Origin of the sequence: Paenibacillus timonensis (assembly GCF_022427145.1) — a bacterium.
GTDB classification, from domain to species: Bacteria; Bacillota; Bacilli; order Paenibacillales; family Paenibacillaceae; genus Fontibacillus; species Fontibacillus timonensis.
In genome coordinates, this window is the sequence record NZ_JAKSXN010000041.1 from 1 (window position 1) to 52,058 (window position 52,058).

At 54.8% G+C, this 52,058-nt stretch carries 44 protein-coding genes and 16 tRNA genes; 44 read left to right on the forward strand and 16 right to left on the reverse strand.

Annotated elements, in window-relative coordinates; all coding sequences use genetic code 11:
- Positions 1 to 66: 66 nt before the first annotated feature.
- The 19 genes from MJ257_RS16210 to MJ257_RS16300 all read left to right on the forward strand — a co-directional run bounded on the left by MJ257_RS16210 (position 67) and on the right by MJ257_RS16300 (position 5,756).
- A tRNA-Asn gene (locus MJ257_RS16210) sits at positions 67 to 142 on the forward strand.
- Between the two features lie 6 nt (positions 143 to 148).
- A tRNA-Ser gene (locus MJ257_RS16215) sits at positions 149 to 240 on the forward strand.
- Between the two features lie 22 nt (positions 241 to 262).
- A tRNA-Glu gene (locus MJ257_RS16220) sits at positions 263 to 334 on the forward strand.
- Between the two features lie 82 nt (positions 335 to 416).
- Positions 417 to 492 (forward strand) — tRNA-Val (locus tag MJ257_RS16225).
- A 19-nt stretch (positions 493 to 511) separates the two neighbouring features.
- Positions 512 to 585 (forward strand) — tRNA-Met (locus MJ257_RS16230).
- Positions 586 to 618: 33 nt separating this feature from the next.
- Positions 619 to 695, forward strand: a tRNA-Asp gene (locus MJ257_RS16235).
- A gap of 17 nt (positions 696 to 712) precedes the next feature.
- Positions 713 to 788, forward strand: a tRNA-Phe gene (locus tag MJ257_RS16240).
- A gap of 20 nt (positions 789 to 808) precedes the next feature.
- Positions 809 to 884 (forward strand) — tRNA-Thr (locus tag MJ257_RS16245).
- Between the two features lie 3 nt (positions 885 to 887).
- Positions 888 to 973: transfer RNA gene (locus MJ257_RS16250), tRNA-Tyr, on the forward strand.
- 7 nt (positions 974 to 980) lie between these two features.
- A tRNA-Trp gene (locus tag MJ257_RS16255) sits at positions 981 to 1,054 on the forward strand.
- 31 nt (positions 1,055 to 1,085) lie between these two features.
- A tRNA-His gene (locus MJ257_RS16260) sits at positions 1,086 to 1,161 on the forward strand.
- A 22-nt stretch (positions 1,162 to 1,183) separates the two neighbouring features.
- Positions 1,184 to 1,255, forward strand: a tRNA-Gln gene (locus MJ257_RS16265).
- A gap of 5 nt (positions 1,256 to 1,260) precedes the next feature.
- Positions 1,261 to 1,335 (forward strand) — tRNA-Gly (locus MJ257_RS16270).
- A gap of 12 nt (positions 1,336 to 1,347) precedes the next feature.
- Positions 1,348 to 1,421, forward strand: a tRNA-Cys gene (locus MJ257_RS16275).
- Positions 1,422 to 1,431: 10 nt separating this feature from the next.
- Positions 1,432 to 1,517, forward strand: a tRNA-Leu gene (locus tag MJ257_RS16280).
- Between the two features lie 21 nt (positions 1,518 to 1,538).
- Positions 1,539 to 1,618 (forward strand) — tRNA-Leu (locus tag MJ257_RS16285).
- 146 nt (positions 1,619 to 1,764) lie between these two features.
- The gene (locus MJ257_RS16290; RefSeq protein ID WP_240270233.1) at positions 1,765 to 3,438 is read left to right on the forward strand and encodes a spore germination protein; all 1,674 of its coding nucleotides are present in this window, start codon (positions 1,765 to 1,767) and stop codon (positions 3,436 to 3,438) included.
- A 28-nt stretch (positions 3,439 to 3,466) separates the two neighbouring features.
- Complete coding sequence (locus tag MJ257_RS16295; RefSeq protein ID WP_240270234.1) at positions 3,467 to 4,570, forward strand: GerAB/ArcD/ProY family transporter; 1,104 nt, start codon at positions 3,467 to 3,469, stop codon at positions 4,568 to 4,570.
- Complete coding sequence (locus MJ257_RS16300) at positions 4,563 to 5,756, forward strand: Ger(x)C family spore germination protein (RefSeq protein WP_240270235.1); 1,194 nt, start codon at positions 4,563 to 4,565, stop codon at positions 5,754 to 5,756. Before MJ257_RS16295 ends, MJ257_RS16300 begins: the two co-directional genes overlap by 8 nt.
- Before the next feature lie 87 nt (positions 5,757 to 5,843).
- Here MJ257_RS16300 and MJ257_RS16305 read toward each other — a convergent pair whose 3' ends face one another.
- A complete protein-coding gene (locus MJ257_RS16305; protein WP_240270236.1) occupies positions 5,844 to 7,760 on the reverse strand; it encodes a GxGYxYP domain-containing protein in 1,917 nt (638 codons plus the stop codon).
- A 429-nt stretch (positions 7,761 to 8,189) separates the two neighbouring features.
- On the opposite strand from MJ257_RS16305, the gene MJ257_RS16310 reads away from it, so the two are divergent.
- The 8 genes from MJ257_RS16310 to MJ257_RS16345 all read left to right on the forward strand — a co-directional run bounded on the left by MJ257_RS16310 (position 8,190) and on the right by MJ257_RS16345 (position 21,622).
- Positions 8,190 to 9,428, forward strand: coding sequence for a GntR family transcriptional regulator (locus MJ257_RS16310; protein WP_240270237.1), 1,239 nt, complete (start codon positions 8,190 to 8,192; stop codon positions 9,426 to 9,428).
- A gap of 198 nt (positions 9,429 to 9,626) precedes the next feature.
- A complete protein-coding gene (locus MJ257_RS16315) occupies positions 9,627 to 10,625 on the forward strand; it encodes a carbohydrate ABC transporter permease (RefSeq protein WP_240270238.1) in 999 nt (332 codons plus the stop codon).
- Positions 10,597 to 11,520, forward strand: coding sequence for a carbohydrate ABC transporter permease (locus MJ257_RS16320; RefSeq protein ID WP_240270239.1), 924 nt, complete (start codon positions 10,597 to 10,599; stop codon positions 11,518 to 11,520). The genes MJ257_RS16315 and MJ257_RS16320 overlap by 29 nt, the downstream gene beginning before the upstream one ends.
- Before the next feature lie 77 nt (positions 11,521 to 11,597).
- Entirely contained in the window at positions 11,598 to 13,064 is a 1,467-nt protein-coding gene (locus MJ257_RS16325) for an extracellular solute-binding protein (protein WP_240270240.1), read from the forward strand.
- A 48-nt stretch (positions 13,065 to 13,112) separates the two neighbouring features.
- Entirely contained in the window at positions 13,113 to 16,118 is a 3,006-nt protein-coding gene (locus MJ257_RS16330) for an alpha-mannosidase (RefSeq protein ID WP_240270241.1), read from the forward strand.
- A 69-nt stretch (positions 16,119 to 16,187) separates the two neighbouring features.
- The gene (locus MJ257_RS16335) at positions 16,188 to 18,521 is read left to right on the forward strand and encodes a hypothetical protein (RefSeq protein ID WP_240270242.1); all 2,334 of its coding nucleotides are present in this window, start codon (positions 16,188 to 16,190) and stop codon (positions 18,519 to 18,521) included.
- A 39-nt stretch (positions 18,522 to 18,560) separates the two neighbouring features.
- On the forward strand, positions 18,561 to 20,588 hold the full coding sequence (locus MJ257_RS16340) for a glutaminase family protein (protein ID WP_240270243.1): 2,028 nt from the start codon (positions 18,561 to 18,563) through the stop codon (positions 20,586 to 20,588).
- Between the two features lie 191 nt (positions 20,589 to 20,779).
- On the forward strand, positions 20,780 to 21,622 hold the full coding sequence (locus tag MJ257_RS16345) for an aldo/keto reductase (protein WP_240270244.1): 843 nt from the start codon (positions 20,780 to 20,782) through the stop codon (positions 21,620 to 21,622).
- Between the two features lie 103 nt (positions 21,623 to 21,725).
- Here MJ257_RS16345 and MJ257_RS16350 read toward each other — a convergent pair whose 3' ends face one another.
- From MJ257_RS16350 to MJ257_RS16365, 4 genes are read right to left on the reverse strand one after another with little or no spacing between them, the layout of a single operon-like run.
- Complete coding sequence (locus MJ257_RS16350) at positions 21,726 to 22,388, reverse strand: metallophosphoesterase (RefSeq protein ID WP_240270245.1); 663 nt, start codon at positions 22,386 to 22,388, stop codon at positions 21,726 to 21,728.
- Positions 22,385 to 23,569, reverse strand: a complete 1,185-nt coding sequence (locus MJ257_RS16355; RefSeq protein WP_240270246.1) for an ABC transporter ATP-binding protein — start codon at positions 23,567 to 23,569, stop codon at positions 22,385 to 22,387. Before MJ257_RS16355 ends, MJ257_RS16350 begins: the two co-directional genes overlap by 4 nt.
- Entirely contained in the window at positions 23,556 to 25,250 is a 1,695-nt protein-coding gene (locus MJ257_RS16360; protein ID WP_240270247.1) for an ABC transporter permease, read from the reverse strand. The genes MJ257_RS16355 and MJ257_RS16360 overlap by 14 nt, the downstream gene beginning before the upstream one ends.
- 2 nt (positions 25,251 to 25,252) lie before the next feature.
- A complete protein-coding gene (locus tag MJ257_RS16365; RefSeq protein ID WP_240270248.1) occupies positions 25,253 to 26,359 on the reverse strand; it encodes an extracellular solute-binding protein in 1,107 nt (368 codons plus the stop codon).
- Positions 26,360 to 26,533: 174 nt separating this feature from the next.
- On the opposite strand from MJ257_RS16365, the gene MJ257_RS16370 reads away from it, so the two are divergent.
- Positions 26,534 to 27,424, forward strand: coding sequence for a LysR family transcriptional regulator (locus MJ257_RS16370; protein WP_240270249.1), 891 nt, complete (start codon positions 26,534 to 26,536; stop codon positions 27,422 to 27,424).
- Positions 27,425 to 27,491: 67 nt separating this feature from the next.
- Here the strand turns inward: MJ257_RS16370 and MJ257_RS16375 are convergent, their stop codons facing one another.
- The 5 genes from MJ257_RS16375 to MJ257_RS16395 all read right to left on the reverse strand — a co-directional run bounded on the left by MJ257_RS16375 (position 27,492) and on the right by MJ257_RS16395 (position 32,048).
- On the reverse strand, positions 27,492 to 28,346 hold the full coding sequence (locus MJ257_RS16375) for a YitT family protein (RefSeq protein ID WP_240270250.1): 855 nt from the start codon (positions 28,344 to 28,346) through the stop codon (positions 27,492 to 27,494).
- 86 nt (positions 28,347 to 28,432) lie between these two features.
- Positions 28,433 to 29,680, reverse strand: coding sequence for a cation:proton antiporter (locus MJ257_RS16380; RefSeq protein ID WP_240270273.1), 1,248 nt, complete (start codon positions 29,678 to 29,680; stop codon positions 28,433 to 28,435).
- A gap of 1 nt (position 29,681) precedes the next feature.
- Entirely contained in the window at positions 29,682 to 30,176 is a 495-nt protein-coding gene (locus tag MJ257_RS16385) for a cation:proton antiporter regulatory subunit (RefSeq protein ID WP_240270251.1), read from the reverse strand.
- 134 nt (positions 30,177 to 30,310) lie between these two features.
- Positions 30,311 to 30,664, reverse strand: a complete 354-nt coding sequence (locus MJ257_RS16390) for a hypothetical protein (protein WP_240270252.1) — start codon at positions 30,662 to 30,664, stop codon at positions 30,311 to 30,313.
- A 100-nt stretch (positions 30,665 to 30,764) separates the two neighbouring features.
- Positions 30,765 to 32,048 carry an ArsB/NhaD family transporter gene (locus tag MJ257_RS16395; RefSeq protein ID WP_240270253.1) on the reverse strand — a complete coding sequence of 428 codons (1,284 nt, stop codon included), beginning with the start codon at positions 32,046 to 32,048 and terminating at the stop codon, positions 30,765 to 30,767.
- A 354-nt stretch (positions 32,049 to 32,402) separates the two neighbouring features.
- On the opposite strand from MJ257_RS16395, the gene MJ257_RS16400 reads away from it, so the two are divergent.
- The 7 genes from MJ257_RS16400 to MJ257_RS16430 all read left to right on the forward strand — a co-directional run bounded on the left by MJ257_RS16400 (position 32,403) and on the right by MJ257_RS16430 (position 37,143).
- Positions 32,403 to 32,699, forward strand: coding sequence for a hypothetical protein (locus MJ257_RS16400; RefSeq protein ID WP_059041158.1), 297 nt, complete (start codon positions 32,403 to 32,405; stop codon positions 32,697 to 32,699).
- Positions 32,700 to 32,762: 63 nt separating this feature from the next.
- A complete protein-coding gene (locus MJ257_RS16405) occupies positions 32,763 to 33,437 on the forward strand; it encodes a PspA/IM30 family protein (protein ID WP_240270254.1) in 675 nt (224 codons plus the stop codon).
- 5 nt (positions 33,438 to 33,442) lie between these two features.
- On the forward strand, positions 33,443 to 33,943 hold the full coding sequence (locus tag MJ257_RS16410; RefSeq protein ID WP_240270255.1) for a PspC domain-containing protein: 501 nt from the start codon (positions 33,443 to 33,445) through the stop codon (positions 33,941 to 33,943).
- Positions 33,944 to 33,946: 3 nt separating this feature from the next.
- Complete coding sequence (locus tag MJ257_RS16415; protein WP_068783435.1) at positions 33,947 to 34,648, forward strand: PspA/IM30 family protein; 702 nt, start codon at positions 33,947 to 33,949, stop codon at positions 34,646 to 34,648.
- A gap of 114 nt (positions 34,649 to 34,762) precedes the next feature.
- Entirely contained in the window at positions 34,763 to 35,413 is a 651-nt protein-coding gene (gene liaF / locus MJ257_RS16420; RefSeq protein WP_240270256.1) for a cell wall-active antibiotics response protein LiaF, read from the forward strand.
- A gap of 19 nt (positions 35,414 to 35,432) precedes the next feature.
- Entirely contained in the window at positions 35,433 to 36,515 is a 1,083-nt protein-coding gene (locus MJ257_RS16425; protein WP_240270257.1) for a sensor histidine kinase, read from the forward strand.
- Positions 36,496 to 37,143: a response regulator gene (locus MJ257_RS16430; protein ID WP_463670142.1), complete on the forward strand. Its 648-nt coding sequence runs from the start codon at positions 36,496 to 36,498 to the stop codon at positions 37,141 to 37,143. The genes MJ257_RS16425 and MJ257_RS16430 overlap by 20 nt, the downstream gene beginning before the upstream one ends.
- Positions 37,144 to 37,164: 21 nt before the next feature.
- Here MJ257_RS16430 and MJ257_RS16435 read toward each other — a convergent pair whose 3' ends face one another.
- The 3 genes from MJ257_RS16435 to MJ257_RS16445 are packed head-to-tail and all read right to left on the reverse strand — an operon-like array spanning position 37,165 to position 40,888.
- Positions 37,165 to 38,313: a Ger(x)C family spore germination protein gene (locus tag MJ257_RS16435; protein ID WP_240270258.1), complete on the reverse strand. Its 1,149-nt coding sequence runs from the start codon at positions 38,311 to 38,313 to the stop codon at positions 37,165 to 37,167.
- Positions 38,310 to 39,800, reverse strand: coding sequence for a spore germination protein (locus tag MJ257_RS16440; RefSeq protein ID WP_240270259.1), 1,491 nt, complete (start codon positions 39,798 to 39,800; stop codon positions 38,310 to 38,312). Before MJ257_RS16440 ends, MJ257_RS16435 begins: the two co-directional genes overlap by 4 nt.
- Positions 39,797 to 40,888 carry a GerAB/ArcD/ProY family transporter gene (locus tag MJ257_RS16445; protein WP_240270260.1) on the reverse strand — a complete coding sequence of 364 codons (1,092 nt, stop codon included), beginning with the start codon at positions 40,886 to 40,888 and terminating at the stop codon, positions 39,797 to 39,799. Before MJ257_RS16445 ends, MJ257_RS16440 begins: the two co-directional genes overlap by 4 nt.
- Before the next feature lie 68 nt (positions 40,889 to 40,956).
- Here MJ257_RS16445 and MJ257_RS16450 point away from each other — a divergent pair, with 68 nt between their 5' ends.
- The 4 genes from MJ257_RS16450 (at position 40,957) to MJ257_RS16465 (ending at position 46,020) form a co-directional block, all read left to right on the forward strand.
- Positions 40,957 to 41,778, forward strand: a complete 822-nt coding sequence (locus MJ257_RS16450; RefSeq protein ID WP_240270261.1) for a YwmB family TATA-box binding protein — start codon at positions 40,957 to 40,959, stop codon at positions 41,776 to 41,778.
- A gap of 24 nt (positions 41,779 to 41,802) precedes the next feature.
- Positions 41,803 to 42,552, forward strand: a complete 750-nt coding sequence (locus MJ257_RS16455; RefSeq protein WP_240270262.1) for a spermidine synthase — start codon at positions 41,803 to 41,805, stop codon at positions 42,550 to 42,552.
- 172 nt (positions 42,553 to 42,724) lie between these two features.
- Positions 42,725 to 44,275, forward strand: coding sequence for a glucose-6-phosphate dehydrogenase (gene zwf, locus MJ257_RS16460; protein WP_240270263.1), 1,551 nt, complete (start codon positions 42,725 to 42,727; stop codon positions 44,273 to 44,275).
- A 161-nt stretch (positions 44,276 to 44,436) separates the two neighbouring features.
- The gene (locus tag MJ257_RS16465; protein ID WP_240270264.1) at positions 44,437 to 46,020 is read left to right on the forward strand and encodes a peptide chain release factor 3; all 1,584 of its coding nucleotides are present in this window, start codon (positions 44,437 to 44,439) and stop codon (positions 46,018 to 46,020) included.
- 70 nt (positions 46,021 to 46,090) lie between these two features.
- On the opposite strand, the gene sspI is transcribed toward MJ257_RS16465, so the two are convergent.
- Positions 46,091 to 46,291: a small acid-soluble spore protein SspI gene (gene sspI, locus MJ257_RS16470; RefSeq protein ID WP_372489831.1), complete on the reverse strand. Its 201-nt coding sequence runs from the start codon at positions 46,289 to 46,291 to the stop codon at positions 46,091 to 46,093.
- Between the two features lie 184 nt (positions 46,292 to 46,475).
- On the opposite strand from sspI, the gene MJ257_RS16475 reads away from it, so the two are divergent.
- A complete protein-coding gene (locus MJ257_RS16475; RefSeq protein ID WP_240270266.1) occupies positions 46,476 to 47,150 on the forward strand; it encodes a potassium channel family protein in 675 nt (224 codons plus the stop codon).
- A gap of 32 nt (positions 47,151 to 47,182) precedes the next feature.
- Positions 47,183 to 47,974 (forward strand): TrmH family RNA methyltransferase, encoded by a 792-nt coding sequence (locus MJ257_RS16480; protein WP_240270267.1) that lies wholly within the window; start codon positions 47,183 to 47,185, stop codon positions 47,972 to 47,974.
- Positions 47,975 to 48,044: 70 nt separating this feature from the next.
- On the opposite strand, the gene MJ257_RS16485 is transcribed toward MJ257_RS16480, so the two are convergent.
- Positions 48,045 to 48,320 carry a hypothetical protein gene (locus MJ257_RS16485; RefSeq protein ID WP_240270268.1) on the reverse strand — a complete coding sequence of 92 codons (276 nt, stop codon included), beginning with the start codon at positions 48,318 to 48,320 and terminating at the stop codon, positions 48,045 to 48,047.
- Between the two features lie 339 nt (positions 48,321 to 48,659).
- Between MJ257_RS16485 and yunB the strand changes: the two genes are divergently transcribed.
- Positions 48,660 to 49,544, forward strand: coding sequence for a sporulation protein YunB (gene yunB / locus MJ257_RS16490; protein ID WP_240270269.1), 885 nt, complete (start codon positions 48,660 to 48,662; stop codon positions 49,542 to 49,544).
- Between the two features lie 10 nt (positions 49,545 to 49,554).
- On the opposite strand, the gene MJ257_RS16495 is transcribed toward yunB, so the two are convergent.
- A complete protein-coding gene (locus tag MJ257_RS16495; RefSeq protein WP_240270270.1) occupies positions 49,555 to 50,610 on the reverse strand; it encodes a M23 family metallopeptidase in 1,056 nt (351 codons plus the stop codon).
- 167 nt (positions 50,611 to 50,777) lie between these two features.
- On the opposite strand from MJ257_RS16495, the gene lipA reads away from it, so the two are divergent.
- On the forward strand, positions 50,778 to 51,674 hold the full coding sequence (lipA, locus tag MJ257_RS16500) for a lipoyl synthase (RefSeq protein ID WP_240270271.1): 897 nt from the start codon (positions 50,778 to 50,780) through the stop codon (positions 51,672 to 51,674).
- A 12-nt stretch (positions 51,675 to 51,686) separates the two neighbouring features.
- The gene (locus tag MJ257_RS16505; RefSeq protein ID WP_240270272.1) at positions 51,687 to 52,058 is read left to right on the forward strand and encodes a YutD family protein; all 372 of its coding nucleotides are present in this window, start codon (positions 51,687 to 51,689) and stop codon (positions 52,056 to 52,058) included.

The window sequence follows — 52,058 nt, forward strand, 5'->3', positions numbered from 1 at the left end:
TCATCTAAAATGCAAATTCGTTTCGTATCCAGTTTTCAAGGATTAAACCTTGAAACTTCATAATGTTCCCTGATAGCTCAGTCGGTAGAGCACTCGACTGTTAATCGAGTTGTCACAGGTTCGAGTCCTGTTCGGGGAGCCATTTTCTGGAGAGGTGTCCGAGTTGGCCGAAGGAGCACGATTGGAAATCGTGTAGGCGTCACAAGCGTCTCGAGGGTTCGAATCCCTCTCTCTCCGCCATAATCATTCAGTTCTAATGCATGGCCCGTTGGTCAAGGGGTTAAGACACCTCCCTTTCACGGAGGTAACAGGGGTTCGAATCCCCTACGGGTCATACCATTCCTTCATCAGTAATTTCAATCTTTACTTGATTTGTGATGAGGTTATCTGGTACAATAAAACTTGTCTTTTCCCATGGAGGCTTAGCTCAGCTGGGAGAGCATCTGCCTTACAAGCAGAGGGTCGGGGGTTCGATCCCCTCAGCCTCCACCATATCATTTCTTCTTACTGACGCGGGGTGGAGCAGCCCGGTAGCTCGTCGGGCTCATAACCCGAAGGCCGCAGGTTCAAATCCTGCCCCCGCAATTATCCTCGCAAGAGGATGGAATCATCTAGTGTGGAGCCGTGGTGTAGAGGCCTAACATGCCTGCCTGTCACGCAGGAGACCGCGGGTTCGAATCCCGTCGGCTCCGCCATTTAATTTCATAAATAAGGCTCGGTAGCTCAGTCGGTAGAGCAGAGGACTGAAAATCCTCGTGTCGGCGGTTCGATTCCGTCCCGAGCCACCATTCAAATTGATTGTTGAAGCGCCGGTGTAGCTCAACTGGTAGAGCAACTGACTTGTAATCAGTAGGTTGGGGGTTCAAGTCCTCTCGCCGGCACCACATGGAGGCTTAGCGAAGTGGCCAAACGCAGCAGACTGTAAATCTGTTCTCTGACGAGTTCGGTGGTTCGAATCCATCAGCCTCCACCAGTTTTATAGGGGCATAGTTTAAAGGTAGAACAAAGGTCTCCAAAACCTTTGGTGTGGGTTCAATTCCTGCTGCCCCTGCCACATTTTTTAAAACAGTAAAGTTCATATTATGGCGGTCGTGGCGAAGGGGTTAACGCACCGGATTGTGGCTCCGGCATTCGTGGGTTCAAGTCCCATCGATCGCCCCATTTACTAAACAATCAAATATAGTGGGGATTAGCCAAGCGGTAAGGCAACGGACTTTGACTCCGTCATGCATAGGTTCGAATCCTATATCCCCAGTATAAGCGGACGTGGCTCAGCGGTAGAGCATCGCCTTGCCAAGGCGAGGGTCGCGGGTTCGATTCCCGTCGTCCGCTCCATTTTTATATCATGGCGCCATAGCCAAGTGGTAAGGCACAGCTCTGCAAAAGCTTTATCCCCAGTTCGAGTCTGGGTGGCGCCTCCATTAACTGTTCGCGGGAGTGGCGGAATCGGCAGACGCACAGGACTTAAAATCCTGCGGTAGGTGACTACCGTACCAGTTCAAGTCTGGTCTTCCGCACTTTTGAACAATTTAATACATGCCGGTGTGGCGGAATTGGCAGACGCGCGCGACTCAAAATCGTGAGGGAAACCGTGGGGGTTCGAGTCCCTTCACCGGCATCAATATCTCAAACAGAAAGCATCAAGGATCTTAATCCTTGATGCTTTTTTGCGTTTATCCACGGTTGTGGGCACAGCGGAAGGAAATGAATAGATTAATCGTTTAGGGGGAAATTAATCCAAATAAATGTTTAAGGTGATTTATCATGTGGTCGACAATCGCAGCTTATCTCCCTGACTGGTCGACTTTCATGCTGGCCGGGGCTACCTTATTGATTCCTCTCCTCCTCTTTGCGTTGCATCGCTGGTTTCGCTCGGTTGTTACGGATAAGCACGGGCGCTCAGGAGGAGGCACAACGACGGACCGCGTTTCTCAGGGAACACGGAAAGATGCGGATTCGCAGCTATCCGGCGTATATGAAGCCGACCTTAAGCATCTTAAAGAAACGATCGGCCAAAATGATGACGTTCATTTTCGGGAATACGAACTTGCCGGCTTCGGTGCTCGCGCGGTACTGATCTTTGTTGACGGTATGCAAGAGGAACAGTTGATTGATAGCCATGTCATGCAGGTACTCATGCTGAAGTCGGATAACGGGGCGCAACTAGGGACGAAGTTTCCTCCGGCGGAAGAGCTAATCGCCTACTTCAAGCATAATCTACTGCCGGTTACCGAGCTGACGGAAGTCGTTGATGGACAGGAGCTTAGGGAATCGATTCTTGCAGGAAATACGGCTTTGATGGTTGAGGGAATGCCGTGTGCGTTGCTTGTAGGTACCCCCCGCGGGAAGGCCCGGGCAATAGCGGAGCCGACTTCGGAAGCGCTGCTGCGGGGGCCAAGACTGGGATTTACCGAGGTCCTGAGCGATAATACGGCGATGCTACGGCGCCAGGGACGTACGGAACAAATGGAGATCAAAAAGTACATTGTCGGCAACGTTATCAAGAAGGACCTGGCGATCGTCTACATGAAAGACATCGTGAATCCGGAGTTGCTGCAGGAAGTGGAGCAACGCGTTGCCAAGATCAATCTGGATTACATCGCCGAATCCGGCTATGTCGAGCAATTGATCGAAGACGACATCTTAAGTCCTTTTCAACAGGCGCAAAATACGGAACGGCCGGACCGGGTTATGAGCGCTTTGGTGGAAGGGAGAATCGCCTTGCTTCTGGATGGGACCCCCTTTGCGCTCATTGTTCCGGTGACATTCAGCATGCTGCTGCAGTCCCCAGAAGATTATTACGAACGATGGATGGCAGGGTCGCTTTTACGGATGCTGCGTTTTGTTGCCGCGTTTATGTCTCTCATGATCCCTTCGATGTATATTTCATTTATTTCTTTTCATCCCGGATTGATTCCGACCGAATTAGCCATCACGATCATCCAGGCACGCCAACGGGTTCCATTTCCTTCGTTGGTCGAAGTATTGATTATGGAAGTTTCGATCGAAATATTGCGGGAAGCGGGGGTTCGGCTGCCTAGGCCCATCGGCTCCGCGATGGGCATCGTCGGGGGTTTGATCATCGGGGAGGCCGCCGTTCAGGCAGGTATCGTCAGTCCGTTTCTGGTCATCGTCGTTTCGGTGACCGCCATCGCTTCCTTTTCGATCCCGATGTACAGTGTGGGAATTACGCTGAGAATGCTGCGATTCGTAGGCATGTTTTTTGCGGCTGCGCTGGGCATATTCGGCACGATCCTGTTTTTTCTGCTGATTTGCAGCCATCTGACCAAGCTGGAAAGCTTCGGAGTGCCCTATGTCACGCCCATCTCGCCGATCCGTATCCGCGACTGGAAGGACTTGTTCGTCCGCGCGCCTTTGACGTTAATGAAGCGCAGGCCCGAGATGTTGAAAACGGTCCGCAAACAACGCAGATCCTAAACCAACCGGAAAGCTAGGAGGGGCTCATATGTTTACTCGCACCGACGATAAAATCACCTCATCGCAAGCGGTCGTCTTTATAACCAACAGCGCCCTGGGAGTCGGCATTCTAACGTTGCCCCGTGACGTTACCGAAAAAATGCATACTCCGGATTCCTGGCTATCCGTATTGCTCGGGGGCGCCGTCGTGATGCTCGCGGTGCTGGTTATGGTTAAATTAAGCCAGCAGTTTCCGGGAAGCACGATTTTCGAGTTCGCCCCCAAAATTGCCGGGAAGGTGACGGGCAACATGATGTCCCTCCTGATAACCGGTTACTTTCTGGTGTTGGCCGGATTTGAGATTCGCGCTTTGGCGGAGGTGAATATCTTCTTTTTGCTGGAAGGGACCCCTATATGGGCGGTCATTATTCCGTTCATCTGGACGGCTGCCTATTTGACGTCCGGGGGAATCAATAGCATTGCCCGGTTGTTTCAAATTATTTTTCCCGTGAGCATCCTAGTTTTGCTGCTTAGCCTTTTTTTCAGCATGAGGATGTTTGATATCAATCATATGCGCCCATTTCTCGGCGAAGGTTTGCCTCCGGTGTTTAATGGCTTGAAGTCGACATTGCTCATTTTTACGGGCAGTGAAGTCGTTTTGTATTTGGTTGGCCATATGCAGCACCCCGAGAAAGCGGTTAAGGCGATATGGGGCGGCTTGAGCATTCCGTTCGTTCTTTATTTTTGCACCACCGTGATCGTCGTGGGCAGCATGTCGGTTGACGCCGTTCTAAGAAGTACCTGGCCGACGCTTGATCTTTTGCGAAGCTTTGAAGTCACCGGTTTGTTTTTTGAACGGTTTGAATTTCCGTTTTTGGTCATCTGGTTGATGCAGATGTTTTGCAACTTCACCATCTTTTTCTTTACTACGGTCTTGGGCGTTTCGAAAATCATGCGCATCAAATTCCCTGCCGCGCTTTTTTCGCTGATGCCGGTGGTTTTTATCGTCGCTCTTATCCCCAAAAACATGAACGACTTATTTACGCTTGGCAGTGCGGTCGGAAATGCCGGCGTCATTATTTTCGCTTTAGTGACGGTGCCGTTATCCGTCATCTACCTTATTCGGAGGAAGGGACTCAAACCGCATGCGTAGGAATCGTATTTTGTCGCTGTTCCTTGCCGCCGGCTTGCTTGCGGTGCAAACAGGCTGTTGGAGCAGTAAAGAAATCGAAGATTTAAGCATGTATATCGGATTGGCTTTGGACACGGGAGAACCGACGGCCGTTGAACGGGAGCTGGAGAAACAAGGAGGAGACTATCCCAAACGGAACCTGATTACGGCTACCATCCAGATCGTTCCGATGGGAAACGTCAGCAACAACAAACAGCAAGGGAGTCAAGGGAGAGGAAAGGAATATCTGAATACGTCGGAAACCGGGGATTCTCTGTTTGAAATCATGCGGCAGTATTCGCTAAGCCGGGATCGGACGGTCATCGGCCACCATTTGAAGGTGATCGTCGTATCTACCGAACTGGCTCGGAAGCAAAGTATCGACAAACTGATGGATTTCGTGCTTCGCGATAACGATATACGACCGAGCTGCATCGTATTATTGAGCGAAGGGAAGGCGAGGAAAACGCTGGAAATGGCGCATCCCGGAGAAACCCCCGCCTTCAAGCTGAGGGACATGCTGCGACAACGCTTTAGAACGGGCAAAATCATGAAAGAAGTGAATCTGACCGAGCTGGATGAGAGGTTGGGCTCCAAGCAGAGCTTTCTCCTGCAGGAAGTGTCCACAGACGGCGAGGAAGCGAAGTTCGCGGGGGCGGGGATTATCAAGGGGGAGACCGGCAAATGGATCGGCACATTGGATCAAACGGACGTGGAGAGCATAGCCTGGATTCAAGGCGATGTCAAAGGCGGGGTGATCAAAAGCTATGATTGGCGAAATGAAACGATCACTTACGAGATTGAAGACGCGAAGAGCCAAATCACCCCCCGGATCGAGGGAGAGCGGCTTTCGTTTCATGTCAAGATCGAATCGGAAGGGCGGTTAATCGAGAACTGGGATCTTGAGGAAGATCCCACGAAAACCGAATTTTTGGAGAAAGCAAAGAAAATCTTTGAAAAAAGGCTGAACCAAATGCTCGAAACGGTAATGCAGAAAATGCAGTCGGAATATAAAACCGATGTGGCCGGGTTCGGCAACCGGTTGAGGATCACGCACCCTAAGTACTGGAAGAAGGTTGAAGACCATTGGGACGACGTTTTCAGCCAAACGCCAGTGACCTTTGACATCCAATTCACGATTACGGATTACGGTGCGTCCAAGAAATGAACTGAGTTTTCGGCAGCCAAAAGTAAGGCCAAAGAATCGATTGGATAACCAACGGATCCTTTGGCCTTTTTACGTCAATGATAGGCGTTATTCCGGCAGTTCTTCGCTATCTTCCGTCGCATGCGGCTTCACGGACAACCCGCCCGCTTCGCGAATCAGCTCGAAGTAATGGTCGCCCCGGACCACTTCAAATTCCGGTCCAAGCGCTTCGCTCATGGCTGCCACATCCGAAGGCGTCAAGCTCCATGCCAGCAGCCCCAGCGAGACAAACAGCGGGGATTCCCCGTCCCAATTCGCTTTCGCTTGCTCCAGGATACGAAGGCCGTCCTGAACGGTACTGATGCCTTGGATGGTCGATACCGGCAGAGAGTCGTTTACGATCTCCACTCCGTGGCGATCTTCCCAGCTCAGGAACAAGCCGGGCGCTTTGTAATAACGCTCATAGGCCTCAGCATAAGTTGTGCCAAGAGGCACGTTGTTGCCGTCGATCCGGTTCAGTACGTAAGTGAGGTTCATGCCGGATTTTTGCATGTATTTATAGGACTTCTTCAGGTAATCCACAAAAGTGTCTTCCGGCCAGGCCGCCGGGTAGAAATAGCCGGCGCCGGACGGTCCGGCGATGATCAAATCGTTCGGGGTAGCCGTCTGCCGGAAATAGTTCAGCATGGCCGGTGCGCCGTCGTACAGCAGCGGGCTGGACGTCCAGTTGATCGGCACTTGACCGCGGGCGGGATCATCCCACAGGATCCGCATGCGATGCTGATTGTATTGGAAATTGTCGCCTTCGCTGAAGGTGTACGTAACATAGATTTTGTTCTCTAATGGCGGCGCAGGCGGTGCCTGAGTGTTCACTTGCTTCGCTTGGGTGCCGGAGAAGACGGTCAGGTTGCTGAACCAGTCGGCGGCCAAGACGTAAACGCCATAATTGGAGGTCACTTCGACGGAGCTGAATTCACCGGCCACGTCATTGCTGAACCAGCCAAGATAAGGCGTACCCGGCTCGACATCAGCCAAGATTTTCTCGAATAGAGCCCTTTGTTCCGGATCATTCACTTCCAGCCAGAACACCATCGCTTTGTTGGCAACGGCATAATCGCGCAGATAACCATACGGCTCCCGTTGCTCCGAGGACGGCGGCTGTATGCTGCCGGCGGATACCTTATACTGGTTCCACATCGTGACGGACGCGGTTAGTTCTTGCGTGCCCGCCGGGGGATCAAAGCGGTAAACGAAGTATCTTCCGTTATCGGCGAAACGGTGGCCGCCATCCCCGGCTGACACCTGGGAGTCTTGCCGATCGTAGAGGAAGGGTTCCTCTTCCGGCGTACCGGGGATGAACTGGGCGATCGTTTGACCGTCGGCCTTGATTACCACTTCATGTACCGCCGAACCCCATCCGTCTTGCGTAAAAGCATCGTCAAAACGTAAATAGACGGCGTCTCCGCCCATAAACGGCGTGAGATCCAGATCATAGGTGTCTTTATTGCTGGCGTCGCGAATCTGCTCGGTCTCCTCCGCAATCACCTCAAACGATTCGGGAAGTCCTGAGGGAATTTTTACGGCGGTGGTAGGGCTAAGTCCGATCAGCATGCGGTGCGTCGTTTGTTTCCACAGATGTTCATATTGCCAAGTGTAGGCGTCCATCCGGTCCTGAAACCGGCCGCGCAGATCGTCAAGCACTTTCAGGCGGTAGGGGGAGGCCTCGAGTTGCGAAGCGATTTCAGGGCTGGCGACGATCGCGTTCTTGAGACCAGCCAAGGTGGTTGCGACGTTTATCGAATCAGGAACTTCGGGATCGTAGATGATGATGCCTTTCACTTCATTTTTGTATTTCTTCACAAGATCCCAGGCCTCGTCGTGCAGCTGATAAGGAACGTTGAGATCGTTCAGCCAAGTCAACTTGCCCTCTTCTTCATTCTCCAGCAAGTAGATGCGGGGTTCCGAACGATTGATGACGCCTTGGAGCGTTGCCAACATCAGCCGAATGTCGCCCGGCGAGTTCACCACATCGGCTACGTCAAGCCGTTTTACTTTCCCAAAGTTTGGAAGCGCTTGCGATTTAGGCCAGCTGATCGTGTTCTTGGACGCTGACTCAGTTGAGGATTGCGCTGTTGCAGAGGTGGTACCAAAGGATAAGGACATTGTGCAGAATAAAACGAAACAAGTCATCGTTATTTTGCGAAACAAATGCGTTCACCTCGTATCCTCTTAATGTAGGGCCATCGTTCATTCAGGTGTTCTCTAGAAAGCCGGATACACGAATTCCCTCCTTTTATCGGCCGATTGTGGAATACAAACGATAGCACCTGTATAATATGTTTAATATATCCAATAATGATTGTCAAGCAAGGATGCGAGATGAAATGGATTGACGAAATGCTATAAATGATATAATGTGAATATATGGGAGAGTAAATAGATAGGAGAAGTCTTATGCAAAACGAACGTAAACCGTTATATATGCAGATTCAACAGCACTTCAAGGATATGATCGTGCAGGGCAGGTTGAGGGAGAACGATAAGATCCCCTCGGAAAAAGAACTGATGGAGCAGTTCGACGTTAGCCGAATTACGGTAGCCAATGCGCTGATGCAGCTGGCGAAGGACGGTTGGATCTACCGGATCCCCGGGAGGGGCAGCTTTGTCAGCGAAGGGATCGGCGAGCTGCTGCATCGCCATCAAGGTTCGGCGTCGCCCGACGTTACGTCCAGAACGGCGCTGGATGGAAATGCGGGAATGTTGGTGCACAACGCAGGTGCTGCCGATGCTTTGCTGGGGGGCGGTGAAGCTGCACTCCAAACTTCGGGGCGTACTACGATCGGGCTGGTTATGCCGATGCTGGTGGACTATTTTGCTATCCGGCTGCTTCAAGGGATCAATAACATCATTGCCGACAGTCCTTACAGCCTGCAGATCGTTTTAACGTACAATTCCATTGATCGGGAGAAAGAAGCGATCAAAGACTTGATCCGCAAAGGGGCAGCCGGGTTGATTATTTTTCCGTGCGACGCGGAGACGTACAACGAAGAGATCTTGTCCCTCAAGATGCGCGGCTACCCGTTTGTCTTGATCGACCGGTATTTGCCCGGAGTGGCTACGAACTTATCGCGCAGCGACGGCATGATTGGCGGACAGCTTGCCGTTGATTATTTGTGGAGCCTGGGACATCGTGAGATCGCGATCTGCTCCGATTCGCCGCTGCCCACGATTACGGTGGAGGAGCGGATCAACGGATACATGGAAGCCCTCAAGCAGAAGGAAGCGATGATTAATCCGGCGCTGATCTTAACCGACTTCAACGTGGACTATAGCGAAATCGACAAGAAACATCCGCTGTACCGGTTTATCAAGAACCAGATTGCCACCGCTTATATTACCTTAAACGGACGCCTTGGCCTGCACATCTACTCGATTTGCAAGGAACTAGGCCTCAAGGTGCCGGAGGACGTCTCGATCCTCACGTTCGACGACCCTTCGCCGGGGCTGCATGAATGGGGGTACTTCTCGCATATTTCCCAATCGGAGGTCGAGATGGGGGAAGCGGCAGCGCGTATCCTGCTGGACATCTTCCAAAAGCCCGACGCCAAGGAGCCGGGATACACCAAAGTGATCCTCGAGCCCAAATTGATCGAAAGCCAATCCACGGGACCGCTGCGGAAACGGACCACGTAACTAGGAAATGATCGCTTGGACATCTGCTTGCTTACTTGCAAGCGGGTGTCTTTTTTTGCGACAAATTAGCGATAAATGATATATCTAATATCTTGACATAAATGACATAGTGAAATATAGTTAATAATACAAATGGATTATCAGCTAACAACCAATGCTTAATCAGTGCACTTCACAGTAAGGAGGGTTGCTTGGACGATGGAAAATGCGGGATTACGGGAGCGGAAAATACCGCTGCAGCGCAGGTTGGGAAGACACAAGGATGCTTGGATCGCCGCCGTTATCCTAGTGCCGATGTTTTTGGTTTGGCTTGTGGTTTCAGGTTTTCCTACGTTGTTCGGGTTCGTGCTGGGTTTCTTTGAATGGGTGGGGTTGGCGGATACGCCTAATTTCATCTGGTTTGATAACTTTGTCAGCTTTTTTCAGAACCCGGTGTACACGGATGCGTTGTGGAGATCGATATGGCTGGGCGGACTGGTCACGGTCATTACGCTTGGGGCGGGTTTCTTCGCCGCATTGCTGATGAATATGCCGCTGTTCGGCAAAGGCTTTTACCGTTCAATTTGGTATATTCCTGCCATCACAGCAACGGTTGCGACGACGCAAGTATTCAACATTTTTCTGGATTCGAACAATGGGGTCATTAACAACATATTGAAGGCTTTGGGCAAGGAACCCATCGTATGGCAATATTCCGTCGGATGGGGCATCTTCTGGATCGTGGTCTACTCCGTCTGGAAAGGGGTGGGCGGGGCGGCGTTAATATGGCTGGCTGGTCTGCAATCCGTGGATCTGTCCTTGTACGAGGCAGCGGAGATCGACGGTGCGGGACGATGGAATAAGCTGCGATACGTCACGTTGCCGGGGCTTAAACCGATCGCGACATATATCGTCATTACGAATCTGATCGCGGCGATCCAGATTTACGAGCAGGTGCTGTTTATCACCAACGGCGGGCCTTACGGGCAAACCGAGGTGCTGGTGTTCCGCATTTACCGGGACGGCTTCTGGGACTTCAACTTGGGTATGGCCGGCGCTTCTTCGCTGATTATGGCGTTGATCGTCATCGTCGCGACCGTATTGTACTACAATTGGTCAACGAAATCCGACAGACGGACGACCATTCCGCTGAAACCCGTCAAAGCCGCGAGAAAGGAGGCGCCTCCGCATGCCCAGTCCACTAAACGCCAGGGTTAGCAAGCAGTTTAAGCCCGTTCATTTGCTGGGACATCTCGTATTGCTTGGCGTTGGGATCATTTTGCTGTACCCGCTGATTTTCATGGTGCTTGCCGGGTTTTTTACCAAGACGGAATTTTCCTCGACGGTGTTAGGCATTTTCCCGATCCCTAAAGCGCCAACGCTGGAAAACTTCAAGGCGCTGATCGCCGGGTCCACGGACACGGCAGTAGCTACCTATATGAAAAACTCACTCATACGTACGGCCTACAATACGTTTTGGGCGATTTTGACTTCGTTTTTGGCCGGATACGTGTTCGCGCGACTTCGATTTAAGGGACGGGATGCGCTTTTTCTGATTCTGCTTGCCACGCAAATGATTCCCGGCACGCTGGCCATCATTCCGACGTACCTTGAATTCGCCCGTTTTCCGTTCGCCGGAGGCAACGACGTGTTCACAGGAGGAACCGGAATTCTTAACTCCTGGTGGGTCTACTTGATCGGCGGTCCTAGCATCAACATCATGGGGACGTTTCTCGTGAAGCAGTCGCTGGAGAAGGTGCCGCTGGAAATCGACGAAGCCGCCATCGTGGACGGGGCCGGGACGTTTCGGCTGATCTTCCAAATCCTGTTCCCGCTGCAGCTTCCGATTATGGCGTTTATCGCGATCACGACGGCACTGGGGACGTGGAATGATTTTATTACGCCGTTCTTCTATACGACCAACGACAATTTGCAAACGCTTCCGGCGGCTATTACACGGATATCTTCCGTTGGGGCCAGTCCCGGCGCCGTGATCAACTACCCGATGATCATTACCTTAAGTTTAGGGATTACCATTCCGGCCTTGCTGATCTTTGCTTTCTTCCAGAAGTATATTGTGCAGGGCTTAGCCAACACAGGCATCAAAGGTTAGAGGGATAAACATCAGTGCTGAAACTTAACTGGACGAACACTCATCATGAAAAAAACTATTTTTGGAGGGGTTCAAGCATGTTGAAAAAAATGCACGTCATGTTTCTATCGCTGTTGATCATCGCCTTGTTAGCAGCTTGCGGTTCGGGGGGAGGCAATACGGGCGGCAATCAGGCCGCGAATGACCCGGGAACGAACCAGAACCAGCCATCCGGCAATGACGAGAAACCGTCGGCGGAAGGCACGACCATAACGGTGCTGAATGAAGGCGCTGTGGCGGTTGGCGTGGGGGTTCTTGGCGATCTGCTGGAGAAGAAGAAGCAACAAACGATCGCCGACGAGACGCTGAACCCGCGGATCACGGAAGAGGATTTCAATTATACGCCCGGTCAACCGTTGAAGAAAGCCGGCGTATTCCCGTACTATTACCAATCGATCATGAACGAGAAATTGCAAAGTAAGAACATTACGGTCAAAACCGAGGACTGGGGCTGGGGCGAACCGCTGATCCAGAAGCAGACGGCGGGATTCCTGGCGAAAAACGTGCCCGACATCATCGTTGGGGAAACGCAAATGCCTGGGTTTGCCCAGCAGGGATTGCTAGAGCCGTTCCCGGACGACATGGCGCAGGAAATCCGCGACAATGTCGCGCCGGCCGCCTGGAAGCCGATGGAGTATGACGGCAAGATTTATGGTTTTGCCTCGCAGCCTGGCGTCAGCAGCTTGTTCTGGAACAAGAAGCTGGTGAAGGACGCGGGTCTTGACCCTGACAAAGCGCCGGCGACCTGGGATGAACTGCTGGCTAACGTGCAGAAGGTGACTGAAGCGGGCGGCGGAAAGTTCTTCGGCGGCGGGGTATACGCCGGGCCGAATGCCGGCGGGTACTTGCGGTATGGTACACTACTAGTAATCAATGGCGGAGGATTTGCCGATGATCAAGGCCAACCTGTTTTCAACTCCGACGCCAACGTGGAGACGGTGCAGTTCCTGAAAGAACTCAACGCGAACCATCCTGCCGGATTGATGGCGAACACGAATGAAGGAACTTATTTCGACGCGTTCAAAAAAGGCCAAATCGCTTATCTGATCGACGGACCATGGCGGGCGATCGAAAGCTCGCAAATCGGGATCGATTACGGGATGTCGCAAATTCCGCTGTCTTCGGACGGCAAAGCCGGCAATATCACGATTGGCGCAGCGTTCCATGCGGTGCCGAAGGATGCGAAAAACAAGGAAGCCGCTTTCGAGTACATCCGCACGATGTATAGCGAGGAAATCCAGCAGCTGATCGCCGATACGGGCGTACGTTCGCCGGTATTGAAATCGGTCGCCGAAACCGATGCTTACAAAGCCGCGCACCCGGAAATGTACCAGCATTATCTGGCGATGGCGGGCAATGTGCAGGGGCTGCCGACGTTTGCCAAGGAAGATTCGAAGATCTGGCAAATCTTTGGCGAGGCCGTAACTAAAGCGTTGATGACCAAAGGGGACATCAAGGGCATTCTGGACGAGGCGCAGAAGAGAGCGGAGGCCATTACGAAGTAAATTACATTGAAAGAGTGATGCTGCATGCCTTATGAAACGAATCACATCATGACCCAAAAGGCCAAGCAAAGGCTTGCCAAATTGCAGGAGTACATTTACCGCCCGATCGCCGGGCTTGAGGTTGAAGCTTGGGTGACGAAGGAGCCGGTCCCTTATGCCGAGCGGAAAAGCGGTCAGTACGTCCGCCTTCAGCCCGGGGATAAATGGGGTGAGCTGTGGGATTGCGCCTGGTTTCATTTTCAAGGAACCGTACCGGAAACGGCTGCCGGCCAAAAAATCGTTCTGCTGATCGATATCAACGGAGAATTATGTCTCGTGGACGAAGCGGGATCCCCACGTCAAGGCTTAACGAATGTGAGCTCCGAGTTCGACTACAGCCTGGGGCGGCCCGGCAAGCGGGTGGTGGACGTCAGTGCCGCCGCCCGGGGCGGGGAAGCCATCGATCTCTGGGGAGACGGCGGGTGTAATGACTTGTTTGGCCATTATCGCAGCGGGACGCTGAAGGAAGCGGTCATTGCCGTTTGCCGCGAGGAAGCCCGGCAATTGGCCTACGACCTGGAGGTGTTGATCGAGCTGGTCGAACAACTGCCGGATACGAGCGCCAGAAAAGCCCAGGTCCTGCAATCCGTGTACGAGGCAGCTCATCTGCTGGCGGAGGTCAATGAGGAATCGGTGCGTTTGGCAAAGTCGCGGGTGGCTTGCGAACTGGCGAAAAAAGGCGGAGATCCCGTCTTGACCGTCAGCGCCATCGGGCATGCGCACATCGATTTGGCCTGGCTGTGGCCGATCCGCGAGACGATTCGCAAAGGGGCCCGCACCTTCTCGACGGCGCTGCGGAACATGGAGAAGTATCCGAATTACGTGTTCGGCGCAAGTCAGCCGCAACTGTATCAGTGGATGAAGGAGCATTATCCGCAGCTTTACGCCGAAGTGAAAGAACGCATTCGCGAGGGCCGCTGGGAAGCGCAGGGCGCGATGTGGGTCGAACCGGATACGAACATCTCCGGCGGCGAGGCGTTGGTGCGGCAGATCCTGTATGGCAAGCGGTTTTTCCGGGAGGAGTTCGGCAAGGACATGAAGGTGTTATGGCTGCCGGACGTCTTCGGTTATACGGGCAGCCTGCCGCAGCTGCTCAAGAAGTCCGGCGTTGACTATATGATGACGCAGAAGCTCTCGTGGAGCACCTACAACACGCATCCGCACCACAGCTTCCTCTGGGAAGGCATCGACGGGACGAAGGTGCTGACGCACCTTCCGCCGGAGGATACCTACAACAGCCCGGCGGCCCCGCGGTCGCTGGCCAAAATCGAGCAGGCTTACCTCGACCGCAACGTCTCGGGACATGCGCTGATGCTGTTCGGGATCGGCGACGGCGGCGGCGGACCTGGGGAAGAACACCTGGAGCGGCTCGAACGGGAGCAAAACCTCTTGGGATTGCCGCCGGTTGTTCAGGAGCCGTCGATCACCTTCTTCGAGCGGTTGGAACAGGAGGCTTCCCGTTTCCAAACCTACCGCGGCGAGCTGTATCTTGAGAAGCATCAAGGGACGTTGACCACGCAGGCGCGCAACAAATGGTATAACCGTAAGCTGGAAAAAGCGCTGCGCGAGCTGGAATTCGCCGCATCGCTGCAGCTCGCGCTCGGCGATAGCCCGGCAGGATACCCGACCGCCCGGCTGGAGGAGATCTGGAAGGAAGCGTTGTTGTACCAGTTCCATGATATTTTGCCGGGTTCCTCGATCACGCGCGTATACGACGAGTCGTTGGAACGCTACGCCAAGCTGCTTGGCGAAGTCCGGGCGATGACCGCGGAAGCCTACGGGCGTGCGGCCGGCCGATCCGGCGCTGCTGACGGCGAGATCGTTCTGTTTAATTCCCTGCCGTGGGAGCGGCGGGAATGGGTAGAGATCGGCGGCAGCTGGCAGTACGTGCAGGTGCCGGCGATGGGCTGGCGCGAGTTGAAGCAGGCTGCGGCAGAGGCGCCGGTAGAGGTGCTGATCGGCGAGGAGCTCCGGCTGGAAAACGAACGCCTTCGGGTTGGGTTCGCCGAGAACGGCAGCATCGTTTCGCTATACGACAAAGCCGCCGGACGCGAAGCGGTCCAACCGGGCACAGAGGCGAACGTATTTACGGTCTACCACGACGACGGCGATGCTTGGGATTTCCCGCGCGATTATCGCGATACGAACGCCGGGACGATGACGCTGGAAAGCCGGCGGGCTTACGTCTCGGGGCCGCAGGCGGTCGTCGAGCAGGTTTACCGCTATGGAGAGTCGACGTTGAAGCAAACGATCCGGTTGCTGCAGGGCGATGACCTGCTGCGATTCGACACGGAAGCGGATTGGCGGGAGACGGGGAAAATGCTGCGGGTCGCTTTTCCGGTGTCCGTCGTCAGCGATCAAGTGAACTGCGAAATTCAGTTTGGAGTCTTGAAACGGCCGACGACCCGGAACAACGCGATCGAGTTTGCCCGGGACGAAATCTGCGCTCACCATTATCTAGACCTGTCACAGCCGGATTACGGGGTGGCGCTGCTGAACGACAGCAAATACGGACACCGCGCGGAAGGCAGCGTGCTGGATCTGAACCTGCTGCGCAGCCCAGGGTATCCGGATCCGCAGGCCGATCGGGCGGGGCACCGCTTCACTTACGCCTTGTATCCGCATGCAGGCGACTTCATCCAGGCCGGCGTGTACCGTAAAGGGTATGAGCTGAATATTCCGCTTGCCTCGGTTGAGGCGATCTCTGTAACGGCCCAAGACAGCGTGAAGGCTGACGGTAGCTTAGGCACGAAGCCGCTCCTATCGGTCGACCATCCGAATGTCATGGTAGAAGCCGTCAAAAAAGCCGAGGATAGCGATCATCTCATCGTTCGGCTATATGAGACGGCAGGAGCCGGGGCGGATAGCGAGCTGAGCTTCGGTCCGGCTTGCCGGACCATCGAAGAGGTGAACCTGATGGAGGAACCCATCGCGCTGCTGGCAGAAAATACGGATCGGGTTCGCTTGAATTTTACACCGTTCGAGATCAAAACGATTCGCGTTCAGTTGGCTTAATGAATCATAAATGAAGCATAGAAGATAGGCGCCGAATGAACTTCTAGGTGACAAGGGAGGGGCTTAAGCGTGACGGGAAGACCAAGGGCGGAAGAACGGACCGGATTTCAGGAAGGCAGCGGATTTGGCGCTTCGTATGACGTGCAGACGGATTTTGTGATGGTATACGGCATCGGCGAATCGATGCCTCGGCGTATCCGCGAGTGGGCGGAGCGGGGATACCATGTGCACCTGATGACCGGGGTGTCCTGGGGCGGTTACCAGGACTATCTGAACGGGCACACGGACGGCCGCTCCCATTGGGACGAAGCCCAGAAATACCAGGACGGCGAAACGATTATCCATGGGACCTCGGAGGATATTCCCTATATGGTGCCAACCATCAGCTATGCCGACTTTTTGGTGGAACGGATTCGTCCGGCCGTCGATGCCGGCGTGGAAGCCATTCATCTGGAGGAACCGGAATTTTGGGTGGAGGGCGGCTACTCCGAAGCGTTCCGACGCGAATGGCAAAATTATTACAACGAGCCATGGCAGCCGCCCCATGCCTCGGAGGATGCGCAATACCGCGCCTCCAAGCTGAAGGCTTATCTGTACACGCGTTGCCTGGACCGCATTTGCTCGGCGCTAAAGGAATATTCGCTGGTCCGGTACAACCGGCCGCTGCGTTTTTTCGTGCCGACGCACAGCTTGATCAATTACACCCAGTGGCGGATCGTCAGCCCGGAATCCCGGCTGCTCGACGTGCCGACCGTCGATGGCTATATCGCCCAAATTTGGACGGGGACGTCGCGGACGGCCAACGTATACGAGGGCAAACGTGCGGAGCGGACATTCGAGACGGCGTTCCTGGAATACGGGATCATGCAGGAATTGGTTCGCGGTACGCAACGCCGCATGTGGTTCCTGCATGATCCGATCGAAGACGATCCGAAGCGGACCTGGGCCGATTACCGCGAGAACTACGTCAAGACGCTGATCGCCTCGCTGCTGCATCCGGCGGTTTCCCGTTATGAGGTGGCCCCATGGCCCCGGCGGATCTTCGAGGGACGGTATCCGTCCGAGGATGGCAGCGGTAAAGAGGGGATTCCGGCCGATTACGGGACGATGCTGCTGAGCGTGATGCACACGCTGGGGAACATGGAGCAGGAGGAGGTCCGGATGTACGGCAATGCCGCCGTCACCGGCGTGCTCCTGGCCGACTCGGCCATGTTCCAACGCAAACGGATCGAGACGAAAACGTCCGGTTTCATGATGAAATACGACGGAACGAACGAGGTGGAACTGACGGACGAATCGGCGGTGGAACTGCTGAATTTCTCGGCATTTTACGGGCTGACGCTTCCGCTCGTCAAACACGGGCTGCCGGTTCGGCCGGTGCAGCTCGATAACCTTCGGCGGTTCCCCGGATATTTGGACGATTACCGCGTGCTGGTCTTAAGCTATGAATTCATGAAGCCGGAATCGCCGGATTTGCACGGCGTTTTGGCCCAATGGGTACGGGAAGGCGGGGCGCTCATTTACGTGGGGGACGACAGCGATCCGTATCATGGAGTCCGGGAGTGGTGGAATCAGGGCCGACGGCGGTACGTTTCGCCGCGGGCCCATCTGTTCGAATGTCTCGGATTGCCGTGCGGGGCCGAGGCAGGGACGGCTGAGACAGAAGGTATCACCCGGGTAGGCGCCGGCCTGGTCAGCTATTTGCCGATGCGGCCGGACCGGATCGCGCAGAGCGCGGAAGCGGCAGAGCGGTTCCGCGCCGCGGTACGGGAAGCGATGGAGCTGCTTAGAAGCGCGGAGGGGCCGGCGGATGCGGGCCGCTTCACGCCGCAGGCAGCCCCCGACGGCTTCCCGGGAGAGCCGGTTCCGGCGGTGGACGCGCTCCGCTGGGAACCGCGGAACCATTTCCACCTTCGCCGCGGTCCGTACGTGATCGCCTCCGTCATGACCGAGTCGGTCAGCGAAACGCCGCTCGAGCTAGAGGGCTTATTCGTCGACTTGCTTGAGGCCGGCCTGCCCGTCAGAGAACGGGTCACGATCCAGCCGGGCCGCCAAGCTTTGCTTTATGATTTGGCGTACACCGGGCCGGGCAGCCTAAACGCCTGCTCCGGCGTGATCGCCGCCTCCTCCCGGATCGAAGATTTCCGCGAGGACGAACGCGGCATCTCGTTTACGGCCAAGGGGCCTCGCCCGTTGCAGGCCGCGGCGCGGCTTTGCTGCGAGGCAAGACCTGCGGCGGTGACGGCCATGGTTCAGCCTGGCGAGGGGGATGTCCTCGCACCGGCTAGTGCCGCGCCGCTCTCATTCGAATGGGATGCGAAGTCGCGTACCCTGCTTCTTCATTACGAGCATGGAGACGGAGGAACCCGCATCACGGTGACGAAGCAGCAAACGAAGGAATAATGACAGGATCACGATATCCGCATGGGAGGCAGATAACCGATGAATACGAAATTGCGTCCACCGGCAGTACCTTTGATAACCATCGATCCTTATTTCAGCGTCTGGTCGATGGCGGATCGACTGACCGACGATTTCACCCGCCATTGGACCGGACGCCGGCAGGCGTTCACCGGCTTGATTCGCATCGACGGCGTGGCCTGGCGGTTTGCCGGGCGCGTCGAACCCAATCCGGAGCGGTATTATACGGAGCCGGAGCCAATGAACCAAACCGGGCTCGAAGTTACGGCTCTCTCCACCCGCTACCAATTCGAGGCGGGGGGCGTTGGGCTGGAAGTGACCTTTACGAGTCCGCTGTTGCCGGACGATCTGGAGCTGTTATCGCGGCCGGCTTCTTATGTCTCTTTCCGCGTGCGTTCCCTCGACGGACGTCCCCATCAGGTGCGCCTATATGCAGACGCAACCGGGGAGTGGTGCGTGAACGAAACCGACCAGGCGATCGCCTGGCAGCAAGAGGAGCAGGGAGACCTCGCGGTGCTGCAGGTGCGCCATGCTGAGCAGAAGCCGCTCCATGTCTCGGGCGACGATCAGCGCATCGATTGGGGCACCTTCCTGCTGGCCGTCAAGCAGGCGCCGGACGTGAGGACTTATCTGGAACGGGCGCAAGTCCGCAAACAGTTCGTCCGGGAAGGCGAAATCCGGCCTAACGAAGGTACGTCGCCGATCGCTCAATCTCAACCGGTTCGCGACGCCGAACTGGTTATGGCTTGCGTGTGGGATGCCGGGGAAGTGGCCGGAACGGACGAGAAATCCCAATTGATCGTCCTCGCCTATGACGACGTGTATGCGATTGAGTATTTTGGCCAACCCTTGGAGGCTTATTGGAAAAAGGATGGGAACACGGTCCCGAACCTGCTAAGCGAAGCGTTTCGGGATTACCCGAAACTTATGGCGCGCTGCGATACGTTCGATGCCAAGCTGCGCGAAGACGCGATCCGCGCCGGTGGGGAGAAATACGCCGATATCCTGTCCCTATCCTACCGGCAGGCGATTGCGGCGCATAAACTGGTCCGCGATCCCGAGGGGCAAGTGCTGTTCATGTCGAAGGAATGCTTCAGCAACGGCTGTATTGCCACGGTGGATGTAAGCTACCCGTCGATCCCGCTGTTCTTGCTGTACCAGCCCGAGCTGGTCCGCGGCATGATGCGGCCGATCTTCAAATACGCCGCCAGCGACGCCTGGACGTTTGAATTTGCGCCGCATGACGTCGGCCAATACCCGCTCGCCAACGGTCAAGTGTACGGCGAGAACGCGCTGGAGGCGCAAATGCCGGTTGAGGAATGCGGCAATATGCTTGTCATGGCGGCCGCGGTCACGTGGGCGGACGGTAACACGGACTTCGTACTGGAGCATCGCGGGTTGCTCGCCCAGTGGGCCGACTATTTGGTGGAACATGGACTGGATCCGGAACATCAGCTTTGCACCGACGATTTCGCCGGACATTTGGCACGCAATGCCAACCTCTCGGCTAAAGCGGTGATGGGCGTAGCCAGCTACGGGTTGTTATGCGAAATGCTGGGCGAAGAGGAACCGGCGGAGCATTACCGCCAAGCCGCCTCGGACATGGCCCGCAAGTGGGAAGGGCTAGCCGCCGATCCGAGTGCCGACAGCCATACGATGCTGGCCTTCGGCCAGCCGGGGACCTGGAGTTTAAAATATAACCTCGTTTGGGACGGCATCTTCGGGACCGGTTTGTTCAGGGAAGAGATGATCCGCCGCGAGGTTGCCTGGTATCTGGAAAAGCAGGAACGATACGGGACGCCGCTGGATAACCGGGCAGCCTACACGAAAGCCGATTGGCTGGTATGGGCCGGAACGCTGGCGGAGGAGCGCGAGGATTTTGAGCGAATCATTTCGCCGCTCTGGACCTTTCTGAATGAAACGCGGGACCGCGTACCGTTCACGGATTGGTACGACACCAAGACGTCGGCGCAGATCGGCTTCCAGCACCGGAGCGTGGTTGGCGGCTTGTATATCAAGCTGCTGAAGGATCGCGGGTTGAAGCTGTAGAGGAGAATCAAAAGAGGATTCTATTCGATATATCATGCAGAATCTCTGTCCTGGGCCTGACTGGAGGTAAATCTGTACGAAATTTCATACCCATTCCGCAGAAATCGCCGAAAACGGCGATTTCTGTTCGTTTTTTCGCCTACATCGGATATGATATGCTTTAGAGTATTTATCCGAAAGGAGTGTTCATGTTGGGTCAAATCATTCCCGAATTTACGCTAAATGATGGCATGAAGCTGCCGGTGGTCGGTTTAGGCACCTACACGCTTCGCGGCAGCGAGGGCGTGCAGTCGATCGTCAATGCAATCCGCTCCGGCTATCGCTTGTTGGATTCCGCCTATAACTACGAAAACGAAGGAACCGTCGGCGAAGCCGTAAGGCGTTCCGCGGTACCGAGGGAAGAGCTCATCATCGCGTCCAAGCTCCCCGGCCGCTACCATACGTACGATAAAGCGGTGAAGGCGATCCAAGAGTCGTTGTACCGGGCGCAGCTGGATTACTACGACCTGTATCTGATCCACTGGCCCAATCCGATTCAAGGACATTATGCGGAAGCATGGCAGGCCTTAATCGACGCGAAAAGGTGGGGGCTGGTCCGCTCCATCGGGGTCAGCAATTTCCTGCCCGACCATCTGGACCGCCTGGTCAAGGAAACCGGCGTAACGCCAAGCGTGAACCAGATTGAGCTGCATCCGTTCTTTAATCAGGCCGAGCAGCGCAAATATCACGAAGAGCACGGGATCATCACGGAATCTTGGAGTCCGCTGGCGCATGGCAACGACGTGTTGAATCACGAGACTATTCGGCAAATCGCCGAACGTCACGGGAAATCGGTGTCCCAGATTATTCTGCGTTGGCATTATCAACTGGGGGCCGTCTCGATTCCGAAATCGGCTTCCGCCGCTCGTCAATTGGAGAACCTCTCGATCTTCGACTTCGCGCTGGATGAGGGGGGAATGGGACGGATCTCCGGTTTGACCCGCCCGGACGGGCGGTTAAGAAACCAGGATCCGGCGGTATACGAGGAGTTTTAAAGCCTGCCGGCTGAGTGGAAAAGGGACGGGCAGGCTCGCATTTGCAATCGTGCTTCACAACTTAAGCCAACCCCATACGGGTTGGCTTTGTTGCATCATGCCCTTATTTGCTCACTTGCAGACGTATCGACTCCCTGCGAACATCTTCGTAGAGGTTGGCGGAAGAGGTTGCGCAGGAATAGGCCATCTCCCCGCTGATATCGAGTAAGGTCAGGCGATGACCGTGTTTCGCTCCAGTGTCGATGCCAAGACGACCCTCGGCCTGCCAAATTGCCCCGGGCTCGGCGCCCAGCTTGAAGGTTGGGGTATGACCGAACACGATCGTGCACGAACTGTCTGGTACCGCTGACCAAAATGCCTCACGGATGCCGGTCATATCCTCCGCCGTTTGCTGATGCAGCGGTACGCCGGGACGAATACCGGCATGCACGAACAGCCAATCGTCCAAGATGGTATAATACGGCAACCCGCGCAGCCAACTCAACCGATCTTCCGGAAGGCAGCTGTCGGCGTCACCGTCCACACGTTGCAATAGGCTGACCTCAAGGTTACCCAAGAGGGCGGTGGCGCCGCCTTCGGTCAGTTGATGAACCAGCTCCAGCGTTCCCCAGGTGGACGGGTCGGCGTTAACGTAATCGCCCAGGAGGACTAGACGGTCCTGCTCGGCGTCATAGTCGGCCGCCGCCAGTAGACGAAGCAGTCCATCAGCGTGGCCGTGTATATCGGAAATCGCCAGTAGGCGCGGCGAATAGTCGGAAGTATTCATGGTTCTGTGTCCTTTCGTTCTTCTTCGGGTGCGGCGCTTGCGTAAATAAACGCCGATGAGGGCGGCAAGAAAACGGTATGCTGGGTATTCGGCGCCAGCGGATACGGTGACAACGCGTACAGCGTATGCCCTTCATCCGTTTCCGCCATCAGCCGCCAACGGTTTCCTTCGAAGGTGCAGTGCAGGATGCGGACCCGCAGATGGTTATCCGACCCGCTTACTCCCCCTTCCTCATCCGCATTTACCGCCGCGGCTTCAGGCACGGCTTCCCCGATGGCGAGCCGGAGCTGCTCCGGTCGGAATAGCAGTTCCGCCGGCGCGCCATCCGCGCGTCCGGCCACGTCTGCTCCGGCGACGCCTTCGATGCGCTTTCCGCCAATGCGGATGGCCGTGGCGGCGGCATTATGGCCACGCTCAAGACGCCCCGGCAACCGATTGATCGCACCGAGCAGCGACGCGACCCATGGGCTCGCCGGTCGGGTAAAGCACTCCTCCGGCGTGCCGATCTGGTCGATCGCTCCATTTCGCAGAATCAGCAAGCGATCGGCCATCGAAAACGCCTCCTCCGGGTCGTGAGTGACATGGAACACGCTAGTGCCCAGCCTGCGGAACAGATAAGCCATTTCCGTGCGCATTTCGATTCGCAGGCGCATGTCCAGGTTGGACAAGGGTTCGTCCAGCAGAAGTAAACTCGGCCGGGTGGCTAGGGCTCGGGCGATAGCCACCCGCTGCTGCTGTCCGCCTGAAAGCTGTGGAGGCAGGCGGCGTTCCAATCCCTCCAGATGCAAAAGCCGCAGCAATTCCTTAACGCGTGATTGTTTCTCGCCGCGCCCTATATTTTTCAGACCGTAGGCCACATTGTCGAAGACGCTCATATGCGGCCATAAGGCGTAATCCTGAAACACCATGTTGACGTTTCTTTTTTCTGGCGGAATCAGGGTTCGCGTGGAGGCGATGGTCTCGCCTCTAAGCCGGATCTCGCCAGAGTCCGGGGAAATCAGGCCAGCCACCAGTTGCAACAAGGTCGATTTGCCACAACCCGAGGGGCCAAGCACACTGATGATTTCGCCTTCTCTCATCTCGAACGTCACCTCGTCCAAAGCTCGGAACGAGCCGTATTGCTTGGTAAGTCCGCGGATCTCCAGCAAGGTGGATACGGTAGGGGAATTAGGTTGGATCATGGTTGACCTCCTTACGGCGCAACAGGATTTCCAGCAGTAAAATGATCAAAACAACTAGGCTGCCGCCCAGGATGGTTGCGGCCGAAGCGTAGCCGAACCGCATATCCTCAAACGCCTTGTTGACGGATATCGGAAAGGTGATAAAATTCGGCGGAAACAAAATGGAGTTGACCGCCAGGTCGAACACGCTTGAGCCGAAGGCCGCCAAACCGGCCGACAAGAGCGCTCTTCGGATGAGCGGCACCAGCACGCGACGCATTCTTCCAAGCCACGTATCCCCGTTGAGTTGGGCAGCGTGCAGCAGGTTACCAGGCACTTTCGCCATCGCCCCGATAAGGACCCGCGTAATGACTGGGATGGCTCCGGCGATGGCGGCTAACACGAGGATGGCCGGTTTGCCATACAACAGCAAACCGATCTGGTCTAACCAACGTTGATTCCAAACGAAGATATAGCCGATTCCCAGCACCACACCGGGCACGGCCAATGTCACGAGCGACAGCACCTCGATGCCTCGCTTAAAGCGGAAGCCCGAATAGCTGAGCACATAAGCCACCATCAAGCCAATCAATAAGCCGAGCGCAGCAGCGATTAAGGCGATCGTTAGCGACCGTTCCAAGCCGACCAGAAGCTCTGAGCCGCCCCGGAACAAGGATCGGTAATGCTCTAGGGTCAGGTTGTCCGGCCGGATTCCACCGGCTTGTGTCTTCATGAAGGATAATATCAAGTTGGAACCGATCGGGACCCCAATAACGATAGACAAAAAAATCAGATTGATCAGCGTCAGAGGCCAAGTGAAGCGGCCCGCCGACTTCGGCTTTGCCGGTACGGCCCGGGCAGACAGAAAATCGAAACGAGAGCGGCGTAAGGCATAAAACTGAAGCAGCATGGCCAAACCGATCAATACGACAAGGTAAAAGGACAAGACCCCGGCCATGTCAAAGCGGATCGGCGAAGTATACAGCGCCGAATAAATCGAATAGGGCAGCGTCGGGAAGCGGTAAATGGCAGCGATTGACGCTGGAAGCCCGAAATCCCCGATCGTATCCATGAATACCAGCGCCGCCCCGGCCAGAATAGCCGGGAGAAGCAGAGGTGCCTGGATGGTACGCCACACGCGGAAGGGGGAGGCTCCGTTCAGCCGGGCTGCCTCTGAAAGTTGCTCTACCTTCCATTCCATGGCCGAGCGAACGCTGAGGTAAGCTAGTGGAAACTTACTGAGCGTCATGACGACGATCAAGCCGGCCGGTTGAAACACCGCTTTGGTGATCCATGTCCAGCCGAGTAGATGGACGGCTAGCCCGCCTGAAGCCGAGAACATGATCCAACCTTGAGCCAAGATGAAGGAGGGCATGATCAGAAGTACCCAAACGGCGGCATCGAGCAGCTTGGCGGTTGGAAATTGCCAAGTCGCGCGGATCATCGCAAAGGTGCCGCCAAGGAGCGTAGCGAGAACGGTCGTCCCGCTAGCGAGGACGACCGAATTCTCCAACGATTTCTGCCACAAGGGCCGGTGAAAGATTTCCAGCAGCAGGTTCAGTTCACCAAGTCCCCAGTGGCCAAAAAATACGCCAGGTAGCAAAACTTGTATGATCACGGCCAGTAGAGGATAGAGCACGAGCACGAATAACAGGAAGCTGACGGACCAACCAAGGCGGTCTTGGGATAATCGCCGCAACATCGTTACTTGACCGCTTTATCGGCGAACCACTGCTTGATCTCAGCTTCATGTTCGGCAGCCCAGGCGGCATCCGCCGCAACGAGTTTTGCATTCGGGTCGCGGTTCTCCTTCGGCTTTGCGCCGGAAACCGACGGTTCGAAATAAGCTTCTTCGCCTTGGTCGACCAGTTGCTGTTGCGTGTTCGGATCCAGTAGAAATTCGATGAAAGCTTTGGCGGCGTTCGGATTTTTGGTATCTTTCTGAATCGCGGCAACGCGTACAGAAGCCGGCGCTCCTTCTTCCGGCCAAACGATATCGATCGGCTCACCCGCCGTCAACATGCTGTAGGCGTTGGATTCCTGAAGAGCCGCGATACTCACTTCACCGGAGCTAAGTGCCTGCACAACCTGCGGATTTTTTGGATAAACGCGAAGGCCGTTGTTGAACCAGGAATCGAACAGTTCTTTACCGCCGTCCATGCCGGATTGTTCGAAGAAACGCGCTACGAAGGGATAGGCCGGGGCGGCGATGGCCGGGTCTGCGGTAGCGATTAACCCCTTGTACTCGGGTTTGGCGAAATCCGCCCAAGTTTTGGGAGCCTGATCCTCCGAGAATTTGTTTGTGTTATATACGATGACGCCAGCCGCATGCGCGCCTGTCGGATAATACGCTTGGTTCCCCGGCACATAGCTGCGATACGTTTCCGTTAAATTGGCTTCGTTGTTCGGCGTCCAGCCTTCAAGCAACTGCCCTTGTTCGCCAAGGGCGTTGATGGAGGGCATCATGTCTGCCCATATCACATCCCAATGCGGATTTCCTTTCTCTGCTTCGATTCGTGACATCAGTTCCGCCCCGTTTCCGGTAACGAGATTCACTTTATAGCCGGTCGCTTGTTCAAACATGTCGGCAATGATATCGTCAAAATCGTTTAGGTACACCGTCAATGTTCCCTCATCCTTTGCTTCCTCCGTCGTTTCCGTGGAATTACCGGCGGCACTGGCTTGCGCATTTCCGGCTGCGTTGTGCCCTGGGGCCGCGCTGTTTTGGTTGCCTCCGCATGCGCTTAAAGCCAATGTGAGCAGCAAGGTCAATAGTACTCCTGCGGTATAGCGTTTCGTTCGATTTCTCATTCTCTTTCTCCCTTCGAAATGTAGATGGACGATTTCATTTCCTACCCTTTCGTTCTTTAATGTAACAATCGATAGTCAGGCAAATGTTAAGCAAACGTTCGAGTTATGTTAAATAAAGTTTATGTATCTTGATTTATATAGATACAATCTATATTTCAGAGAGGAGGGATGGTCGTGAACATCCAGCAACTCAAAGTGCTACAAGAGATCGGCGGCGGCAAGACGTTGGCCGAAACGGCGGAGAAGCTTGGCTTGAAGCAGCCTACCGTGAGTTTTCACTTGCATAAGCTGGAGGAGGAATTGGGCCTGACCCTGACGCGAAAAACCGCGCGCAAGCTGCGCCCGACCGAAGCGGCTACAGACCTGTTGCCTTACGTTCGGCGAATCGTCGCTTTGACTGCGGAAATGGAGGAGAGAGCGGCTGAGCATCGGGACGGAACGTCGGTCAAACTGCGCCTTGGGGCCAGCTATACCCCAGCCACTTATTTCATGCCGCCGTATTTTGCAGGATTCCAGAAGCTCTACCCGCAAATCCAACTGCAATTGTCGGTGAAAAAAGCCGAGGCGGTACTGACTATGCTGCGCGGGTATGAAATCGAAGCGGCGATCGTCTCGTTGCCGGAATCGCGGGAAGATGACCTAACGGTTGTCCCCTTGGTCACCGACGAACTGATGCTGGTTTTTTCCCCGAATCATTCATTGGCAAGTAAGGAACAGGTGCAGGTTGAGGATTTGCGTGGGGAGACCTTTCTGCTCCATGAGCCCGGTTCGACTTCTCGCCGGTTGACGGAGGAATGGGCGGAACAGGCGGGGCTCCATTTCGACTTTTCGATGGAGCTGGGGGCCATTGAGACGATGAAGGAGGCGGTCAAATGCAATATCGGCATTGCAGTCTTGCCTCGGCGCAGCGTTGCACGGGAGATTTTAACCGGTGAGCTTCGGCAGCTGGAGCTTCCCGGGTACGTGAACCGCCGCCGGATTTGTCTGGTTTATCGGGAGGAGAAGACCTTGTCCGCTGCCGTTCGAAAATTCAATCAATATATGACGAGCCAAGTTTTCGGATAAAGCCCGGGAAATAGATATACTCGTAAACAACGCGAGCCGCAGGGGGAAAACCCTGCGGCTCGCGTTGTTATTTCCGAGGATGGAACGTGATTTCACTCTCGCGATCGCATTGATGGACGACGGAAATGAATCGCGACCTCTCCAAACGGTGGCATTGGCACTCCAAGATGCCCATCCCGTCCTCGTTCCCGGCGTTCCCAGTCCCCGTCGGCTCCTGCCGGTATACTGCCGAACGGCTTAGGTACCGTTGCAGCTGTTCTTGGATGGCTGCGCAATGCCGGCTTTTGATACGTGCGGTTTGAGTCAAACGCGTGCCTTGTACCGGAAGCTTGACGGCTTCGAAGGCAGTCAAGTAGGCGATGACCGAATAGAGGGCCTGCAGAAAGCCGAAGTGAAAGCCGGCACCCATCAGGAGCAGGCAGTTCAGCAATAACAAGACCCGTTCCGGAGACAACCTTCCATCGTAAAGATGTTCTACCGCCTTCTCCGCAAAATCCAGAGCACCTCCGAAACGTAAGGATAGTCCGAGTCCAAGTCCCAGAGAACCTCCGCCGACCAGCGCCGCCAGCAGCGGCTCGCCAATGAAAGACGGGTAGGGATGGAGTACGAGAGTGCCAAGTGAAAATACCAATATTCCGATCACGGTGAAGATCCCGTAGGACCACTGAATGTTTTTGCGGTAGAGCAAGAGCAGCGGCAGATTAAGCAAAAACAGGAACAACCCGAGCTGCATCTCCATCTTTAGCGCTAGCAATACGGATAATCCCGTCACTCCTCCAACGACGATCCCATGGGGCATCAGGAACAGCTCCAGGCCGGCAGAAGCCAGCAAGGCGCCGGCAATGACGCCCACGGCACGGGGAAACGCCGGAATGAAATGCTTCCCGCCGCCGCGAACCTTCCCGGAGGAATGAACTCTCATCTGGTGTTTCAAACCGACCCCTCCTTCTTGGATAAAACCATCATCAAGGGCAGGCGGTTCATCAACCTGAAAACCGGATCAGGCCATTATTGCGGTGAAGTTTCCTCTTGCAGCTGTCGTTGCTGCTCCTTCCGCTTCACATGCCGAGCTTCGAAACGGAATACACGATCCAGCAGCTTGAACACCTGTTTGCTCTCCTTGGCGAGCAGCGGTCCCAGGATCGCCAGAACCAGCACATATAATGCGGCAAACGGCTGCAAAATGGACGCCAGTCCGCCGGCTTTCCCCAGATTGACTAAAATGATGGAAAACTCCCCGCGGCCCATGATCGTCAGGCCGATATTCATCGATGCCTTCGGCGACAACCCGGCCTTTCGCCCGGCGATCATGCCGGCCGTAATGTTGCCGATCAAGGTAATCGCCACGGCCGCGAGCGAATACCAAACGGCGCCGCCAAGCTCCGTCGGATCGATCGATAAGCCGAAGCTGAAGAAGAAGATGGCTCCGAAGAAATCGCGGAACGGAATCACGAACTTTTCGATTTGCTTCACATGCTCCGTTTCCGCGAGGACGAGGCCTAGCAGCAAGGCGCCGATGGCTTCGGCAACGTGCAGCGTTTCGGAGAATCCGGCAATCAAGAAGAGAACCGCGAATACGACCAAGATAAACAACTCATTCGAACGGATGTTAAGTGCGCGGTTAAGCAAGGGAACGATTTTTCTCCCGACAAGCAACAGAACAAGCATATAGCCAAAAGAAATGGCGGTAGATAACAGAACGCCGCCGAACGTTGACGATCCGCTTAAGACTAAACCCGACAGGACGGAAATGTAGAGGGCGAGGACGACGTCCTCGAACATGGTAATGCCCAGGACCATCTCCGTTTCCGGATTGGCGGTCCGTTTTAAATCGACGAGTACTTTAGCCACGATGGCACTGGAGGAGAATGTGGTGATGCCGGCGATCAGAAGCACTTCCGCGAACTGGAAGCCTGCCGCCCAGCCGAAAATGATGCCTAAGGCAAAATTAATCGAGATATATATGCTTCCGCCCAGCACGATGGATTTGCCGGACTTGATGAGCCGGGTAACGGAAAACTCGAGGCCCAAATAAAAGAGCAGAAACAAAACGCCGATGCGTCCCAGGAACTCGATGAGCTCCGCGCTCTCAATAAAGCGGAAATCGAAATGCCCCAGCTCCATGGCGTGCGGGCCTACGGCCATCCCGATGAGAATGTAGAACGGGATGACGGATAAACGAAGTTTTGCGGAGAGCAGTCCGGCCGCCGCAATCAGGGCGATGGCCAGACCGATCTCAAGCACGAGATGATCCAATTCAACCACTTCCATTCAATAGGATCTGTCTGATTTGCTGTTGGTGGAGCCGTTCGCCGAGCACGACAACCATCGCATCGGCCGTAAGCATCAGATCCGCTCCGGGATTGATGTGTTTCGTATGGTTTTTCTCGATGACGGCGATGATCGTAGCTCCGGAACGTTGACGGATTTTGAGCTCGCCGATGGTTTTGCCGATGGATTTGAAGTTAGGCTCTAATTTATACCATTCAATGATCAGATCGCCTAAAGCGACTTCAATGTTCTCCAAAGCCGTCGGTTTGTAAGTCACGCCGCCGACGATGGCCGAGACGTATCTCGCTTCATCGTCGTCAAGAGTCACCATGGAGACGCTGTCGTCCGGCTCGTCGTGATCGAAGTGATACAGCTCGCGCCGGCCGTCATCATGGATAATGATCGTTAGTTTGTCGCCGCTTCGGGCCTCGATCACGAACTTTTTCCCGATTCCAGGCAGATCTGTTTCTTTGAGATTCATTTGAGTCAAGCCTCCAGTTTTTAGAGTCATCATTCCCATTTTGGGTATTGCAAAATAAGCCTCATGCGAATTCCGTTTTTTGAAAACGGGAATGCAAGGCAGGAGGCTGGATTTCAAAAACGTTGAAGTTGGGATTAAGCCACGAACATGCTCGTAAATTTGATGGGCATAAGCAGAAGCCGCCTTAACAGCAGGCAAAAAAACGGGCGGAAACGCACCCATGGCGCCAGCAGCAAGAAGCTGACCAGGGCCGGGACGTTATCCAGTTGATGCGGGGTTCTGTCAATGAACAGCTTGCCGTGGGACGGCGAACTGTTGAGGCGCAGCGGCACCTTGTGGTGCACGGCGTGATATTCGGTTTCCAGCGTTTCTTCCCCGCCGGCTTCCGCCTGAAGAGGGGGTGAAAGGAAGGAGGGCAGGGAAAAAGCCATAAACAACGACAAAATAGCGGCAGCCAACCAGCGAAGCCCTATTTTTTGCGTTTTCATGCTGAATCCCTCCCCTTGGACATCGATTTACTTATCTTTAGGATAGCATACCGGTGTCTTTCTTTTCAAAAGATAGAGCTGCTTAAGTGCAATTTTTCATTCAAATAAGGAAATACCGGATCAGGATATACGCGCTGGAAAATACGATCGACAGAATCATCAGCGGGAAACCGGCTTTGAGAAACCGCACGAACGTAATCGGCTCGCCCTCCTTGGCAGACATGCCCGCCGCGATCAAATTGGCGCTGGCTCCAATCAGTGATCCGTTTCCCCCGAGACAAGCGCCAAGCGCCAGGCTCCACCACAGCGGCTCCAGGTTACTGATCCCCATGGCCCCCATATCCTGAATCATCGGAATCATCGTCGCAACGAACGGGATGTTATCCAGGAAAGAGGAAGCGATCGCGCTAAGCCATAGAATCAGCATGGAAGTCGCCAGCGGATCCCCTCCGGTCAAGTCGATAGCCCACTCGGCCAGCCGCTTGATGGTCCCGGTATCGATCAACCCGCCAACCAGGACGAACAACCCGATAAAGAAGAAGATCGTCGGCCACTCAACGGAGCGGAACGCTCTTTCCATGACATGCTCCCCGGTGAGCAATAGCAGCAGGAAAGCCCCCGCTAAAGCCACGGTTGCCGACTCCAGGTGGAACGTTTGGTGCAGGAAGAAGCCCAGCAGCGTCAATCCCAGAATGATCAGACATTTCGTGAGCAGCTTCTGATCCGTGATCAAGCCTTCCAAGCTGATGTTCATGATGTTCTTCTGATTCTCCGGCGTCGACTTGATGCTCTTGCGGAACATCATAACGAGAATCGGCAAGGTGACCGCTAGGATCACGATGACGATGGGCGCCAGGTTTTGCAGGAAAGCGATAAAGGTCAGTTCCTTGACGGCGCTGCCGATCATGATATTCGGCGGGTCCCCTATTAAGGTTGCCGTCCCGCCGATGTTCGAGGCAACGACCAGCGAGAAAATGTAAGGAAAGGCCTTGACCTTAAGCTGGCGGGTAATGCTATAGGCGACCGGCACCATTAAAATGATCGTCGTCACATTGTCCAGGAAGGCGGACCCAACCGCCGTAATCAGCGCCAGCAGCCAAAGGATCGTCACGGGATTGCCCTTGGCCTTCCGGGCCGTCCAAATGCCGATATATTTGAAGAGTCCCGTTTCTGCCGTGGTGTTGACGATAATCATCATGCCGATCAACAGACCCAGCGTATTGAAATCGATGTGATGAATCGCCGACTCCTGGTCGATGATGCCAAAAATGATCATCAGGACGGCGCCGACCATGGCGAGCAGCGTCCGATGGATTTTCTCCGAAATGATAAGCGCGTACGTTAATAGAAAGATGATGATGGCCCAGATTGCTTGTTGCTCCATAGTAATTCTCCTCTCCATGTTTGCCGTAACCCGAGGTATCTTTAGATTGCCATGCAGGAGCAGAATTATGCCATTCCGGGTCAAAAAAAGGCAAAAAGAGCCCGCTACATGGCAGGCTCCTCCGATAACTCTCGTTTTCTATTGTTATTTAATGCCTACATCATTATATTATTAGTCATTTTAAAAGTAAAGAACTTACTGCCTGGGTTCCCGCCATCGGTTTGTACCCTTGGGCTGAGCGCATCCTCGACTTAGGTCTAGGTTGAAAAACCGTCCGCGGTCCGTTTTGGAAAACCTGCAATCCACCTAGAATAGAGACATAAGGTTGATCAAATGAGAGGCGGTGATAAATCGATGAAAACAAATCGACCGAATGTATTCGCTATTGTACTTATTGCCCTGGGCGCTCTGATTCTGCTGGGCAAGTTGACTCCTTTCCTGGGCAGCCTGTTCGGCCTGGTGATCGCGATCGTGATGATCGGTCTCGGATATTACGGGATTCGCCGGGGGAACGCGTTCTTCGGATGGCTGGTGCTGATTTTCGGGGTCATCTCCCTGATCTCCAAGCTGGCTTGGCTGATCGTTCCGCTCTTGGGTATCGGATTAATCGTATACGGTATCTCTTCCCTTAGAGGAAGACGGAGCTACTGATTAAATAGCATACATGCAGAATAACTTGAAATGAGGACCGAAAGGTTAGGAGGGAAGGGTGTCATGAGTGTATTTCGTCGGGTACGAGATATTACGGTAGCTACTTTGAATGAAAAGTTGGAGCAATCCCAAGATCCGGTCAGACTGATCGACCAGTTCCTGATCGAAACGCGGCAAGAAATCGCCGAAGCCGAGAAGCTGCATTATCAATACAGCGGCCACGCAAAGCAAATGAAGCAGCAGGTTGACCAGGCCAAGGTCATGCGCGACAAACGCGAAGAACAAGCGTTGCTCGCGTTGAAAGCAGGCGAGGAGCATTTGGCTAAACTGGCCCTGCAAGAGAAGATGCTATACGAGGAAAAGGTTGAGCAATACACCGAATTGTACACGCAAAGCTTGGAGTCGTTGCAGGAATTGGAAGCCCAGCTGAACGAATTGAAGACCGAATATCAGGTCGTGTACAGCAAGCGGCAATACTATTACGCAAGAATGGAGACGCTTCGTTTACAGCAGCGGATGAACCAGCGGATGAGCGGTTACGGCGTGCAGGACGTGCCGAAGATGTTTCATCGCTTGGAGGACCGGGTGTCCGATATGGAATGGGAAGCCCGAAGCCTGCGCGACTTGCGGAGAGCGGGTTCGGATTTCTTGAACCAAGCCGGCTCCGCCATCCAATCGACTCTGGAACAGGAGCTCTCCCGCTTGAAGCAGAAGCTGAATAACCAGGGAGAGGAGTAAGATCGATGGGAAGACCCTTGTACCGTTCCAGACGGGATCGCTGGATCAGCGGTTTGATCGGCGGGCTGGGCGAATATTTCGGCATTAACGTCGGCGTGCTGCGACTGATCGCTTTTCTCAGCATTTTCTTCACCGGCGGGACGACGATATTCATCTACTTTATCGCCACCTTGGTCATCTCCAAGGAGCCGTACCCGCCTCACGATCCGTTCTTTAACGGCGGATGGCCGGGCGGCGGTCCGCAGCCGGGTTACGGCCCCAAACGCCGGGACTTCTACGAGGATCCCCGCTTCGGCGCCCGCCCGCCATACGGAGCTCCAAACGGAAATACTTACGGAACCCAGCCGCCGCAATACGGCGCAGGCACTTCGGGAACCGGCTTCCAAGCCGCTCCGGGAGCATCCAACCTGGATTCCATGATGGAAGATATCGAGAAAAAAGCCATGAAAAAAGAACTGGAAGAGCTGCGTAAGAAGCTCTCCGACTACGAGAAGGGAGAAGTGTAAAACATGGGAGTATTCAAAAGAATTAAAGATATTACGAAAGCGTCTGTGAACGATTTGCTGGATAAGGTGGAAGACCCGATCGTCATGCTCAACCAGTACCTGCGCGATATGGAGGCTGAAATTCGCGACGCCGAAGTGACCGTGGCCAAGCAAATGGCGAACGAGCGCCGGATGAAGCAGCGCCTGGACGAAGCGGCCCGCATCTCCGCGCAGCGGGAAGCCCAAGCCGAAATTGCACTCCGCAATGGGCAGGAAGAAGTGGCCCGCAAAATGCTGGAGGAGAAAATCCATTACGATCAAAAGCAAACGGAATTTGCCGAGCTGCATGCGCAGTCCGAAGCTCAGGCTGCTGAACTCAAACAGCAATTGCATGAGATGAAGGACGAATTCTACAAGCTGCGCAACAAACGGAACGAACTGGTGAGCCGCGCGCAAATGGCGAAAGCCAGAAAGCAAATGTCGCAAATCAGCAGCCTGCATACGATCGAAAGCGGCAATGCTTCGCTCGGATTCCACCGGATGGAAGAGAAGATCATGCAGCTGGAAGCGGAAGCCGAAGTGGCCGGCGTTGTCTATCGGGGAACCTCGCCATCCACGTATATCAGCCCGGCGGATGCCGAGAAGCAGTTGAAAGTGGATGCGCAGCTTGAAGCGCTGAAAGCGAAGCTGAACCCATCCGCGGCCCGCGAGGAAGACAAGGAATAACTACACGTCCGCTGGACATTGTGATATTCTAAATACTGGCGAAGCCATACGGTATGGGGTCCCATACCGTTATGGCTTTTTACGACTCTATGAACCTGCAGGGAGGTGCGGCATATGGATACACGGAAAAGGTTCTTAGCCATCGCTTTGATCGGATTTGGGGTACTGTTGATTTTCGGGAAGTGGCTGAGTTTCTTCACCATTGTCGCCCTCTTATTTCTTGCGTTCGGCATTTATAAGATCCGGCAGGGAGAGCAGGTCAAGACCGGCTATATCTTGCTGGCGATCGGCGGCGGTATGATCCTGCTTGACCATTTCATGCTGGTACTGGCCATTCTGATGATCTCGCTTGGCTACTATTATGCGAAGATCCGCAAAACCCAGCCTCAGGGTAATTACGTGCAGAAGCAAAACATCACCTCCAGTATCCGTTGGGACCGCGATCCGTGGAGCTTGAGGAATACGAGCATGTGGCATGTGCTTGGGGAGCTTGACATCGATTTATCGCTGGCCATGGCGGAAGGAGGGCATAACGTCCTCATGTTCCAAGGCATCGTCGGAGACGTCGATTTGGCGATTCCGGAGGATTACGGCGTGGAGATCGAAGCGTTCGTCCTGTTCGGACAGATCGATTTCAGCCAAGACAAAGAAACGGGCATGCTCAATCGGCTGTATTGGAAGTCGCCGAACTATGAGTTCCGTGACCAAAAAGTGAAAATCATCATTTCCTATCTTGTAGGAGATGTCGATATACGATTAACTTAAGACAGGAGGAACGTCCCGCATGAAATCGAAAAAGCCGAGCAATATGGTATCCCGCAGCATGCGCGGAGGGATTCTCCTGTCTGTCATTATGATGGCAGCTACCTTTTACGTGCTGTATACATACGGGTATTTTCACCCTCAAACTTCCTGGAGGACGGGGATCAGGGCGGGCGTCACGCTGTTGTCGCTCCTGATCATCATCGGGGCGGCATACGGATTAATACAGGGATACCGCCCCAAACGGCAGATCGACGGGTTACGCGAAGCGCTCCTGCAATGGGAGAAGGGCAACCAAACCGGAAGCGTTCCGAAGCTTGGCGAAGACGAACTGGGCCGACTGGCCGAGCAGTTGGAGCGGATCGGCAAACGGTGGGAGGAGCAAGTCTCCTCCCTTCAGCGATTGTCGACGCATAACGCTCAATTAGCCGAGCAAGCCCGGGTATCAGCGATCGTGGAGGAGCGGCAGCGGCTTGCGCGCGAGCTGCATGACGCCGTCTCCCAGCAGCTGTTCGCCATCTCGATGACGGCCACGGCGGTAGGGAGAACGCTGGAGAAGGACTTCGACAAGGCCCAGCGCCAGGTTGAGCTGATCGAAGAAATGGCCTCCGTCGCCCAGTCGGAAATGCGTGCGCTCTTGCTGCATTTGCGGCCGGTCTATTTGGAAGGCAAGGAATTGTCCCAAGGCTTGCGAGACCTGGTTAAGGAGTTGAAAACCAAGGTCCCGATGGATTTGACCCTGGAGATGGACGAGAATTTAAGTTTAGGCAAAGGCATCGAAAACCATTTGTTCCGCATCATTCAAGAGGCGATGTCCAACACGCTGCGGCATGCCAAAGCGGACAAGATGGAGATTCGGATCCACCGCCGGGGCGAAGCCGTCAAGGTCACGCTGCGCGACAACGGCATCGGCTTCGAGCTGGACGACAAGAAGCAGGCTTCCTACGGCTTGTCCACCATGCAGGAACGTATCCACGAGATCGGCGGATCGATTCAGTTTATTACCGCGCCCGGCAAAGGGACGCGAATTGAGATGACCGTGCCATTATTTAATGAAGAAAGCGGGGAAGAGGTCAGCCATGGAGATGGAAGACAAGGAGATTAAAGTACTGCTTGTGGATGATCATGAAATGGTGAGAATCGGCCTGGCGGCGGTATTGGGCACCGAAGACGGCATCGAGGTCGTCGGAGAGGCCAGCAGCGGGGAGGAAGGAATCCGCCTGGCGCAGGAATACCGGCCGGATGTCGTGCTGATGGATCTGGTCATGGACGGGATGGATGGGATCGAAGCCACCCGGCAACTACTGTCGCTGCATCCCGATTGCAAAGTGATTGTACTTACCAGTTATCTGGACGACGAGAAGATGTATCCCGTAATTGAAGCCGGAGCGTTTAGCTATTTGCTGAAAACGTCGCGCGCCTCCGAAATCGCCGAGGCCATTCGCGCCGCCGCTCGCGGCCAGTCGGTACTGGAGTCGCAGGTCGCGTCCAAGATGATGAACCGGTTCCGCCAGCCCAAGGTGGAAGCCCCGGCCCACGAGGAGTTGACCGAACGCGAAATGGACGTTCTGCGTCTGCTGGCTCAAGGCAAATCGAATCAGGATATCGCCGATGACCTGATTATCGGAATCAAAACGGTCAAGTTCCACGTCACGAATATTTTGGCGAAGCTGGGGGTTGAGGATCGTACCCAGGCGGCCATTTACGCTTACAAAAACGGTTTGGCGGAGTAGCTCACTCCATCAAACCGTTTTTTATCGGTTCCGCATTTTGTAGGAGGAGGAGTGGACAAGGGTTACTTCGGCCGTGACCTGATCCAGATCCATGAAGGAAATCAACGGCTTGCCTCGGGAACTTAACTTCTTCCAACGCGCCTGTTCATAACGGTATAACTTCTCTTCCAGGTTGTAGAGATCGATTTTTTTTGCTTTTGCCGCCGTAAAGGAACGTTTAACGGCTTGTTGGATCCTTTGTTCGGCCAGGGCCCGGATGTTGGCGGCGGTTACCCCGCTAGCGAAGCCTGCCTCCGTAATGTAGGCTTTTACGCGCACATGGATACGAACTTTTAGGTGCTCGTCGCCCCCGGCGTCGATATGGATATCCGGGTCGCAATGACTGATGCTGAGCGTTACCGGAGAGCCGTCTTCCAAGGTTAAAGGCAACGGAAATTTGACCATTCTATTGAATGCGACGTATCTGGCTCCCTGGAGCAACGTTGGATCGAGGAGCCCGCGGTTGCTGCCTTGTGCGATGGCATAAGCGCCGACGAACCTCACTTGGGGGGTGGGGTTTCCCTCCTTCTTCCATACCTTGTCGGTCCAGCTGATCAAGGGCAGCAGCGAGGTAACGGCCGGTTCCTTCACGCCGTCCATCAGTTTTATGAGCCGGATAGGCTCGACGAAGGAATATTGCTTAAATATCTCCTCGGGATCGAGCAGTTCGGAATTCAGTACCGATTCATTGAGGATGGAGACGCTCGAAAAAACCTCGGGGATCGGCTTGTCGGTGCCGAATACCCAAGGCGTGTACCGAAGATCGCGGGTTTGGATTAATCCGTTCGCGGCATCGGGTAAATGGGCGTCAAGCAGCGCTTTGGAGAAGACGATCGCCCGTACATGCGTCCAGAACGTCCGCTGTTGCGATGCGGGATATAAGGAACTCAACGCATCGTCGACCGTCTTGCCTTCGCCTCTGCCGATCCATACTTTCCCGGCTCCCGTTTCGACTTTTCCTTCTTGTTTGGCAATTTCCGCGAAGTCCAGAAGCTGGGCGTAAATGATATAACGTCCTTCCGCATAATCGACTCCCAGAGCCGTAATAAAATTGATATTTTGCGCCTCTTTCATATCCCAACATCCCGTCAACAGCAGGATAAACGCCAGAATTGCCGGTGCTACTCTCAAGGATTGTCCCTCCTTGCGGTTTTGTCGGACGGACGAAGGATGCGGGGCCTCTTTTTGATCGAGTCCGTCGGCTTTTTGAGCACCGCTTCTGCAAAATCGTTCTTAACGAACGGGGAATACGGGGATAGATAAGGCACGCCATAAGACTCCAAAGAGGAGAGGTATAGAACGAGACCGATAAAGCTGATCAAGAACCCGAACATTCCGAAGATGGCGGACAGCAGCACGACGCAGATCCGGAGGTGGGCTGCCGTGCCGCTCAACGTTTGATTTTCCAGGGTGGAGCTGGCGACGATCGCGATCGCCACGGCTACGATTATGGTCGGAGACGTGATTCCCGCGCGTATCGCCGCATCGCCGATGATCAAGCCTCCTACTACTGTAATCGTTTGTCCCATGGCTTGGGGCAAGCGTCTGCCCGCCTCGTTAAAAATCTCGAACAAGAACAGCATAATGAAGGTCTCGAACGGAACGGGAAAGGGCAAACCATGCCGTGAGTTGCTGATGGTCGCCAGCAGCGGAACGGGAATTTGCTCCAGATTGAAACTGGTCAATGCCACATAGAATCCCGGCAGAAACAGTCCGATCATCAATCCAACCATTCTCAGCGTTTTTTGCACCGATACGATGTAATAAGGAGTGTTGGCATCCTCTGGGGAAATTAACAAATTCATCAGGGTAACGGGAGCGACAATGGCCATCGGGTTCCCGTCGACCAAGACGGCGAATCGCCCCGCAAGCAGGGCATCGGCAACGTAGTCCGGTCTTCCCGAATAGTCGGTTAGGGGGAAAATAGCCCTTTTTTTCGACCCCTTCATGACGGATTCGATGTATGAAATGCCGATGATGGCATCGGTATCGATCTCGTTCAGCCGTTTCCGAGCCTCCTCGAGAATTTCAGGGTTAATGATGTCCCGAATATAGAACAAGGCAATCCGCGTTTCTCCACGCGTCCCTTTCGTCATCTCTTCCACGCCTAGCGATGGGGTTCGCAGCCTTTTGCGAATTAATCCGATATTGGTCGTTAGGTTTTCGGTAAACCCGTCGCGGGATCCCTTGATGGCGGCTTCGGTACTGGCCTCTTCCGGGGAACGGCCCGGCGGGTTGGAGATATCGAAGCTGAAGAAGGCTTGCTTTTCTTCAAAATAAATGACCAGCATACCGGAGTATACCTGATGCGAGAGGTGATGCAACAGGTCAGGTTCTTCAATCGGATTCAACGGGATATACCGATTGCGGCTGATCGCCTCCAGATTCGGATCCGTTTGCTCCCGGTACAGGTCGGCTAGTCGCGGAAGGACGACATCGTTCAACTGCTTTATATCCGTCATGGGTTCGCAGTAGACCAGGGTAATCGGATGGCCGTGCTCCGAGTCCGCATCGAATTTGCGGATCTTGACGTCGGCCGAATGCTGGAAATATTTTGTTAGAAACGGGATGTCGATAGGGCCTTCCTGCAAATCGGAGGGCCGGTCGCTGCGATTCATGCGGATCTTCCTTTCTTGGGAGCTCTAAACGAAGCGGCAACGGCAATGATCAACGTCATGCCTAAGATGAATAAGGCGTTTGCGGGAAATACGTACCGGATCATCAGATGCTGGAACGCGATGTCAGACAAGGTATAACAGCTTAACGGGACGAGTATGACGGCAAGAGAGGCGAGCAGAGACGGCCTCCATCTTGGGGAGCGTCTTTTCCACATGTCGGCGATGACGATGAGCGCAAACGAAATGCGGATACAGCTTCCCGACAGCCATTGATAGATGGAAAAAAAGTCGGTTTGCGATACGTACTTGCCGAAACCGGCGATTCTCCACTCCTCGTAGGCCGGATACCGCTGGATGGCTGCCTCAAACGGGTTGAATTCGGCAATGGAGCCGGTTAAAGGGCCTAGCGTTAATCCGAAGAGAATGACCGCGAACACGATGAACCTTTTCTTATCTAAAGGCTCCTGCAGGTAAGGATGAAGGAAAAAGATAAAGAACAATTCGAACAATCCGGAACAGGCATACACTACCCCTTTCAATACCGGGCTCCATCCCTGCTCCAAGAGGGGGAACAGCAGGCTGTAATCTTTATATTCCACGTTGACGATAGCGACGTAAAAACCGAGCAGGATGACGAGCGGCAGCAGGATCCCCGAGGTAATGGCGATCGTCTTCATCCCTTGCAGGGCCCCGGCTAGGCATAGCAGCATCAAAATCAACGAGGTAGCCAGGACCGGGGTGTAAGGCAGGAACGTCACTTTCATCCACATGGCGGTATCGAATAAACTAAACCACGCTGTCGCGAAAAAAAACACCGTGATGAGACATTGAAACAAAAAAGCAGGAATTCGGCCGAGTCGTTGGCGAATCCAATCGGGAAGAGGCGACGTTCCGATCCGGGACGAAGCGAACCCGATCAGGCACGCCATGACCGCAAAAGGCACGGCGGCCAGGAGCACGGAAAACCAGGCGTCGCGTTTGGCGATTTGCAGCAGTGCGGGTATGATGAAGACATGGTCCGTGATCCCGATGGTGAGCATTAAGGTCATGATGGCCTGCAGTTTCGTAGGTTTCGGCGAGCGGATCATAGGTTTCTCCCATCTGAAATGTTCTGGCTCTAGTACCAGTTTTATTATTCGCAGAGGAGGCTCATGGCATGCAAAACCGCAAGTTATGGCATATCGGTTTGTTGATCCTCGTGTGCGCCATGCTGCTGGTCGGCTTGCAGCGTATCCAAGAAACCGGGCAGGAAGCGGTTGCACCGGGTCCGCTTGAAGCGGCGGGGCAGCAATTGGAGGCCTTATACTCCATGGGCCAGGCGGTGACGTCAGATCCGTTCCGGCTGACGCTGAAATGGCAAGGCGAATGGAGCTCGCTGCTCGCCCCGGAAGAAGCCGCCGGCGCGTTGGCCAGCCGGTTGGGATTGCCCGGACCGGAGGCAGTCACTGTTCAGGGCCGTACGGTTTATGAGGCCAAGGGTCGGATCGAGGGCTTTCCAGCTGAGTTTGAGCTCACAACCTTGGAGGAAGGAAAGCACTATGCCATGCTGCGTTTGGAAGCTACCGGCGGCGATCGTGCGACATTGGAACGTCTGAGGGAGGCCCAGCGATCGGCTGGCGAATCGCTGGAGGACGAAGGCGTACAGACCGATTGGAACGCGGCGGTTCAGGGAATAGCTTGGCCGGCAACGGGTGCCGAGGGCAAAGTGGAGTCCGGAGAATCCGGAGAGTCCGGCCTTGCCGCCGCGCTTGACAAGCTGGAAGCAAAAATCAATCAACTTCCTAAACTCAAGCTGAAGCGGGCGGAAGAATTTGCGGACGAACGAACGGCCAGCCGTACTTATTCAGTGGAAGCCTTGCCGATTTCCGTCCAAAGCGGCGATGATCGTGTGGCGCTGCAACTGGCTGTCCACCGCAACAGCGGCACCGGGATGGATGAGATCACGATCGGCACGCCGTTGCTAACCGTGGAATATTAGAGGTCATCAAGGAGGCTGAAGAAGTTGCGACAACTGCTGCTGTATCAGCGAAGCCGCTACTCGGAAATCTCCGTCTACGAGACGGACGAACTGTATGGCGAGCGCGGGGCGTTTCGCGTCCTGCAATTCGCCAGCGAGGCGGTACAGGGCGCCTTGGATATGAACCGGCCCGAACGGATCATACTAGAATATCCGCGTGCGATGCTGTATTTGCTTCAGCATCATGTTCCTGAGCCGGGACGGGTATTCATCATCGGCCAAGGAGCGGGAACGATCGCCAACCACTTGAACGGGAGTAACGTCATCGTGGCGGAGATCGATCCGTTGGTGGCGGAAATTAGCCGCCTGTATTTCGATTACAAGGGTGAACCCGTGAAAATCGGAGACGGGCGCTTCCTGCTGGAAAAGGAGAAACCGGGCTCCTTCGACGGAATTATTGTTGATGCGTTCTCCGAGCAGGGCACGCCGTCCCATTTGACCTCGATTGGTTTTTTTCGGCTTGCGGCGGAGAGACTGGATCGGGAGGGGCTGCTGCTTTTGAACGTTTTTGGCCGCGGGGCTGAGGACGCATGGGTTGCCGCGCTCACGACGACGTTGCGGGAAGTGATGGAGGATGTCCGCGTGTTTTCGCTGCCGGCTGATCAGCCTCATGAACCGCGGAACATGATGATCGCAGGCAGCCGCAAGCCGATCCGGTATCAAGTGCAGGGCATGGCGGGTTTTGTTGAAGTCGAGCCTCGAGCGGGGTATATCATCCATGACCCAACCGCTTAGAAAAGTTTACTTAAATTTCTGAAAAGCCTTTGTTTTCTGAAATATATATGATGGCATCCATAAGGCGAATATGCTAAAATGGCATCACATCCCGTGATGCCCTGTAAAGATAGGTCCTTGATCGGGAATCGAGTTCAAATTCACTAATCTTACATAGAAAGAATGAGGAGCCATGGCTGAAAATTTAACTCAGGAAACTGTTCGGCCCCCAGGGGCGGTATTTTTTATTTTCGGAGCTACCGGAGACTTGGCGCGCCGCAAGCTCTTCCCGGCCATCTATTCCTTATATCGCGAGGGCAAATTGGCCGAGGATTTCGCCGTGGTTGGCGTCGCCCGGCGTCCGCGTTCGGACGAGGAGTTCAAGGATGACCTCTATCGTTCCATCGAGGAATTCTGCCGTTATAAAATCAATGACAAGGAGCAATGGGCGCGGTTTGCCGATCATTTCTCCTACAAATCGCTGGATATCAATAACGTTGACGGTTACCGCGAGCTGAGGGAGTTGACCGAATCCGTGGAATCGCGGTTCAATATTCCCGGGAACCGTCTGTTCTATCTGGCCTTGGCGCCGGAGCTGTTCGGCAGCGTATCCTTTAACCTGCAAAAAGGCGGCATGCTCAGCAGCGGCGGCTGGCATCGGTTGGTGATCGAAAAGCCGTTCGGCTACGACCTGCAGTCGGCGCAGAAGCTGAATGAAGAGCTGAGCCAAGTGTTCAAGGAGGAGGAAATCTACCGAATCGACCATTATCTCGGCAAGGAAATGGTGCAGAATATTGAAGTGATTCGCTTTGCGAATGCCTTTTTCGAGCCGCTGTGGAACAATAAGCATATCGCCAATGTGCAAATTACGCTCAGCGAAACGGTCGGCGTGGAAGAACGCGGCGGGTACTACGATCATGCCGGCGCACTGCGTGACATGGGACAAAACCATATGCTCCAAATGCTCACGATGATCGCCATGGAGCCGCCAAGCCGCTTGTTCCCCGAGGACATCCGCGACGAGAAGGTGAAGGTGCTGCGTTCGCTGCGACCTTACGATTCGGCCCAGGAAGTCAAGGAATACGTGGTCCGCGGGCAATACACCGAAGGGGAGACGAGAGGCAAGAAGCTGCCGGGCTACCGCCAAGAAGATAAGGTAGACCCGAACTCCAACACCGAGACGTATTTTGCGGCCAAAGTGTTCGTGGATAATTTCCGCTGGGCCGGCGTGCCGTTTTATATCCGCACCGGGAAGCGACTGCCCGTCAAAACGACGGAGGTTGTCGTCGAGTTCAAACAGATGCCAACCAACGTCTACCTTGGCCAAAAGCATACGCTGGAACCGAACCTGCTGGTCATCCGCGTAAACCCGATGGAGGGCATCTATATCAAGATCAATGCCAAGAAGCCGGGTTCGGAATCGCAAATCGAACCGCTGGCGATGGAATTTTGCCAAAGCTGCCTGGTGGGGATCAACTCGCCGGAAGCTTACGAACGCCTGATTCATGACGCGGCTCAAGGGGATTCGACGTACTTCACCCGTTGGGACGAGGTGGCGACGGCGTGGGCCTTCGTGGATCGGATCGCTGCGGCTTGGGCGCAAAACCCGTCCGATATCAGCACGTACCCTGCCGGCTCCTGGGGGCCGAAGGAAGCGGATGAGCTGCTCGCGAAGGACGGCTTCCACTGGTGGCCGGTGAACGGCCAAGAGGAAGACAACGTCATTTGGATCAAACAGAATTAATAAGATCCGGCCGTCACCTGCAAGGGCGATGGCCGAATAGAATAGGTTTAGCTGGAAACACCTTTATGTCCCGGCCAGGACATAAGGTGTTTTTGCTTAACGGAAGGACAAAATATGTTACAATAGAGAACGTGAATTTGTGGAACGAGAGGAAAGTGAGCATGAGCAAAGCATTAGACCAAGTGCTGCAGCAGGAAGTGGACAAACGGCGCACGTTTGCGATCATTTCCCACCCGGACGCCGGGAAAACGACGCTGACCGAAAAACTGCTGCTGTTCGGCGGCGCGATTCGCCTCGCCGGATCGGTCAAGGCGCGCAAAGCGAGCAAACACGCGACGAGCGACTGGATGGAAATCGAGAAGCAGCGGGGGATCTCCGTTACTTCTTCCGTCATGCAGTTTGATTATAACGGCCATCGGGTGAATATTCTGGATACGCCGGGCCACCAAGATTTCTCGGAGGATACCTACCGGACGCTGACCGCGGCAGACAGCGCCGTCATGCTGATCGACGTGGCCAAAGGCGTCGAAGCGCAGACGATTAAGCTGTTCCAGGTATGCGCAAAGCGGGGCATCCCAATCTTCACCTTCATTAACAAGCTGGACCGGGAAGGCCGGAACCCGTTTGAACTGATGGAGGAAATCGAACAGGTGTTGGGAATCCGTTCGGTACCGATGAACTGGCCGATCGGCATGGGCCGGGAGTTGTCTGGCGTTTACGACCGGATGAAGAACCAGGTCGAGCTGTTCCAAGGCGACGATCATTCAACGATTCAGGTGAAGAAAGTCGATGACTATCACGATCCGGTGATCCGCGAAATGGCCGGCGATTATCTCCATGACCAGCTGTGTCAGGATCTGGAGCTGCTGGACGTGGCGGGCGATCCGTTTGACTTGGAGAAAGTGCGCCGCGGAGAGTTGACGCCGGTATTTTTCGGCAGTGCGGTCAACAATTTCGGCGTCCAGACGTTCCTGGATAACTTTCTGCAGCTGGCGCCTAAACCGGAACCACGCCGCAGCACGCAGGGCTTGATCGAACCGACGAACGAGAAATTCTCGGGATACGTGTTCAAAATCCAGGCGAACATGAACCCGGCCCACCGCGACCGGATCGCCTTCCTGCGCATCGTGTCGGGCAAGTTCGAACGCGGCATGTCCGTCAAGCATGTGCGCGCGGGCAAGGAAATCAAGTTGTCCCAGCCGCAGCAATTCCTGGCCCAGGACCGGGATATCGTGAGCGAGGCGTATCCGGGGGACATTATCGGGTTGTTTGACCCGGGGATTTTCCGCATCGGCGACTCGCTTAGCCAAGGCAGCGAGATCGTGTTTGACGAGCTGCCGACGTTCTCGCCGGAGATTTTCGCCAAGGTGACGGTGAAGAATGCCCTGAAGCATAAGCAATACCAGAAGGGCATCGACCAGTTGACCGAGGAAGGCACGATCCAGGTGTTTACGACGGTTGGCTTCGAAGACACGCTGCTTGGCGTGGTCGGGCAGCTTCAGTTCGAGGTATTCGAGTACCGGATGAAAGGCGAATACGGCGTGGATGTGCAACTGCAGCGGATGCCGTTCCAGTTCGCGCGCTGGATCGTGAGCGACAAGATCGATCCGTCGAAGTTCCGGATCAATTCGACGCTGGTGAAGGACAAGAAAGGCAATTACGTCGCATTGTTCGAGAACGAATATGCGATGCGGACGGCGATGGAGAAAAATCCGGACGCCAAGTTCTTGGAGACCGCGCCTTAAATCGGCGAAGGGCTTCCGCAAATAGAAAGACCGCCCTGAGACAGGGCGGTCTTTGTTGTAACGGGCAGTTCTATTTCAACGGTTTGAGGCTGGCCTGATCCACTTGCTGCTTGAGCACGGATACCAGTTCGTTTTGTTCGGACGCATCGATATGCTTCCAGATCGTTTCGAAGACGACGCCAAGGCCCGGCAGCGCGGTCTCCTGGGCATCGATCGAGCCTTCGATCATGTCCCGCAGCCCCTGTTCGTCTTTGCCGTGGATTTTGTGCATAACCGCTTGACGCAGGTCGAGTGTAATGGATGGCACGTGCATTCCCTCCTTGAAATATGTGACTTGCCCGGTGTTAATTTGCCCGATCGGTTCCGTGAACATACAAGAAGGCGATGGTTGTAACGGACCGGTGTCGGATTGTGGTATACTAATTCGGATGGAATATGTTTTGGGTGGTGAGAACATGGCAAATGCAGCCAAAAAACAGTTTGCCGTGATCGGCATGGGCCGGTTTGGGTTAAGCGTGGCAACTGCACTCAGCAACATGGGATTTGATGTATTGGCGATTGATGCGGATGAGCATAATACGCAGGCCGTGGCGAACCTGGTCACGCACGCGGTAACCGCGGATTCCACGGATGAAGATGCGCTGCGCGCGTTAGGAATTCGTAATTTTGACGTCGTGGTCGTGGCCATTGGCGAAGATATTCAGGCCAGCATTTTGACGACGCTGATCCTGAAGGACATGGGCGGGCCGCTTATCGTCGTGAAGGCGCAAAACGAATTGCATGGCAAGGTATTGCAGAAAATCGGGGCCGATAAGGTCATTTTTCCGGAGCGGGATATGGGACTTCGGGTAGCGCATCATCTGACTTCTCCGAATATTCTGGATTACATCGAATTGTCCGAGGAGTACAGTATCGTGGAGATGCGCATTACCTCGCAGATGATCGGCAAGAATCTGAAGGAACTGGATATCCGGGCGCGGTTCGGCTGCAACGTCATGGCGATCAAACGCGGCAGCAAAATGAACATCTCTCCGGCAGCAACGGACCGGCTGACGGAAGAGGACGTGCTCGTCATCGTCGGCGAGAAAAGCGATTTGACCAAGCTGGAGCTGGCTTACGCGGAGGCTTAGCTTCGTTATTTCCGAATTAAAGGTGGAGGGTTATGGAAATTTTGTCTCCGCAGAACCCCCGCGTCAAGGAATGGGCGGGACTGCTTGAGAAGAAAAACCGGGACAAGCAGGGCAAATATTTGATCGAGGGCCTTCATCTGGTACAGGAGGCGCTGGAGGCGCGAGCCGACGTTGAATGCGTCTGCTACGACATCCACGGCGGCATTCCGGCCGAGCTGCAGGCAGCGGCGTCCGCAGGGCTGGACGTCGACTGGATCGGCGTGTCCGCCGCCGTGATCGCCAAATGCAGCGATACGAAGTCGCCGCAGCCGGTGTTCGCGGTCGTGCGCAAGGACCGCGGGACGATCGCTCCGCTCCTGGACCGGGAGCGGAGCTTGGTGGTGGTGCTGGACGGCGTGCAGGATCCCGGCAACGTCGGCACGATTATCCGCAGCGCCGACGCGGTCGCGGCGGACGGCGTGATCGTCGGCGCAGGCTGCGCCGACATTTACGGGCCCAAGGTGCTGCGCGCCACCATGGGCTCGCTGTTCCACCTGCCGGTCGTGCATGCAGACCTGGCAGAGGTGCTGCCGCAAGCGAAGCAGCGGGGCATCCGGCTGGCCGGCACCAGCCTGCAGGCGGCGGCGAACTGCTTCTCCTACGATTTCGCGCAGCCGGTGTGGCTGTTGTTCGGCAGCGAGGGCAGCGGCCTCAGCCCGCAAGTCCGCCAACTGATGGACGACGGGCTGATCATCCCGATGCGCGGCCAGGCCGAATCGCTGAACGTGGCGATGGCTGCCACTGTGCTGCTGTATGAAGCGATGCGTCAGCGGCATTACCGCTAACGTGAGCCAACGAACGTTTAGAAGCGAATCAAAAAACCCCGAATCCAGGTCGTCTGGTTCGGGGTTTGATTTAGGTGTAACTTTTGATGGCAAGCTTTGAGCAAAGCGCCTGTTTGTTCAACTCCAGGTCTTTCAAATAATTATTGATTTTGGAGTCTAATTGTTCGATCAGGTACACGCGAATATCCTCGATATGCTCCTCTTGGCAAAAGGCGGAAATCGCCAGGGTGCCGTCGGAATAATGCTTCGTTTCCTGGACGGCGATATTTAGCTTCTCTTTATACAGTCGTTTGACCGGTCCCGTGATCGGTTTGATTTCGTAGTAACGATTCGTTTCGATGAGCAATTTCCATGGGATTATCCTAGAGGCAAGTTGATCTCGCCTTAATTCTACGGTGACTTGATATAGTGTTTTCGAGCTGTTCATGATGTTGATCCCCTTGTATATTTATACACCACAACTCATGAGAGCTTTAAAAGTTGATTTTTAGAACTTTTCGACTAAAAAAGTGATACTAGAGAACTATAATCAATCGGCAATGAAAAATCAAGTGTCAAATCATACAAGCGTCCGTTTCCCCCGCGCGTCCTTCTTTTTTGCCCCTGTCCCGCATAACCTTTAGAGAAGCAGTCATTGGAAGATAGAGCATCCTCTAGACGTTTTCCCGCTGCAGGGGGGGTAAATATGCGGATACGACGACGCGGATGGCGGAGCCGGACAAGGCGGCCGAAGCGCAGACGGAAAATCTGGATCGCCGTCGTGATCATTACGGTTATCAGTCTGGTTCAATTTGTTCAGTACGTAGAGCGCCGGATGACAGGACCGATCGTTCACCTGGCTCAGATTCGGGTCAAACAGATTGCCACGGAATCGATCAATGACGCGATCACCGCCCAGGTAGCGAACCAACAGCAGGTGGGGCAGCTGATTGATTGGAAGACGGACGATAAAGGAAAAATCACGGGTTTTATGCTGAACTACTCCGCTCATATGAAGGTGACGTCCGAGACGATTCAAACGGTTCGGCATACGCTGGACGAGGTGGCCCGGTTATCGGAATCCATTCCGTTGGGGCAGGCCCTGGGCAGTCCGCTCCTGGCTTCCTTTGGTCCGAGCGTTCCGATCAAGATCGAACCGAAAGGCGATGTAAAGGTCGACTTGAATACCCGCCGCCAGGATGCAGGCATCAACATGATCCTTGTGGAAGTGTATCTCCGGGTGAAAACGGAGTTGGCCGTAGTCGTCCCTTTTGACATGGAGTCGCAGGCGGTAGAAACGGAAATTCCGGTCTCCTACCTGCTCGTAGTCGGGGATGTACCCATGTATTACTATGACAGTAAAGGCAATCCGGTCGGCGAGGGCCAAGCGGATGCGCCGAACATTGCGCTTCCGGCGCTGCCGGGCGGCGACGATACGGCCGAACCGCCAGCAACCAAAGAGGAGTCGGTTACGCCGGACGGAGCCGATGGGCCGGGAGAACCTGCAGGTAATGCAGGAAATGCAGGCGCAGGCAATACGGGCTCGGAGGAGCCGCCCAATCCGGAAACCAATGCAGGCATACATGATTAAAGGGCGCCGGTTATTTGGACGCCCTTTTATTTTTTTTGGAGCGCTCCGCTTGCTCCCATTTTTTCAGCAACGGGTAAGGATCAAACGCCCATTCCGTGCTTCCGGTATCCCGGTAGATTCCGTAATGCAGGTGCGGCGGGAATTTCCCCGACGTTCCCGGCGGGCCGTAACCGCTGCTGCCGACCCAGCCGATCGTTTGCCCCGGTTCGACGAAATGGCCGACTTCGATCCCTTTCTCATAACCCTGCAGGTGCGCGTAGTAGTGATATCGGTTGCTGATATCCCGTATACCGATGCGCCAGCCGCCGTAGGGATTCCACCCTTTCGTTTCCACTACGCCAAAGCAAACGCTGCGTACGGTAACGCCCATCGGGGCGAACAGGTCGGTTCCCTCATGGATTCGCAGCCCCCCCCAGCCGCGGCGGTCGCCCCAGGTGTCGCGGAAAGTATAGGTGCTGCGCAACGGCAAGGGGAATGCGCTATCGGACAAATCCAGCCGCCCCCAGTGTTTGTACATTTTCGCGAATTGACGGATCCGCTCTACCGCGGAGTCGTTCTGATAATAACGCCAGAGGGCGATGCGGAAGTCCTCTTCCTTATAGCCGAAGCCGGTTAAATAAGAAGCCAAAGTGAACAAGACATCCCGATCGTTCTTCGGATCGGCCGCGCCGTCGGCGGTGGCGTCTTTCCCGCTGCCGCCAAACAATTCGATCGAGGCGGGGTTTCGGTCCTCGGAATCAGGATTCAACGGTCCGCTCCAAAACGCCTCCCTGAAGCGGACTCCGGTTAGGCGCTGATCCTGCTGCTGTTTTTCCTTTCGTGGCGTGATGGTGCGCTCGTACTGATCAACTGCCGCAAGCCAGTACCAAGGTACCTGCGTCAACAGCTCCATTTCTTCGTATAACGTGCGACGTTGATCGTAAACGCTGACTGCCGCCTGCGCCGATGTTCCCGGGGCTTTCGCATACGCAGCGCCAAAGCCGGATCCGGGCCATAATGAGGCGATAAGCACAACGCTAACGACGCACCAAACCGCTTTGCCGCGGGCAAACCGATAAGACCTCAAGGCAAGTACTCCTCCTTCGCCTTTATTTTGCACGCGATTCGTGACCTCTCTTAGATTGAGGCAAACGCTGTGTTTTTATTCCATTTTGCGAAGTAGGTTTTTCCAACGGTTTCATGATATAATAAATGGCGCTACGGCTTAAATCACAAGAAGGAAGGTCTTGCGCTTTGGCAAAACAAATCCAGGAACCGAAACCGGATTGGATTCGTATCAAGTTGACGACAGGAGATAATTACCAGGACATCAAGCAAATGATGCGCTCCAAAACCTTACATACCGTTTGTGAAGAAGCGCGTTGTCCGAATATATATGAGTGCTGGGCGAACCGCACCGCAACGTTCATGATTTTAGGCGATATTTGCACGCGGGCCTGCCGCTTTTGCGCAGTGAATACCGGTCTGCCGACCGAGCTAGACCTGCAGGAGCCGCAACGCGTAGCCGAAGCGGCGGAGCAGATGAATTTGCGCCATTGCGTTGTTACCAGCGTGGCCAGGGACGACCTGAAGGATGGCGGAGCCAGCATTTTCGCCGGGACCATTAAGGCGATCCGCGAACGCTTGCCCTTCTGCAGCGTAGAGGTGCTCATCCCGGACTTTCAGGGAGATGAAGAAGCGCTTCGGATCGTCATGGAGGCAAAGCCGGATATTTTGAACCACAACATCGAAACGGTGGAACGGTTATCCGATCGCGTCCGGGCGAAGGCGAAATACCGCCGCTCTCTGGAGTTGCTCCAGCGGGCGAAAGCGATGAATCCGGAGATTCCGACGAAATCCAGCATCATGTTGGGCGTCGGGGAGGAGTGGGACGAGATTTTGCAGGCGATGGACGATTTGCGTGCCGTGGACTGCGATATTTTGACGATCGGCCAGTACTTGCAGCCTTCGCCGCAGCATCTGCACGTGGAGAAGTATTATAAACCCGAGCAGTTTGCGGAGCTGAAGGAAGAAGGGATGAAACGTGGCTTCAGCCACGTGGAATCCGGCCCGCTCGTGCGCAGCTCGTATCACGCCCATGAACAGGTCAATTCGGCCAAGAAACAAGCAAGCGTTCCCGCTTCGTCGTAAACCAGAAGGAGGATGGATCCTTTGATTCAAATCGGCGGCAGAACCTATGAACTGATTCAGAATTATCGGGACGCTTGGGATCCCGAAGCGTTTAAGCAGCGGTACAGCGAGGTGCTCGACCGCTATGATTACATTATTGGGGATTGGGGTTACGAGAAGCTTCGCCTTAAGGGCTTTTTGCGGGACAATCATCCCAAGGCAAACCGGGATACGGCGTATTCCGGCATTACGGATTATATCAACGAATACTGCAACTTCGGCTGTGCTTATTTTGTCCTCCAGAAGGTGAAGGACAACCATAAGGACAAGGATACTCCTAAAGACAAAGACGCCGGAAGCGGAAAAGTCGCAGTGCTGCAGGAAACAGAAACGGCCCCCGAATAA

Excerpts from the sequence above, each read along its gene's own strand:
- MJ257_RS16290 (WP_240270233.1), top strand. The coding sequence starts at position 1,765 with ATGTGGTCGACAATCGCAGCTTATCTCCCTGACTGGTCGACTTTCATG.
- MJ257_RS16295 (WP_240270234.1), top strand. The coding sequence starts at position 3,467 with ATGTTTACTCGCACCGACGATAAAATCACCTCATCGCAAGCGGTCGTC.
- MJ257_RS16300 (WP_240270235.1), top strand. The coding sequence starts at position 4,563 with ATGCGTAGGAATCGTATTTTGTCGCTGTTCCTTGCCGCCGGCTTGCTT.
- MJ257_RS16310 (WP_240270237.1), top strand. The coding sequence starts at position 8,190 with ATGCAAAACGAACGTAAACCGTTATATATGCAGATTCAACAGCACTTC.
- MJ257_RS16315 (WP_240270238.1), top strand. The coding sequence starts at position 9,627 with ATGGAAAATGCGGGATTACGGGAGCGGAAAATACCGCTGCAGCGCAGG.
- MJ257_RS16320 (WP_240270239.1), top strand. The coding sequence starts at position 10,597 with ATGCCCAGTCCACTAAACGCCAGGGTTAGCAAGCAGTTTAAGCCCGTT.
- MJ257_RS16325 (WP_240270240.1), top strand. The coding sequence starts at position 11,598 with ATGTTGAAAAAAATGCACGTCATGTTTCTATCGCTGTTGATCATCGCC.
- MJ257_RS16330 (WP_240270241.1), top strand. The coding sequence starts at position 13,113 with ATGACCCAAAAGGCCAAGCAAAGGCTTGCCAAATTGCAGGAGTACATT.
- MJ257_RS16340 (WP_240270243.1), top strand. The coding sequence starts at position 18,561 with ATGAATACGAAATTGCGTCCACCGGCAGTACCTTTGATAACCATCGAT.
- MJ257_RS16350 (WP_240270245.1), bottom strand. The coding sequence starts at position 22,388 with ATGAATACTTCCGACTATTCGCCGCGCCTACTGGCGATTTCCGATATA.
- MJ257_RS16355 (WP_240270246.1), bottom strand. The coding sequence starts at position 23,569 with ATGATCCAACCTAATTCCCCTACCGTATCCACCTTGCTGGAGATCCGC.
- MJ257_RS16360 (WP_240270247.1), bottom strand. The coding sequence starts at position 25,250 with ATGTTGCGGCGATTATCCCAAGACCGCCTTGGTTGGTCCGTCAGCTTC.
- MJ257_RS16365 (WP_240270248.1), bottom strand. The coding sequence starts at position 26,359 with ATGAGAAATCGAACGAAACGCTATACCGCAGGAGTACTATTGACCTTG.
- MJ257_RS16375 (WP_240270250.1), bottom strand. The coding sequence starts at position 28,346 with ATGAGAGTTCATTCCTCCGGGAAGGTTCGCGGCGGCGGGAAGCATTTC.
- MJ257_RS16385 (WP_240270251.1), bottom strand. The coding sequence starts at position 30,176 with ATGAATCTCAAAGAAACAGATCTGCCTGGAATCGGGAAAAAGTTCGTG.
- MJ257_RS16390 (WP_240270252.1), bottom strand. The coding sequence starts at position 30,664 with ATGAAAACGCAAAAAATAGGGCTTCGCTGGTTGGCTGCCGCTATTTTG.
- MJ257_RS16395 (WP_240270253.1), bottom strand. The coding sequence starts at position 32,048 with ATGGAGCAACAAGCAATCTGGGCCATCATCATCTTTCTATTAACGTAC.
- MJ257_RS16400 (WP_059041158.1), top strand. The coding sequence starts at position 32,403 with ATGAAAACAAATCGACCGAATGTATTCGCTATTGTACTTATTGCCCTG.
- MJ257_RS16405 (WP_240270254.1), top strand. The coding sequence starts at position 32,763 with ATGAGTGTATTTCGTCGGGTACGAGATATTACGGTAGCTACTTTGAAT.
- MJ257_RS16410 (WP_240270255.1), top strand. The coding sequence starts at position 33,443 with ATGGGAAGACCCTTGTACCGTTCCAGACGGGATCGCTGGATCAGCGGT.
- MJ257_RS16415 (WP_068783435.1), top strand. The coding sequence starts at position 33,947 with ATGGGAGTATTCAAAAGAATTAAAGATATTACGAAAGCGTCTGTGAAC.
- liaF (WP_240270256.1), top strand. The coding sequence starts at position 34,763 with ATGGATACACGGAAAAGGTTCTTAGCCATCGCTTTGATCGGATTTGGG.
- MJ257_RS16425 (WP_240270257.1), top strand. The coding sequence starts at position 35,433 with ATGAAATCGAAAAAGCCGAGCAATATGGTATCCCGCAGCATGCGCGGA.
- MJ257_RS16430 (WP_463670142.1), top strand. The coding sequence starts at position 36,496 with ATGGAAGACAAGGAGATTAAAGTACTGCTTGTGGATGATCATGAAATG.
- MJ257_RS16440 (WP_240270259.1), bottom strand. The coding sequence starts at position 39,800 with ATGAATCGCAGCGACCGGCCCTCCGATTTGCAGGAAGGCCCTATCGAC.
- MJ257_RS16445 (WP_240270260.1), bottom strand. The coding sequence starts at position 40,888 with ATGATCCGCTCGCCGAAACCTACGAAACTGCAGGCCATCATGACCTTA.
- MJ257_RS16450 (WP_240270261.1), top strand. The coding sequence starts at position 40,957 with ATGCAAAACCGCAAGTTATGGCATATCGGTTTGTTGATCCTCGTGTGC.
- zwf (WP_240270263.1), top strand. The coding sequence starts at position 42,725 with ATGGCTGAAAATTTAACTCAGGAAACTGTTCGGCCCCCAGGGGCGGTA.
- MJ257_RS16465 (WP_240270264.1), top strand. The coding sequence starts at position 44,437 with ATGAGCAAAGCATTAGACCAAGTGCTGCAGCAGGAAGTGGACAAACGG.
- sspI (WP_372489831.1), bottom strand. The coding sequence starts at position 46,291 with ATGCACAAAATCCACGGCAAAGACGAACAGGGGCTGCGGGACATGATC.
- MJ257_RS16475 (WP_240270266.1), top strand. The coding sequence starts at position 46,476 with ATGGCAAATGCAGCCAAAAAACAGTTTGCCGTGATCGGCATGGGCCGG.
- MJ257_RS16480 (WP_240270267.1), top strand. The coding sequence starts at position 47,183 with ATGGAAATTTTGTCTCCGCAGAACCCCCGCGTCAAGGAATGGGCGGGA.
- yunB (WP_240270269.1), top strand. The coding sequence starts at position 48,660 with ATGCGGATACGACGACGCGGATGGCGGAGCCGGACAAGGCGGCCGAAG.
- MJ257_RS16505 (WP_240270272.1), top strand. The coding sequence starts at position 51,687 with ATGGATCCTTTGATTCAAATCGGCGGCAGAACCTATGAACTGATTCAG.